Origin of the sequence: Pseudovibrio denitrificans JCM 12308 (assembly GCF_001310815.1) — a bacterium.
In the GTDB taxonomy this organism is placed as follows: Bacteria; Pseudomonadota; Alphaproteobacteria; order Rhizobiales; family Stappiaceae; genus Pseudovibrio; species Pseudovibrio denitrificans.
The window spans coordinates 1-56,583 of the sequence record NZ_BAZK01000027.1 but is presented as its reverse complement, the minus strand read 5'-3'; the positions used below and the strand labels follow the sequence as shown (position 1 = coordinate 56,583).

Sequence of the window (56,583 nt, the reverse complement as noted above, 5' to 3'; positions counted from 1 at the left end):
TTGCCGTTGCGCTGTATTACGAGCGTGATGGTGACCAGGCTCCGCGGGTCGTTGCAAAAGGGCAGGATATTATCGCCCTGAAAATCAAGGAGCTTGCCTATATTCATGATGTTCCGGTTGTTGAGGATCGACAATTGGCACGTTCACTGTATGCCGCCGTAGAGATAGATCAGAGTATTCCAGAAGAATATTATCGCGCGGTAGCAGAAATTATTTCATATGTTTATTTAAAGCGCTAAACACTTAGGTGAAGCGCATTTTCGCCTTGCGAGGGTAATTTTGTCGATTAAGACCACTTTGAAGAATGATGACTTGCCAGCAAAGTCTGAAGATGTCCTGCGGGAAGCCTTAATTGCAAACGCGATGAAGCCGATCGCCGCCGAGCTGCGACTTTGTGATTTGTCGTCACTTGCTCGTCATATCCTTTCCAATGAATCTGCAAATCTCACTGATTTGCTGGAGTCCTCAACTGAGCTTTATTTCAAGCCAGAAACATTGATGTATGCGGGGACCTCCTCGATTGATTTGAACTGGAACGGGGACGTGACGGTTTGTCTGCATATGAAGTTCACCAATGAGGGTGTGAGCGTTATGTTCCACCTGTTCTTGTTGGCATTAAATTCAGCTGTCGATGTGAAATTTATCGCCTTTGATCAGCCTTCCGATGATCCGCAGGAGAACACAAAACGGCTGGAAACTGCGCTTTCAAATGCGCGCTTAAACTCCTAAATATAATTTTTACATTTCATTAAGTTAAAATTTTAAGATAAAAAGATAATACTTGACTAACTAAGTATATCTTTTTCGCTTTTCTCGGAAATATTGATTCCACCAGCTACGGACAAGATTGCACTGCTATCCACTTTGAGTAGTTTTTGTAGTGGAGTGGAATTTTTGGAGCCCGTATATCTTTTTAGTTTGGTCTCGCGGCAAAATTCTTGGCTGTCAGTTCGTCAGTCAACAATTTCCGAAAATATCGCGAACGTTGATACTCCTGGTTTTGCGAGTAGGGATGTCGAGCCTTTTAAGGACGTCCTGGGCAAAACCAGTATGCAGATGGCTGCAACGCAAGCCGGTCATATTAGCGAAGATGGAACGAACTCTCGTCGTGTTCGCGTGAATGATGGTGAAGCGTGGCAGGTCACCGTTTCCGATAACTCCGTTTCCCTTGAGCAAGAGCTGATTAAGTCAGGTGAGGTCGCTAGGCAGCACTCGCTTAACACCCAATTGGTTGGGTCCTTCTACGGTTTGATGAAGTCCAGCTTAGGGAGATAAGTTTTATGATTGATCCACTTGTAGCGTCTCTGAAAATTTCCTCCTCGGGTTTGAGGGTTCAGTCGCAACGTATGCGCATTGTTTCTGAGAACTTGGCGAACGTTCAGTCGACTGGCGATACGCCTGGTGCAAACCCATACCAGCGCAAGACCATCACTTTTAAAAGTGAAGTAGATCGTGCGCTTGGAGCTAATCTTGTTGCTGTAAAAAATATCGGCTCAGACAAAGGTGATTACCGTGTTGAGTTTGATCCGTCGCATCCAGCTGCTGATGAAAACGGCAACGTAAAATATCCAAACGTTAATACTCTGATTGAGCTTGCAGACATGCGTGAAGCCTCCCGTTCTTATGAGGCCGGTCTGCAGATGATGGTGAAATCCAGAGAAATGATTACTCGTACAATTGATTTGCTGAGGAGTAGGTAATGGCGGATCTTTCGGCGTTGAGCACAGTATCTCGCGTATCGACGTTTACCAGTGGTGTAAATGACGTTTCTTCTACTGCTCGCACCCGTCAATACCTGGTTGGTGGTCCTCAGGACACTCAGGCGACACAAGGCGTTCAGGGTAGTTTTGCCGATACAATGGCGGAAGTGGTTCGTGAAACCGCAGGCGACCTGAAAACCGCTGAAGCAACTTCTGTTGCGGCAGTGCGGGGCGAAGTTTCCGCTCAAAAAGTGGTTGAGGCCGTAATGAAGGCAGAGCTTTCCTTGAAGAGTGCAGTTGCTGTGCGTGACAAGGTTGTTGAGGCCTATCAAGAATTCTCTCGTATGAGCATCTGATTGTTTGAGAAAAGGTTTTACTCATGAAAGCTCTTGCTATTGCTGCGACGGGTATGTCTGCTCAGCAGAAAAACCTCGAAGTTATTTCCAATAACATCGCAAACATGAACACGACTGCATTTAAAGCATCCCGTGCAGAATTTTCTGATCTTCTTTATCAAATGGATCGTGCAGCTGGTGTTTCTAATCGCGGCGGCGCAGCTCCAGTTCCAGAAGGCATTCAGCAGGGCTTGGGTGTGAAGACTGCAGCTGTCCGTAAGTTGCATGCACAAGGTGCTCTACAGCAAACCAATAACGCTTTCGATCTTGCGATTGACGGTCAGGGTTGGTTTGAGATTACAGGTCCTGATGGAGAGGCGCTTTTCACTCGTGCAGGTGCTTTTAACGTGAATGGTGAGGGTGCTCTTGTCACGCTCGATGGTTACGAAGTCCAGCCTGGTATTACGGTTCCGATTGAAGCTGTTAAGGTGACTGTCAATGAAAGTGGCGAAGTTTTCGCAACTTACGCTGATGGTAATCCAGCAACAAATATTGGTCAGCTGAGCCTGACAAGTTTTGTGAATGATGCTGGTTTGAAAGCAATCGGCGGCAATCTGTTCCGTGAAACTGAAGCCTCTGGTGCGCCAAATACCGGCATCGCAGGTGAGGGGCCTCTTGGCGTAATCCGTCAGGGTTACCTTGAAGGTGCAAACGTTGATCCGGTGAAGGAGATCACCAGCCTGATCAGCGCACAGCGCGGCTATGAGATGAACTCCAAAGTTATTCAGGCTGCCGATGATATGGCTGGAACCGTATCCAAGGGCATTCGCTAGGGCCTGAGCATGATTGCCTCAAAGCGCCTCCCTAAACTGGCATTGCTATTATGCTGCGTGCCGCTGCTAGTTACAGCGGCATCAGCAGCAAGTCGGCGCGAAGTTGTAAAGCTTCCAGTGCCGGCCATGATGATCTACCCGGGCGATAAGATCGAAGAAGGAATGCTTCGTGAGCACGGGTTCTTCAAAAAGTCTGTTGCGCAGCTTTCGATTGTCAATCGGATACAAGACGTAGTTGGTCTGGAGGCGCGACGTACTCTTTTCCCTGGAAAGCCTATCCCAAAAAACGCAGTTCAGGATCCGGTTGTTGTGAAACGCGGTTCTTCAGTTCTGCTTGTGTTTAAGGAAGAGGGGCTAGAGATTCGCGCCATTGTTGAGGCGCAGGAATCCGGGGCAATTGGTGCAAACATCAGGGCACGTAACCCTGATACTGGTTTAAGTGTTTTGGGCAAAGTGCAGGAAGACGGATCTTTGCTGGCTGAAGGAGAATAAAATCGTGCGTTCTGTGAGCCGTTCTCTGGGGGCAATGTACCTTGCTTTTCTTGCATTGTTTTTGTCATTTGATAGCGCATCTGCGCTCGTTCGTATCAAGGATATAGCTGACCTGCGCGGCATGCGTTCAAATCAGCTTGTTGGCTATGGTATTGTGATCGGCCTGAACGGCTCTGGCGATACCATGCGTAACTCTCCTTTCACTGAGCAATCCCTGCAATCCATGTTGGAGCGTATGGGCGTGAATGTTCGTGAGGCGAACTTGAGTTCTCGAAATGTAGCAGCAGTTGTCGTAACAGCCGAGCTGCCACCATTCATCGGCAATGGTGCGCGGATCGACGTTTCTGTTGGTTCCTTGGGAGATGCGAAGTCGCTTCAAGGCGGCACATTGCTCGTGACACCTTTGATGGGTGCTGATGGAAATGTGTATGCCGTAGCACAAGGCTCCGTGTCAGTTTCCGGTTTTTCTGCTGAAGGTGATGCAGGTAGTCTGACGCAGGGCGTGCCGACTGCTGGTAACGTACCTAACGGTGCTCTCATTGAGAAGACGCTGCCTGACTATTTCTCTTCTATGCCGCAGTTGGTTCTGGAGCTTAAAAATCCAGACTTCAAAACTGCTGTACGCGTGACTGATGCAATCAATGCGTTTTCTCTGAACCGCTATGGCCTGAAGCTCGCAAGTGAGCTTGATTACAGATCTGTCCAGGTGCAACGCCCGGCTGGCATTAGTTCAGTGCGATTTATTTCTCAGATCGAAGGCCTGATGGTTCAGCCTGATACGCCCGCTCGTGTTGTTGTCGATGAACGTACAGGTACCGTTGTTATTGGTCAGAACGTCCGGATTTCAACAGTTGCAGTTACGCATGGCAATCTGACTGTTCGTGTTTCTGAGCGTCCGGAAGTCTCTCAGCCTAATCCGTTTGCTCAGCAGGGTGAAACCACTGTTGTACCGCGCACGGACATCGATATTCAGCAGGAAGATGGTCAGTTGCAGCTGATTGGTGGTACCGACTTGCAGACTTTGGTGCGTGGTTTGAATCGTATCGGTCTGAAGCCAAGTGGCATCATCGCAATTCTTCAGGCGATCAAGCAGGCAGGAGCTCTGCAGGCAACTCTCGTGGTCAAGTAAGACCGCACGGCAATTGGATAAGCCACGGGCAAGCTTGTGGCTTCAATGTACCGCTAAACCTATTGGAACTGAGTTGTAATGCCTCTCTTAAAGCTCTCTAAGAAGACGTTCTTTCCCCTTAAGTGTGCAGCGGTGTCTCTTGGTTTGTGCATGTCACTTGCCTCTGCAAGCGCTCAAACAGCTGAAGCTGAAACAGAAGATCTGAGCGCAGCAATTGAGCAAGCGAAGAACTACTGTGAAGCAATCGCTGATCAGGCAAAGGATGCTCGGATTGCATGGCAGATGCGGGCGCTCTTTGATGTTGAACATCAGATGAAAGCCAAAATCACTGAGCTTGATGCAAAAATAGCCGAGCTCCGCAGTTGGGTGCAGCGCCGGGATGAAATCCTGCAGAGAGCTGAAGGGCATGTCGTTGATATTTACGCAAACATGCGTCCTGACGCAGCTGCGCTGCAGCTGACGTCTCTGGATGATGAGACTGCTGTTTCTATTCTTCTTCAGATGAAAGCACGTAAGGCTAGTTCAGTTCTCGCTGAACTATCTTCTGAGCGTGCAGCTTACCTGACTGACATGATGGCAGAACTTACAGCTCGTAAAGCCGGCAAACTGAATATGGGAGTTTCACAGTGAAGCGCACCTTGGTATGCATTCTCGCCGCAATTACGCTCACTGGCTGTAATGCCATGAAGAACGTCGGCAAGGAGCCGCATCTGACCCCGTTAGGGCAGGGGCTCCAGCCAAGTGTTGCAAGCCTTCCGGCAACTCCTGCAAAGAGCAGTGGACGTAGCAATCGAGCGTACCACGGCCTCTGGGCTGATGGAGAACAAGACTTCTTCCGTGATCCGCGTGCAAAGCAGGTCGGCGACGTACTTACTGTTGCAATCAAGATTAAAGATAAAGCGAAGCTTGATAACTCAAGCGAACGCAAACGCGATTCATCGCGCTCAACTGGCCTGAAGGGAGCATTCTCCTGGGCCGGCGTGGATTCTGGCGAAGCGGATGCAAGCATCTCTGGCACTGGCGCCACCGCGAGCAAAGGTGAAGGTGCGATTGATCGTAGTGAAGAGATTGATCTTTCTATCGCTGCTGTTGTGACCAAAGTGCTTCGAAATGGAAATCTAATCATCTCTGGCCAGCAGGAAGTGCGGGTGAACTATGAAGTTCGCGTTCTCTCTGTTGCGGGTATCGTTCGTCCTGAAGATATTACAGGTCGCAATACCATTCAGTATGACAAGATCGCTGAAGCGCGCGTTTCTTATGGTGGCCGAGGTCGCATGACAGAGGTGCAGCAGCCGAGCGTTGGTCAGCAAGTTATTGATATCATTAGCCCGTTCTAAGGGAGGCTCCGATGGCTATAAAAGCTCAATTGCCAAAGCCGCAGTTGCCAACCTCTGAGAACTCTTGGGTGAGTGTCGCGATAGCTGCAGCAGTTGTTACTGTCGTTGCAGGTGCTGGTGGTATGGGGATCGGTTCAACGCTGGTTGATCAGGTTCACAGCAAGTATCTGGAAGAGCAGAAAGCCAACAGTGGTGCGCTGATCAATCCGGAATACACTGAAAGCAGTCAGATCGTTTCCCTGAAGCCGATCGTGACCAATTTGCTCTCTTCTTCCAAAAACTGGATCCGCATCGAAGCATCTGTTGTTCTTATGCAGCGTGGCATCGAGGAACAGGACCATTCGCTTCTTGTGAAACAGGTAGAGCAAGATCTGCTTCTCTACGCGCGTACGTTAGGTCCACGCCAGCTGGAAGGTACGCGTGGATTGCTGCGTCTGAGAGACGATCTCAACGAACGCGCTAAAATGCGGGGCGGAAAATTCGTGAAGGAACTCGTACTTGAATCCGTGGTGATTCAGTGATGCGTTATCTTGCGTTTTTTACGGGATTTTTGAGTTTATTTGCGTTGTTTTGGGTGGCTCCGGCATCCGCGCAAGAAATCAACCTGAGTGACCTGCTCCCAGCCGGGCAGGCGTCTGCAAGCGGTCGCATTATCCAATACGTCATGATCCTGACGGTGCTGTCTTTGGCGCCAGGTATCCTGATCATGGTAACAAGCTTTACACGTTTCGTGGTGGCGCTGTCTTTCTTGCGCTCTGGTATCGGTCTTCAAACGACACCAGCAAACATCATCCTCATCTCGCTGGCCTTGTTCATGACTTTCTACGTCATGGCACCAACGTTCGATGCCGCCTGGAAGAACGGCCTCCAGCCGCTCATTAAGGAGGAGATCTCCGAGGAAGTTGCCTACGAGGAAATGACGAAGCCTTTCCGGCGTTTCATGTTGGATAACGTCCGCGAGAAAGATCTCGTTCTTTTTGATGATTTGGCTGTCAGCGCATTCAACTATGAAAAAGATGCGCCAGTAGAAGAGTTGGACCTCCGTGTCCTCATTCCAGCCTTCATGATCTCCGAACTCCGTCGCGGTTTCGAGATAGGCTTCCTAATAGCTTTGCCCTTTGTTGTCATCGATATGATCGTAGCAACAATAACCATGTCCATGGGCATGATGATGCTCCCACCGACGGTGATCTCGCTCCCCTTCAAGGTGCTGTTCTTTGTCCTGATCGACGGATGGTACTTGCTAACTGGCGGACTGATAAGGTCGTTTACATAGCGTTAAGCATAAAAAGCCCCGATGAGGGGCTTTTTTCTTGCTTATATAAAAGAGTCAGTTTCGCGTAAGTTAAGTGAGTCATCGTTGGCTTCTGTTACAGGCTTTGATAATTCAAAGTGCATGATGCAATTCTGTAACCCCGGCAATTTGATCCGGAATGTCCCAATTCTTCTATTAAGGGACAAATATTATGTCTTCTCTTTTGACTAACTCCTCCGCAATGGTCGCTCTTCAGACACTGAAGGGTATCAACGGCAGCATGGCGGAAACTCAGAACCGTATCTCCACCGGTATGCGTGTGAGCGATGCGTCTGACAACGCAGCTTACTGGTCTATCGCAACAACCATGAAATCAGACAACAAAGCCCTGAGTGCTGTTCAGGATGCTCTGGGTCTGGGTGCAGCGACTGTAGATGTTGCCTTCACTGCAATGGATAAAGCCGTTGAAGTTGTTGACGACATCAAGGCGAAGCTGACCACTGCAAAAGATGGTACTGTTGATAAAGACAAGGTTCAGGCTGACATCAAGCAGCTTCAGGAGCAGTTGCAGACCATCGCTTCTTCTGCAAACTTCTCTGGTGAAAACTGGCTGCAGCAGAACAAGTCCACTGACAACCTCAACAAAGAGATTGTTGGCTCCTTTACGCGTACTTCTGATGGCCAGGTAGAGATTCAGAACATTGATGTAGATACAAGTTCTATTGTTCTGGTTGATACCAATGCTGATGCGGCTGCGAACAGCGGTATCCTCTCTCAGCAGTTCGGCTTGATGGTGATAATGTTGATCTCGCCCACCTTGTGGCGGCTAACATTCAAGTTACGGGGTCTCTTGCCGGCGGTGATCTGGTAGTCAACTTCTTTGATGGACCAATCGCAACGGGCAATCAATACTCAGGGCTGGAAGCGGAAGCGCTTCAGGCGATGGTTGCAGATCACTACAAAGGTGACACTACTACTACAGTCGATGCTGCAGCGATTGAGGCGCTTTTTGCTGGTGATTTGAGTGCTGCTGCTACCGACCTTAGTGCAAAAGTAGATACGCTGGCTGAAAGCAATATTCTCACTTTTGATGTTGGCGGTCTGACCGACTCTATTGGTGATAAGGCTATTCTGAACTCAGTTTACGCATCTGTTGATGCTACACTTCAGACTATGACTGAAGCTGCAACCGATCTTGGCTCTGCTAAGGCACGTGTTGACATGCAGAAGCAGTTCGCAAGTGATCTGTCTGACGCGATTGACCGCGGTATTGGTCAGCTTGTTGATGCGGACATGAACGAAGAGTCTACTCGTCTGAAGGCGCTTCAGACTCAGCAGCAGCTCGGCATTCAGGCTCTGTCTATCGCAAACAACGCTTCTCAGAACATCCTCAGCTTGTTCCGTTAAGTCGGAAATCCCTGAGAACCCTGGAAGCTTTAAAGCCCCGGTTTGTCGCCGGGGCTTTTACTTTGTGAGTTTAATGACTTTTATGTCATATTTTACTTAAGTATTCAGCTTCGCGTAAGTTACGTGAGTCATCTTTGTTTCTGTTGCAGGCTTTGACCATTCAAAGTGCATGATGCAATTCTGCAACCCCGGCAATATGATCCGGAATGTCCCAATTCTTCTTTTTAAGGGACAAATATTATGTCTTCTCTTTTGACTAACTCCTCCGCAATGGTTGCTCTTCAGACACTGAAGGGTATCAACGGAAGCATGGCGGAAACGCAGAACCGTATCTCCACCGGTATGCGTGTGAGCGATGCGTCTGACAACGCAGCTTACTGGTCTATCGCAACAACCATGAAATCAGACAACAAAGCCCTGAGCGCTGTTCAGGATGCTCTGGGTCTGGGTGCTGCAACTGTTGACGTTGCCTTCACTGCAATGGATAAAGCCGTTGAAGTTGTTGACGACATCAAGGCGAAGCTGACCACTGCAAAAGATGGTACTGTTGATAAAGACAAGGTTCAGGCTGACATCAAACAGCTTCAGGAGCAGTTGCAGACCATCGCTTCTTCTGCAAACTTCTCTGGTGAAAACTGGCTGCAGCAGAACAAGTCCACTGACAACCTCAACAAAGAGATTGTTGGCTCCTTTACGCGTACTTCTGATGGCCAGGTCGAGATTCAGAACATTGATGTAGATACAAGTTCTATTGTTCTGGTTGATACCAACGCTGATGCCGCCGCTAACAGCGGTATCCTCTCTCAGCAGTTCGGTGATATTGATGGTAACAATGTTGATCCTGCGCACTTTGTAGCAGGTAACATCACTGTTACTGGTTCCACTGCAGGTGGTGATTTAGCTATCCAGTTTACAGATGGTACTACAGCTTATGAAGGTCTTGAGATTAATGAGATAGAAGCATTGGTCAAGGCTCATGCTGAATCTACAGGAACAGATCCTGCGGATGGAGCTGCAGTTGTGGCCTTGATTACGGGTACCGGTGCTCTGGCGGCAGATGCTGCTGCGATTGAGACCAAGTACACTGAGCTTGCAGAGGATAGCATCCTTACCTTTGATGTAGGTGGTTTGACAGACTCTGTTGCAGACAAGGCTATCCTCAACGCTATCTACGAGCGCGTTGATGCTACACTTCAGACTATGACTGAAGCTGCAACCGATCTTGGTTCTGCTAAGGCACGTGTTGACATGCAGAAGCAGTTTGCAAGTGATCTGTCTGACGCGATTGACCGTGGTATCGGTCAGCTTGTTGATGCAGACATGAACGAAGAGTCTACTCGTCTGAAAGCGCTTCAGACTCAGCAGCAGCTCGGTATTCAGGCTCTGTCCATCGCAAACAACGCTTCTCAGAACATCCTCAGCCTGTTCCGTTAAGTCGGAAAGCTCTGAGAACCTTAGAAGCTTTAAGGTCCCGGTTAGTCGCCGGGGCCTTTATTTTTATTTATGATAAAATTTTAGATAAAATTATAATAAGTCAGGTTAGCGCAAGTTCGACAAAATATACCAGTATTTGAGATAAGCTTTCTTAAGCTTTATCTCGTGTTGGGTAGATTTGTGTTAAGCGGTGCCGGATGTTGAGTAATCAGTTGAATATCCCCGGAGTAGGGGAGCGGGAAATCGAGCATCTGGATCTCTCTGAGCTTGCATCAGAAAAGAAGCTCGAAGGTTTGACATTTGCGCTTCGTGGCAATGAGCGTTTCTGGAGTTCTGTTGTTGCTCTTGCGCGCGATGTTCTCTTTGAACAAGAGGGGCAGCTGCGCCAGATTGATTGTGGAGCCAACACCATTGTTGCGATCAATGCAACCGCGGATCGTGTGAGTAAGCGTCTTAAGCAACAGAGTTGTGGTCTGTCGGTGAATGGCCTGCCGAGCATTCAGCGCATTTCGAATGCTGGTGTCTATCTCTAATCAACTTTGGTTTTTCAGCGAAAGCACCTTAGGTCGCTGAGAAACCGTGGATTTTCAATCAATGTAAATCCTGATCACGTTCGCGCAAGGTTGAAAAGCGAAGGTAGCGCCATTGATACACCTGCAGAGGTCGCAATGGCAGCTCGTGAAAACGCCGAAAAAATCTATAGTAATCTGGCAGAGTTAGGTGCAAAGCGCCTGATGGTGCTCGCATTTATTGGGTTATTTACGTTTGTTGCGATTGGCGCAGCAGCATATCTCTTGTCCCGTCCAGAGCAGGAAGTGCTCTACGCAAACCTTGAACGGGATGATGTTACTCAAATCGGTATGGCGCTTCAGGCCAGTGGTATCCCATTTGATGTAAGTGCGGATGGCTCAGCTATTTCTGTTGGTGTTGGCGCAACGGCCCGAGCTCGTATGTTGCTGGCAGAAAAAGGCCTGCCGCGCGGGTCCGGCGCAGGTTATGAGCTCTTTGATGAGATGGGCTCCCTGGGTCTGACATCTTTCATGCAGAGTGTAACTAAGATCCGCGCCCTTGAGGGTGAGGTGGCGCGTTCCGTTCAAAGTATGCAGGGCGTGAAAGCTGCGCGCGTGCATCTGGTGCTTCCTGAGAAGGCAACGTTCCGCCGTGAAAATCAGAAGCCAACGGCATCTGTCCTTATTCGTACCGAAGGTATTCAGACCAACTCCATCGCGCAGTCCATTCGCTATCTGGTTGCAGCAGCCGTTCCAGGTCTGACTGCAGAAGCTGTAACGGTTCTTGATACCGAAGGTCAGCTGCTTGCGGCAGGTGAAGATGCGCAGAGCGCGTCGACGGGCCGAAAGGCAATGTTGGAATCTGATCTGGCGTCGCGTAAGGAAAACGCGATCCGCCAGGCTTTGGCGCCTTACCTCGGTGTCAATAACTTCGAAGTCAGCGTCTCCGCGTCCGTGAATACAGACAATCAGCGTGTTTCTGAGACCTCTTACGATCCGGAAACCCGTGTTGAGCGGTCCTTCCGGGTTGTTCGTGAAAACGCAACCTCGCAAAATGCGAGCCTTGAAAATCCAACAACTGTTGAACAGAATTTGCCTGAAGAGGCTGTGTCTTCTCAGTCTGGTGAGCGCTCTTCTGAAGAGAATGAGCGCCGCGAAGAGTTGACCAATTATGAGATTTCTTCTCGTACCGTAGAAACCATCTTTGATGACTACCGCATCGAGCGCATGAGTATTGCGGTTCTTGTTAATCGTGATCGCCTTGTTGAAGAAATGTCTCGTCGTGTTGAAGGTCAGAAGGGTGATGCTGTTGTTGAAGGTGAAGCTGCTGACCTGACAGCTAAGGTTGAAGAGATCGAAGAAATCATCGCGACAGCAGCCGGTGTTGACACAGCGCGTGGCGATAAGGTCTCTGTTTCTGCCGTAAACTTTGTTCTTGCCGGTCAGCAGTTGGCGGCTATCCCAGAGCGCACCTGGCAGGATGTGCTGATGCGCAACATGGGCTCTGTCGTGAATGCCGGCGCCATCCTCATTGTAACGCTCATGATCATCTGGTTCGGCCTGCGTCCAGCTGTTGCTTTCCTTATTCCGAAAACAGAGGTCGTCGAAGAAGGGGTGCCGGTTGGCGCGAATTCCAACAGTGCTGCAGTGCGTGATGGTGAGATCGAAGGCGAAGATGGTCAGCTGCCAGACTACTCAAATGGAGAGGGTCTGGGTGGTGAAAGTGTAGACGCTACTGTCGTGAACCGCGATAATCTCCGCAAGCTGGAACGCGCTGTTGAAATGGATGACATGCAGGCAGCAATCATTCTGAAGCAGTGGATGTATGATCAGGAGCGTGCCGTATGACGCGCGGCATCAATGATTTCCTAGCTGATTTTACCACGGATACGGGCGTTACCACTAAAGACCTGCAGGATATGCAGGAAGTGATTTCCATGTTGCCCAAGGGTTACGGAGAAGGCGGTGACTGGGTCAATCGCGTATTTGAAGCCTACGAAAACGGCTTTTCAGAAGGCGAAGAGGCTGCAAAATCTGGTGCCGAAGAGCGCATCAAGAAAATGAAAGAAGATCTGGAAGTCGAGCTTGCTGCACGCGAAACGGCTTTTAAGGAGGGGGAAGGTGAGAAGCTTAAGCTGGCTTTTCAGGAATCCCTCGTAGAAATTGAAGATCGTCTTTCAAAAACGGTCTCTGAAATTCTTGTGCCTTTTATCGAAGAGAGTGCGCGCAATCGTGCGGTAGCGTCACTCGTGCAAGTGCTGCGTCGTCAGCTTTCCGAGACCCCGGAGATTCTGATCAATGTGTCAGGGCCGGAACACCTTTTTGATTTGTTCAATAAGAAGACTGGTGAACTTTCAAACACCATTAAATTTTCTGAAAACTCCAGCACTGATCTTGAGGTGAAGGTGTCAGATATGACTCTTTCAACCGGTTTGACGGAATGGTGCGAGGAGCTTCGTAATACGCTGGGAGAGTAGTAGCCATGGCGTTGGAACCACAAGAACTGATTATCGTTCGCAGGCGTAACAGCGACATGATCACCACACCTAAATCAGGTGTTTGGAAGATTGCATACGCTGACTTTGCAACAGCAATGATGGCCTTCTTTCTTCTCATGTGGTTGGTCAATGCATCCGACGAGGCCTCTCAGCGCGGTATTGCAAGCTACTTCAATCCGATCAAACTGGTAGATTCAACAGCGAGCCCCAAAGGCATTCGTGATCCGGAGGAAACACCTTCACCCAATGACAGCGATGAAGGTGTCGATAATGGAAAGCCAATCGGTGCTGGTGGTACTGAGAAAAAAGGTCCGACCTCCGGTGGTGGCTATGACAAGCCCGAGCCAATCTCAGATCGAGACACAGGCGAGAATTCAACATTTGCCGGTGCCAATGCTGACGACGGTGGCGTAAAAGCAACCAGCGTGTCCAATCGGGATTATGAGCGTGAAGCACGCTACACTGAAGCACAGCTCTTCGATAATCCATATGCCATTCTTGCAGCGCTTGCTGCTGAAGCGGAAGCAACTGTCGAGACTGATGGGTCCCCAGGCACTGGCGGCATCGGTGCGTTGAAGATGGCGAAGACGCCAGTCCTCTTTGCTCTTCCTAATCGCGACCCTGATGGTCAGGGCCTTGCAGATGGTACAAGTTTCCGGGATCCGTTTGACCCGTCCGGCTGGCAGGAAGATGAGCTGCCAGGTAACGCTCCGCTGCTTGCGCAAATTCCTATTCTTCATGAGAAGGAAGAGGGTATTGCTTCGAATGAGCTGACAGCTGAGCAGATTAAAGTTCTTGAAGAAGCTTCTGAGCTGGCTCGTGGTGGTAAGGTCCTGCCGGCAGTCGCAGGTGAAGCGTCTGCTGAGAACTCTGTTATCGTAATCGGTGATGCTCCTGACGGCGAAGGTGAAAAGTTGGCAGAAGGAGAAATTCTGAAGCAACTGGCTCAAACCCAGGCTGATGAAGCGGGTGAAGATGCCGTGATGACACGCCTTGTTTTCGCTGAGGTGAAAAAAGGTGAAGCTGCGGAGAAGGTTGATGAAAAAGACGTTCCAGAGCTGGTTGAAGAAACCGAAGAAACGCTGAAGATTGAGATTGTCGAGGCAGAACCAACTCCGGCAGAGCCTGTATCCGAACCAATAGAAGTTGCTCAGACAGGTCCTGAAACTCTCCCAATGGTCCCTGCAGCCAAACCAACTGAAGCAGCTCAGGGAGCGGAGTCTGGTGATGATGAAGACGATGAAGGTGATAAACAGCTCGTCTCTATCGCAAACTCCGTCGGGGCTGCACTGGATGGCCTTAAAACTGGCGCAAGCATTGAGTTCACGCATTCCCGTGATGGCGTACTGATCCGTATTATGGACAATGACGACTTCGGAATGTTCGCAGTTGGATCTTCAGAGCCGCATCCGGATGTTGTGAAAGCAATGGAGAAGATCGCCAAGGTTCTGGAAGAAGAGAACGGTGAGATCGTCATTCGCGGACACACGGATGCACGTCCATTTAAGTCCAAACGCAATGACAACTGGCGTTTGTCGACTGCTCGTGCACACATGGCTTACTTCATGCTTGTCCGGGGCGGGCTGGATGAAAATCGTATCGTTGGCATTGAAGGATACGCTGATCGCCGTTTGAAGGATGTTGAAGAGCCATACGCACCACAAAACCGTCGCATTGAAATCATGCTGATGAAAGGGCAGGCCTGATGTCAGTGAGAACTGCAAGATGTACTGGTACTTCTCTCCTGAAATCAGCTTTGCTCTCTGCTGGCCTGCTTGTGGCTGCTGCCCCTCTCGCAATGGCACCGCAGCCTGCATCGGCTCAGATGATTTCAACGGCTGACCCGGATCTGATGGTTCTGGAACTGCAGATCCTCCAGGATGAGATCATCAAGGGTAACCTTGAAGCGTACAACCTCCTGCAGCCATCACTTATCGTCATCGGTCGTCGTTTCCTTCGGCTGGATCGTGAGTTGTGGAAACAGGAGAAAAACTCCCGCGCTGCAATCTCATTCATGCTCAGTGGTGGTTCTGGATCTGTCTTTCAGGAGCTTGCAGTTCAGGGCGTTGTGTTCAATGCGGATCCAAATCTGTTTGCAGGCGCGATGGCCTACTCACAGGGCAACCGCCAGATGGCGCTGAACCTGCTGCTGAAGGTCGACCCGCTCACGCTTCCGGTCGCTGTTGCAGGACAGGTGGCGCTGGCGCAAGCAATTCTGATCTCTAACAACGATCCAGCTGGAGCGCAGCGCTATTTTGATCTCGCGCGCCTCATGATGCCAGGAACACTGGTTGAGGAGAGTGCGCTTCGTAGGCAAGCGCCAATGGTCGCTGAGCTAGGAGATACTCAAAAGTTCGAGCGCTTGTCTCGCCGTTATCTCTTTCAGTACAGCACCTCCGTATTCGCATCTGAGTTTCGCGACACTGTCGCCGATGTCATCAGCGGATCAGAGTACTTGAAAAAAGAAGACGAATGGGATCGCGTTTTCCAGTTGGTCTCCGAATTCGATGCAGAGTCTCAGAACATTCTCCTGCTTCGTTTGGCAAAAGCGGCCTTGATCAGCGGCAACACTGCGTTTGCGGTCAAAGGCAGCGAAGCCTTTCTGGAACATGGCTCAGATAACGCTGAACAGATTAGTGAAGCTAGGCTCTATCTGTCTGCAGCAAAAGCTTCTGGCGAAGATTGGGAAGAGGCGATCACAGGTCTGGTTGATGTGAAATCGACAGATCTAAGCCCCGAAAATCAACTGCTTCAGATCAGCGCTATTGCAATGGCAAACACCATTCGGGAGTGGCCACAGCCGGAAACGCCGGATGCTTCCGAATATGTTCCTTATGTCCCCAAAGTTGCTGAAGAGCAAGCTTCACAATGTAGATGTTCTGAATCCTTTCGAAGATGCACTGAATGATGCCGATGAGGCACTGAAAGAGGCCGAGTTTTGATGAATACCACTCTTCCAAACATTGATCGTAGTGCACCCGTGAAAGACGCAGCAGATGCGCGTAAAGAAGCAGCCCGCAACGATAATGATAACGGCAAGGATCGTTTTGATAAGGTCATCGATAAGGTTCGTGATGACCGGAAAGTTCCTGAGCGCAGTAATCCTGCTGATGAACGGAAAGCAAGCGCGGCTGACGAGAAAAACGCATCAACTGGATCTGAAGAGACCGAAGCCTCAGATGCGCTGAAGGAACTGATCAAGAAAGCGAGTTCAGGCATTTCTGATCAGAGCACATCAGAAGTGCCGAAGGCCACGAAAGAATTGAATGTAGTTGGCAAAGTAGCTGCTGAGAATGAAGCTGGAGAAAATCTGCCGGATCCAACTAAGGAGTTGCAGCTAAGCAGCTTGTGGCAAATGCAATCATGACTGCTGAGCAAAAAGCCGGCCTGCAGATGAGTGCGGTCACAGGTCTTGTGAATGCTACGGATTCGACCTCTGCAGATAAAACAAGCGCGATGGCACAGGTGTTGAACGCACTGGGGACACGCGATCAAAAAGCTTTAAATGGCGATGTTCAAACCGCAACGTCTAAGTCAGACGCTGAGACTGTTAAGCAGGGTGCAGCGGCCAATAGCGATATCAAGTCAGGCATACCCTCTGCAAAGTTGGAGAGCAGTGGTGCGATCAACTTGCCAAAGAATGATGGCCTCACAGTCGGTAACAAGCAAACACCTGCTGATTTTCTTTTGAAGCAGGGAACGGCTCAGCCTGAGGCCTCTGCGAACCAGAACGCTGGTAAGACTGCTGGTGGTGAAGTTAAGGTTGTGAGTGTTGAGACGCATCTGCCACCAGCTGATATGGGGCGTCCCGCACATCAGGTCGCAAGTGTACTGACAAAGCAGCTGCCAGCTGCCGCATCAGCGGCCAAAGCGGCTCAGGAAGTCCTGGCACAAACCACTGAGGCACAGGCTGCAAAGCCAATGAAGGCGCTCGAAATTCAACTGCGCCCGGATAATCTTGGTGTCGTCCGCGCGAACATTCAGATGCGCGGTGGCGAGCTGGAAATTTCCCTTATCACCAGCACTCAGGAAGCTGCTGATATGTTGAAAGGGGATCGTCAGGCTTTGGCACGTGTGCTTCAGGATGCCGGATATCGCACTGAAACACAGAACATCACCGTCAATTTCAAAGACGAGATGTCTGACCAGATGCGTCAGCCAGGTCAAAACCAGGAGCGTTTTGGCCGAGGCAACAACAGTGACAATGAAGCAGGCGAGGGCGGTTCTCAGCAAAACTGGGATGAGCAACCTCAGGCAGAGTTTGCCGGAACAGGGCAGAATGAAGCGAACACTCAAGATCTTCGCAGCGGCATCTATCTGTAGTCTCCTGGCAGTCTCTGCTCATGCAAGCGGCAAGAAGACTGCCATTCGGCTCTGTGAACGTCAGATGCAACAGGCGGCTCAAAAATATGATGTGCCGCTTGGTATCCTGTACGCGGTTGGTCTGACTGAGACTGGCCGCAAAAATTCCCTGCATCCTTATGCCCTTAACATCGCGGGGAAAGCCTATTTTGCTGATAGTGCAACTGAAGCGCTTGCAGCAATCAAGAGATCCCGCAATCGTGGCGTAAAGCTGATTGATGTTGGCTGCATGCAGATCAACATTTATTATCACCTCGATAAGTTTCAGGATCTCAAGGCAATGCTGGATCCCAGCCAGAATGTGGGGTACGCGGCAAGGTTTCTTTCTGAGCTGAAACAGCGTGAAAAAAGCTGGACAATGGCGGTCGCCAGATACCATGCAGGGCCCAACAACAATCCCGCACAAAAACGCTATGTCTGCCGTGTTATCAAGAACATCGTCGCTTCAGGCTATGGCCGCTGGACGCCGAACTCATTAAAATTTTGTAAATAATTCAACGGGTTTCGGGTCAGGCTCAGACAAGATTAACAAGCTTTACTGCGATGAGTTAATTTTGCAATTGATGTAGCCAGGAGCAGACCATGGGCCTCTACGGAATTATGAATACTAGCGTGTCAGGTATGAACGCGCAGTCGAACAAACTCTCAACTGTCGCGGACAATATCTCCAACGCCAATACCGTAGGCTACAAACGCTACAAAACAGCATTCTCTTCCCTCGTCGGCTCTGGCGGTAGCTCAGGGCACGAGTCTGGCATCGTGAACACAACCGTTGTTCAGACCGTCCGCCAACAAGGTGCCTTCAACTTCACCTCCCGCGGTACAGACCTTGCTATCAACGGTAAGGGCTTCTTTCAGGTTCAGGATTCTCAGGGTAGCACATACTACACTCGAGCTGGTGATTTCGTTCTTGATAAGAATGGCCAGATGGTGAACTCTGGTGGGTATAAGCTACTATCTGCTGGTGGTGCTCCGGTTACAGTAGATCTTAATACCCCTGTCTGGCAGGCGAGCTCTGAGGGAGAGCTGGGTGTTAACTTGGCATCCAGTACGCCGGTAAGAGCCGGTACTGTCGGTCTGCCGTCAAATTTTGATTACAAGACTTCTGTAAGTGCATACGATCAGAATGGCAACGTAGTTAAAATTGATCTAGTTTACTCTAAGACTGGCCAGAATATGACTGGCACAACAGTTGATGACTCAACGTGGAAAGTTCAAGCATATAGTACAGCTACGCCGCCTGTAGAATTGGCGGATGTTGATTTGGTCTTTGATGGTTCAGGTAATCTAATGGGAGGGGCGACGCCGTCACCAACAGAGCTTGCATTTACTGTACCTAATGGTGAAACCCTGACTTTGGACTTGAGTAAAACCGTAACCGCTGGAGATAAGTTCAGCGTCAATAAGGTTGATATTGATGGTTACGGACCGTCTACTATTAAAAATATTCGTATTGAGTCCGACGGTCGTGTCTTCGGGGTGTATGAAGGTAGCGCGGAAAAGCTACTTGACCAAATTCAGATCGTGAATTTCTCCAATCCTGATGGTTTGCAAGCAAAAAGCGGCAACGTGTATGCCGCAACAGATGCCTCAGGTGATCCAGCAGTTGGCTTTCCGGGAGATAACGGTTTTGGAACGCTTTATTCTGGTGCGGTAGAGGGCTCAAACGTAGACCTTGCTGCTGAGTTGACCGAAATGGTTCAGGCGCAACGTACCTACAGCGCGAACACCAAAGTGTTTAACGCGAGTTCTGAGCTGCTCCAAGAGCTGAATAACCTTCGCTAGGGGCGCTTTAGTATGTCACTTACTTCCGCAATGCTTACGGCGCAGTCTTCCATCGCGGCACGCTCTGCTGAGATGGCGATTGCGTCGCGCAATGTCGCTAATGTCAATAATCCGAACTACACGCGCCAAGAGGCTGTTGTTCAAAATATTGTCAGTGACACTGGTTCTGTTGTCTATGTTTCTCACGCGTCGCGGATGGTCAATCAGGCAGCGTTTACTGCAACTTTGAAGAGTGGTAGCGCTGCGATTGCTTCTGGTTCCTATGCTAATATGTTGGACCAGTTGAATCCATCCGGGCAGGTTCCTTTTGGTACCAGTACAGCTTCTGCTATTGGTTCCCTGAGTGAAGCTCTTGTTGCATTCGGAAACGATCCATCAAATGAAGTGCTTGGCCAGTCAGTTGTAAATTCTGCTGAGGGCTTAGTCGATAGCCTTAAACAGTCCGCTGAAAATTTGGAGCGCACTCGTCTTGAAGCTGATGCTGCGATGGGAAGAGCTGTCGATAACATTAATAAGATTCTATCGGATCTTGAAAATGTGAATGGCAAAATTGTTACGGGCTCAAATGCCGGCGATGATGTAAACAGCCTTTTGGATCAGCGTGATGAGATGTTGAAAGTCCTCTCCGAAGAGATTGGGATTGAGGTGCTTTATCAGGCAGACAATGGTGTAGCTATCTACACTGATAGTGGCGTAACGCTTTTTGAGAAAACCGCGCGGGAAGTGTCATTTGATACTACGTTGTCGTTAGATTTTGAAGAAGTAGGCCAGAACATCCTTGTTGATGGTATCGCTGTTGCTGGTCCTGGAGCAACTCTACCTGTTTCAGGAGGTGCTATTGCTGGTTACTCTAAGATACGAGATGAAACCCTCGTGACGATGCAGAAGCAGCAGCAGGAAATTGGCAAGGCGCTTGTAAAAGCGTTTGAAGAGAGACGGCCAGACGGTACGGATCCTCGAGATGGGTTGTTTACTTTTAATGGTGGCGCGGAAACGATAAGTAATCTGAGCGTGCATGACAATGTGAAGGTTGCTGGTGGTTCACGTCTTATAAGAGACGGTGGAATTTCGACTGCAGCTCACAAGCATAACACTGACGACCATGCTGGTTTCTCAACACTCATTAAAAAGTATGAAGAGGCGCTAAAGGAGGAACGCACCTTTGCTGTTGAGGCAGGTGTAAACCCTAACTCCACTCTTCAGGATTTTGCTTCCAACACAGTAAGTTGGTTCAGTGCTGAGCGAAAGATGGCAACGGAAAGTTCAACGCTGGATGCTTCAGCATTTAAGTCTAATGCTCAGATGCTCTCCGATAAAACCGGCGTCAATATCGATACTGAGATGCAGCGCTTATTGACGATCGAGACAGCCTACTCAGCTTCTGCACGGTTGATGTCGACGGTTGATAACATGTTTAAGGAACTACTCGGAGCTGTAAGATAGTCATGGTTTATTCTGTTTCAACACTTTCAAGTTCGCTTCGTCTCACTGATTATCTTATTGATCATCGTGCTCGTTTAGATAAAGCAGTTATCGAGAATGCTTCTGAGAAGCACGCTGATATTGGCTTGGCTCTTGGCTCGCAGACCGGGTTAACTACGTCGTTCCGAACTGAGCACTCTCAACTTGTGAGCCAACTTGATACGAACCGTCAGTTAGTTACGCGCTTAGATGTAATGGAAACGGCCTTAGATAATGTCCATACAAATGGATCAGAATTCCGGTCCAATCTGATCGCTCTTAAGCAGAACTCTGAGTCTCTCAAAACAGCTTCGGGTCTTGCTCGAACAGAACTTGGGAAACTGACTAACGCGCTGAATTCCAACGTTGGCGGTGTTTATGTGTTCGGTGGAGTTAATACCGGAACATCACCTGTCCGGGATTTTGAGTATGAATCAGATCCGTTAGACCCAACAGATCCACTTGGGCCTGAAGAGGCGATCAAAGATGCATTTAACACGCACTTTAGCTTGACGATTGGTTTGGATACCGATGAAGCAGCTATTAAGGCTTTGTCCGCTGCAGATTGGGAAGGCTTCTTAGATAGTAGTGCTTTCAATAATGTTTTTGATGCTAACTGGACGCCAACGTGGTCCTCTGCGACTGATCCTGATAAGAAAATGACCGCCACGATTGGAAATGGCGTCACGACAGTTGGCTCAGGTTCTGCGAATGAAGAAGCTTTCAAGAGTATGGCAAAAGGCTATTCTATGATTGCTGTGTTCGGCGGTTTGGATATTCAGAAAGATGCTGAAGCTTTGATTGCTGACCGCGCGATTGATAACCTCAATCAGGCAACTGGTAAAGTTATCGATTTGGAAGCGAACACTGGCGCGATCAAGGCTAATGTTGAGCGAACCAACACAGATATCGAGGCCAAGAAAGATGTGCTTAATTTACGCATCAACGATCTGGAAAACGTTGATCCCAATCGTGCTGCGGTTGAGTTGAGCATGGCGCAGACGCAGCTTGAAACAACGTATGCGATCACAGCGAAAATCCAAAATCTCAATATTATGAAGTATTTGTAAGATCATAGGCTGACAAAATACTTTTGGGAGTACTGAATGTATCAGATGTCATATGCGGAAACGCTTGAGGATTCTGCTGAAGACAGAAGAGGTCAGGAGCGCGAGTTGTTTGCGCTCGTGATCGCGCAGCTGCATGCTGGAAAAGAACATGGCAGTCGATCAAATGAAGCGGCGCAAGCTTTAACTTCAGTCCATAGGTTATGGAGCATTTTGATCGATGATCTAGGACACCCGGAAAATGGTTTGCCAGCTGAACTTCGTGCCGATTTGATCTCCATTGGAATTTGGTGTGTGAAGCAAGCCGACTTGATCCGTACAGGTAGCTCTGACGATTTCCAAGGGCTTATTGAGATCAATGAACTTGTCCGTGATGGCCTGAGCTAATCAAGGAGATTTTTTATGCGTTTGCACCTTAAAGCAGGTGAGAAGGTTTTCATAAATGGGGCGGTTCTGTCGTTCGAACAGAAAACCTCGGTGAAGCTTTTAAATGACGCCAGTTTTCTTCTTGAGGCTTATGTTATGCAGCTTGAAGAGACTACGACACCTCTTCGACAGTTGTATTTCTTTATTCAGAGTGCGTTGATTGATCCAAAAACTGAGCTGGACAGTCTTCAGCGCGCTTTACTGTTACTGTCATCTATACGTAAAGCGGTAGAGAATGAAGAGATTTTGGCGGGTCTCGAAGTTGTTGAAACCAAAGTCAACAAACGCCGCTATTTTGACGCTCTTCGCACTTTGAAGAAGCTCTTCGCTGTTGAGATGGCTATTTGGTCTGATGAGCAGTCGAAAGATGAAAGCGAACAGTCTGAAAGCGTTGTTATGCCATTTGCTCGCGCAGTGGGCGAGAACTAAAGGAAATTGAGATGAGTGTTGACCCGGTAGGATCCGCTAATGGAGCTTCATCCAACGAGCCTGTTTTCAAGCCACAGGGCAGCGAACAGGCGTACTTGGACTATAATGCGTTTCTGATGCTCTTCATGGAATCTCTGAAGAGCCAGGACCCGACAGATCCGCTTGATACAGCTGAGTATATGGGCCAGCTGGCGCAGTTCTCTGCAGTGGAGCAGTCCACCAAGACCAATACCCACCTGACAGCGATGCTGCAACAGCATTCTATCAATCAGGCAAACAATCTGATTGGTGCAACTGTTGAAGTACCAAATGCAGACGGTACTGAGACCACAACCGGTGTGATCAAATCCGTTCAGATCTTGACAGATGGCTCAATTGCAACGCTGGAAGACGGTACTAAAGTCGCTCTCGTACCTGGTATCAATATTTCGCGTCCTGACGGTGTCCCTGCGACTGAAACAGAGACTGATACTGATACCGAGACAGATGCTTAAGGTGGAAGTGAGACCATCCGGCGATGAATGAGGCAGATGCACTCGATATTGTGCGAACAGCAATTTGGACTGTTATTACAGCGACAGGCCCCGCAGTTGCGGGCGCCATGTTCGTTGGTTTGATTATCGCCTTGTTTCAAGCTCTCACGCAAATTCAGGAAATGACACTCACGTTCATTCCGAAGATTGTCGTGATCTTTATTTTGATTGCTATGACCGGACCATTTATCGGTTCGCAGATCTTCTCTCTCACTGAGATGGTCTATGGTCGCATTGAGCACGGGTTCTGATCCCGGCTGTTTCAGCTTTTATTCTTCAAGCGAGGAGGGGATAGGTCAATCACGATCCCCTCCAGACCACCCTCACACAAGCTTCCTTCTTCAATGTTTCGGCCTAAGTAGCCGCAGTATGCTTATGCCGAATTGAAGGGTGCGAATGTCTCAGACCGTGACGGGGATTGCTGCTCCAAACAGCAAACGTGATATTGGATTTGCAGTCGGAATTATCTTCATTCTGTCTGTACTGTTTCTCCCCATGCCGACGTTCATGATCGACTTCGGCCTTGCAATTTCAGTCGCATTTTCTGTTCTCATTCTGATGGTGTCGTTGTGGATTCAGCGCCCGCTTGAGTTCTCCTCTTTCCCAACCATCCTTCTGATCGCAACCATGCTCCGGTTGGCGCTGAACATTGCGACAACCCGTGTCATTCTGGCGAATGGGCATGAAGGTCCACTGGCGGCTGGTTATGTGATTAACGGCTTCTCGCAGTTCGTCATGAGCGGCGATTTTGTGATTGGTCTGATTGTCTTTGCAATTCTCGTCACAGTGAACTTCCTCGTGATCACCAAAGGTGCGAGCCGTATCGCTGAGGTTGGTGCGCGCTTTACCCTGGATGGTATCCCGGGCAAGCAGATGGCGATTGATGCTGACCTCTCAGCAGGGATGATCGACGATAAGGAAGCGCAGCGCCGCCGTGCGGAACTGGAGGAGGAAAGCTCTTTCTTCGGTGCTATGGATGGTGCGTCCAAGTTCGTGCGCGGTGATGCGGTCGCTGGTCTCATCATCACCGTCGTGAACGTTCTGGGTGGTATCATCATTGGTGTGACCCGTTACGGTATGGATCTGGGGGAAGCTGCTGACGTCTTCACCAAGCTCTCCGTTGGTGATGGTCTTGTCTCGCAGATCCCGGCTCTGATCGTTTCACTTGCAGCAGGTCTGCTCGTTTCCAAAGGTGGGACCAGAGGCTCTGCAGAGCAGGCTGTTCTTGGTCAGCTCGCGGGTTATCCGCGGGCGCTTGCGGTTGCTGCTTTATTGCTCATGCTGCTGTCATTGCTGCCAGGCCTTCCATTCCTGCCGTTTGTTCTGCTCGGCGGCGCACTCGGCTTTGCGGCTTATATCATTCCGTTACGGGTGGAAGAGGCGAAAGCCGAGCAGGCGAAAGCTGAGCTGCAGAAAGTTGAGATGGAAAAGGAAGTTAAGAAGGAGTCCGTCAAGGACAGCCTTGAACTTGCTGAAATTGAAATGCGCCTTGGCAAACAGCTCACTGCCCGCCTTCTTGCAGCAAAGCCTGAGATCGGCAACCGCATCAACAAGATGCGTAAGAAGTTCGCTGAGCAATACGGCTTCGTAGTTCCGGAGATCAAGGTTACAGACAACCTCAATCTCGAGCCCAAAAGTTACGAATTTCGCATCCACGGCACCATTGTCGCCTCTGAGAACATCAAGGTTGGCGAGCTGATGGTCATCGGTGGCAATCGTGAACTACCAGCGCTTCCGGGCACAGAAACACGTGAACCAGCATTCGGTATGCAGGCCATGTGGATCCCGACTGCGTTTGAACATGAAGTAAAGCGTCAGGGCTACACCACAGTCGATAACCTTTCCGTAGTGCTGACACACCTATCTGAGGTGATCAGAAACAACCTGTCTCAGCTGCTTTCCTATCGGGATATGCGTAAACTGCTGGATCGCCTCGATCCTGCGTATAACCGTCTGATTGATGATATTTGTCCGCAGCACATCTCCTACTCCGGCCTGCAGGCGGTGTTGAAACTGCTTTTGGCGGAACGTATCTCCATCCGAAATCTGGCGCTGATCATGGAAGCGATCGCTGAGATTGCACCTCATGCCCGCCGTCCGGAACAGATCGCAGATCACGTGCGTATCCGCATGGCAACGCAGATCTGTGGTGATATCGCAGGCGATGGCAGCCTGAAAGTTCTGCGCCTTGGCAACCGCTGGGATCTAGCATTCCATCAGGCACTGCGCCGCGATACCAATGGTGAAGTGATCGAGTTTGATATGGAGCCACAGCAGGTCGAGGAGTTCGCTCGCGACAGTGCTGAGGTTATCCGCGAGCACATTTCCTCGGGCCAGCGCTTTGCTGTGGTGGTTGCACCTGAAGCACGCCAGTACGTGCGCATGATCACTGAACGTATGTTCCCGGCTCTGCCAATTCTTTCTCATCTGGAAGTGGCGCGCGGCGTAGATATCGAGGCATTAGGATCAATTTCGTGACCCTAGAAAATGCTCCAGAGGCGATCCTGAGCGTCTTCGTGGTGTTCTGCCGCGTTGGAGCATGCCTCATGGCTATGCCGGGATTCTCGTCACCTCGAGTCATGGTGCAGGTGCGTCTGTTCATCGCCATCTCGGCAACTCTGGCAATCTCTCCACTCATTCTGGTGCTGGTGGAGCCAATCATTTCTGCAGCATCTCTGGATGAGCTGTTACGCATCATCTTTGTTGAACTGTTGATCGGCTTTCTGATCGCTGCATTTGGGCGCGCTTTCTTTGGTATGCTGCAAATGATGGCCGGGGCAGCCGCCAACGCGTCAAGCTTCAACCAACCAGCGCCGATCGTCGAAGAATTCCAGCAACTGCCTCCTATGGCGGGTCTGATCACTCTTACAGCCACGGCCATGCTGTTTATCACCGGTGCTCATGCCGATGTCTTCATCGGATTGGCGGAGAGCTACCAAGCCATCCCGGTGGGCGGAGACTTTGTTCCTTCCGCCGCAGTTGATCAGTTTTCAACCAAGCTCATGCAGGGATTACTGCTGGCGTTGCGCATCACCAGCCCGTTCCTGATCTATGGCATTGTCGTGAACTTGACCCTCGGTCTCACCAACAGGCTCATGCCGCAGATGCCTGTTTATTTTGTTGCGCTGCCTGTTGTTGTAATGGGTGGTCTCTTCGTTCTCTGGCAGATCATCACAGAACTACTACGCCTGTTCTATGCTGGTCTCGGAGACTGGTTGATTTTGCAGTAGCCCCATGGATAAAGCACGCGTCACACGCCTTCGTCGCATCATGAAGGTTCAGGAACAGAAAGAGCAAATGATCAAGTACGACATTGCTGTTCTGGATAATGAAATTCAGCGCTGCGATGAAGAAGAGGGTAAGTTGGTTAGTCACTGGGGGCAGCACGAAGGGGAACTTCGTGAGGTGATGAACCGCGCAATCTCGCGGCGGTTAGATGCAAACAACCGTAGCAAGTCACTCAAGCAAAAGCAAAAAAATGAGTTGCTCGAAAAGCTGCTGGACCAGAAGCGTCAAACCAATATGACTGAAAAACATCACGACAAGGCTCTGGTCTCTTATCATCGGACTGAAGAAAAGAAGCTGCTTCAGGAGATTGCAGAGCTGCACGCAGATACCAGTAAGGTCAGGTCCAGATAAGTCTCAGAAACTAGGGTCTTTTCGACTATACATGCCCTTCTTGTGACTAATGGGAGTGCTTATGGCCATTCAGCCTGTCAGCGACCTTGTTCTGGACGTTATTAATCAAGCGGATCCTACAGAAGTGAGAGCTGCCACCCGTGCGCTCAAAGCTCCCGCCGTTGTTTCAAAAGATCTTCCGGTGTCTGAACCGTCCTGGGCGTCCAGTAGTTTCTCCAGATTTATGGCAGAAGCTGAAAGCGCAAAGGCGAAAGGCAGGAGGGTGTTGAGCAACTCAACTCGATGGCCAATCGCTACTCCAAGAAGCTGGACAATGCTGATCTTGGCGAAAAGCTTGAAAGCGCAATCCTCCAAACCTTCGTGAAGTCCATGCTGCCGAAGGAAATGGAAACTGTTTACGGCGGTGGAACGGCTGGAACCATGTGGAAGGGCCTGATGCTGAGCAACTCGCCAACCAACTGGCCAAATCCGGATCTATCGGTCTGGCTGAGATGCTTCTGCCGGATACCATTCGTCCAACTCTCCCTAAAGAAGAGGCATAAATGTCTGAAGTGATCGACAGCGAACGCAACGAGCTGGTTCTGCATGAAGAAAAGCCGGTGGTTCAGGATGCCGAGCAATCAGAGGACAAGGATGCCTATATCCTGCCTGAGGATTACATCGCCCTGTCCAAAAGCATCGACCGTGTAGACAATCTGCTGAACGCAGAAAATGAAGCGCTGGTCGGCAAAGGGGACATCGATCTGGAAGAGAGCGCATACCTGAAAGGGCGCGCCATGCTCGATCTGGATATGGCTGGCAAAGCCGTAGGCCCGGAGAATCTGCCAAGCGAGATCGTTGTCCGTCTGCAGGATCTTCAGGAAAAGCTGTCAGTCAACATGAAGCTGCTGTCTACCCAGCTGAATGCTGTGAAAGAGGTCTCAGGCCTGCTTTCTCAGGTCATGAAGGATCACGATTCCGATGGCACTTATGAATCAATGGTTGGAAGCTGGTAAGAGCGTATGTTGAAAGTTCTCGTAACCGGAGTTTGGATTTGTCTTGTAACGGTTGTTGCAGCGTATTTCACTGCACTCTACAAGACCGATTTTGATCCGATGCTGCAAAAGAATGCGCATCTGGAAGGCTTGGATTATCAAAGCACCCCAACAATCAACGTGCCGGTGCTCGAAGACGGTAAGATCCACGGTTACATCGTAGCTCAGTTTGTTTTCACCGTTGATAGTGAACTGCTTGCCAAGCTCGCCGTTCCACCACATGCATTTATTGTCGATGAAGCCTTCCGCCTGATTTACAGCAAGGCAGACAAGGAATTCGCTCAGCTGAAGAAGTCCGATCTGAAGCAGCTGACGGAAGAGGTTCGCGATCGCGTCAATGAGCGCTTCGCAACCGACATCGTGCAGGACGTCCTCATTCAGGACTTCACCTTCCACGTGCCTGCGAGTTTGAGGGACAACATCATGGAGAATGCTGCGCAGCAGGCAGCGGCTTCATGATGTATCGACGACGATTGATCAGATGAATTGCCAATATAAGATTTTGCACCGGGCCGTTGGCGCCGTTGATGCCCAGGATGAAGGGCGTGATATCAGAGCCAACGCTGTAGTGGTCATGCGCCCTGCAGCAGCGCCGCCCTCCTATGAGATCCTTTATGCCCCTGTCATGCTCTCTCAAGTGTCCACGGGCATGTTTGAGGGTAAGACACCACACGGTGAGATCCGTGTACGCCTTTCCGGGATCTATGGTGCAAAGCGACCGGTCATTCAAAGAGATCAACCGTACCTTCTCCTGTTAGGAGCCAGTGGGCGAAATGCCCGCATTGATGTGTTTACGCCCCCAAAGAGCGGGCAATAAAAAAGCGGAGCATGTGCTCCGCTTTTTGCTTTTCAGTCATCTGATCTGATTAAACGCTGTCACCAGCCTTTTCAGCCTGCTTCACTGCAAAGTTGGTCAGGTGATCCATCATCTCAACAGTGGCGGCCTCAGCTTCTCAGCATCGTTGTTTGCCAAGGCTTCAGCCAGCTTGTGGTGACGAATAGCAGAATCTTCGAGCTTCTCAGCACCGCGGAAGGCACTCCATGCCCGGCGGCTCATGGTCTGCAGAGGTGCCACAGCGCGTGCTGTAAACGGGTTACGGGACACAGCGCAGAGCACTTCATCAAACACCTTATCAGCGCGCAGGTAGCCCTTCACGTCGCCTGCACGTGCCTGTGCGAGGATTTCCTCAGCGCACTGGTGCAGAGCTTCACGCTCTTCCGGTGTCGCGCGTTTAACGGCAGAAGCCACCAGAAGCTGCTCCAGAGGCTTTCTGGTTTCCAGCACCAGTACATACTCGGAGGTTTCGATCTCTGAAACGAATAGCCCTTTACGAGGGCGAATGACGATCAGGCCCTCGGTTGAAAGGCGCTTGATAGCTTCGCGCACTGGGGTTCGGCCAATTCCGGTCCGTTCGCAAAGGTCGCCTTCAGTCAGGGCCATGCCCGGAGCAAGGTCAAGGTTGACGATCAACTCTTCAATCAGACGATAAGCTTTATCAGCAAGGCTCTCCTTTTTATGGGTCGCCAGAATCTGCTCAATAGCCATTGGGTTTCTTTCTCATCCAGGCTTTTTTGTTCCCAGGTGCTGCGCAAAAAGTACAGCAGTGGCAGCCCTTATAGGCGGCGGAACAGAAAATTGTATTCTTCACTCGCGTAACGTTGAGTGATCCACGAAAAAAGGGCCTGCGTTCAAGCAACAGCAGACCTGTCATCTCTTAATATCAGGTTTCCCCTTACCTGAGTATACCTATCTTTGCTGATGTTCAGCAGGAAAATAGTTTCCTCTTGGTTTAGGAAAGCCCTGTTTGCTCAGTAATGTGGAGGTTTCTGGTTGGCTGGTGCTTGTTCAACCAACTCCTGAATATCAAGCAGGTGGTCTTTCATCTGTCCCATTGCTGAAACGAGTCGGTCAATCACCTGTGCCTGATTGGAAACCACATCATTGAGCGTTTCGATCGTCTCGTTCTGATGTGCGATATGCACTTCCAGATCGTCGATCCGTTCCTCAAGACTCTTAGTCATAACTTATCCTAGAACGTGCCTTCGCCTGCAGTCTTCCGCGTTAAGACGGAAGCTACACATACATGTATATGTCACTGAAACAACCTAAGCCAAAGGCAAGTAGCTTCAGTAGGCGTCGTAGCGGCAGAGGTCTTCCAAATGACCCAAATTGTCAAGTGAAGCAATTGCGGCTGCGCAATTAAAATTCAAAAATGCGCAGCTTAATGAAGTTCTATGGCATCTCCTGTGGGTTTATCCCGTGCTTTTTTACAAAGCGGTTTCGATTTTTCGCAATATTACCTATCTGGCTAATTGCAATTTATGGTAATTTCTGATGGTTATCCTATAGGTAAAGATTAGGAAGATAACGAGAAGTGGTAAACCTGCTGACAGTTTAGTGATAGAGTGTAATCACACTGGTAAGGCTTTACGAGGACGTTAGGTAACGTCAATTGGACTTTCTCGATAAGGGGGATGCATGTCTGTCAAAAGAGAAGAAACGCGAAACCCTCTTGAGGAAGCGGAAAAAGCCAGCGGTCGCTCTGATCAGGAACTGTTCGGTATCGGTGATCTGGCTGAAGAATTCGAGATCTCAACCCGCTCCATTCGCTTTTATGAGAGCAAAGGGCTCATCTCTCCTCAGCGTGTGAATGGCGTACGTATCTATAATCGCAAGGACAGGGCGCGTCTGGCGCTAATCCTACGTGGTAAGGCAATCGGTTCCTCTCTCTCCGAGATCAAGCACTTCCTCGACCTCTATGGTCAACACGGGGAAGGGCACCGTCAGCAGCTTGAATACCTCGCTTCGCGAACAGGGGAAGTCCTCAAGGAGCTCAGTGCAAGAAAAGATGCATTGGAAGTGACTATTTCTGAGATCCAATCCATACATGACGAGTGTATGGCCAAGCTTACTGAAGAATAAACTCAGCCCAAAACTGTTGGAATTACAGGCTTGTGTGACACGCTTTACGTGTGTCTGCAGGCCCGTATTCGTATAAGCTCCTGATAGTATTGTGTAAAAACTGTATAAATATTCGTCTCCGATTCTAAAGTATAATTACCTCCTCGCGAATATGTGGTAAGAATACCTATGTAATTTCAGGTAAGTAAGAAGGAATAAAACAACCTGAAGATGCAGTTCTAGGTAGTCGTACCGATTAGACAGTGCTTCTGAAATTTTTAATTATTTCCGAAGTCAGAAACGAAACTTAATGCTCTAAAATCATCCGTCGAAGAATTAATTGCACATACTTGTGCGGTGTCGGTGATTTGGTTTGAGCTATGAGTGAGTAATCTCGTCGCGGAATTACGTGCAAGCCGAAATCGAAAAGCCCGAAGGATGCTCGTCCTCGCAGTCATGCGTGTGCACCTTTGCGTTGAGAAAACGGTCTTCCATCCTTCCGCTGCCTGAATAGTCCCTCACGGCAAAGATGCCTGAAGAAACTGCAGCAATAAGCAGTAGTGAAGAACAACTGGAACAAGCAAAAATAACGGAATGAGAACACTGATGTCCTTGAAGAAAAGCCTCTTGCTTGGTGGTAGCCTGTTCGCAGCAGCAGTTGTGGCTGGTCCTGTAATGGCAAAAACTCTTGTGTACTGCTCTGAAGGGTCTCCGGAAGGCTTTACACCGTCTCTCTACACCGCAGGGACCACATTTGATGCAAGCTCGCGTCAGATCTACAACAAGCTGGTAGAGTTCAAGCCTGGTACAACCGAAATTGTTCCGGCACTGGCAGAAAGCTGGGAAGTCTCCGACGATGGCAAGGAATACACCTTCCACCTTCGCAAAGGTGTCAAGTTCCACACCACAAAGTGGTTCACACCAACGCGCGACTTCAACGCTGATGATGTAATTTTTTCATTCGACCGTCAGGACAACAAAGACAATCCGTATCATAATGTGTCCGGTGGTACTTACGAGTACTTCAACGCGATGGACATGCCTGATCTGATCGACAGCATCGAAAAAGTTGACGACTACACCGTCAAGTTCAAGCTGACCCGTCCAGAAGCGCCAATGATCGCAAACCTGGCGATGGGCTTTGCGTCCATTCAGTCAGCTGAGTACGCAGACGCGATGCTGAACAGCAAGGAAACCTTCGATCAGAAGCCTGTTGGCACTGGTCCTTTCCAGCTGGTTGCTTATCAGAAAGATGCTTTGATCCGTTACAAAGCGAACCCGGATTATTGGAGAGGCAAAGCCCCTCTGGACAATCTGGTGTTTGCAATCACTCCGGACGCATCCGTGCGCTACCAGAAGCTTGCCGCTGGCGAATGTCATGTCATGGCTTATCCAAACCCGGCTGATCTGGAAGCAATGTCCAAAGATCCAAACATCACCCTCCTGCAGCAGGAAGGTTTGAATGTTGGTTATCTGGCCTACAACACCCAGCAGGCACCGTTTGATAATCCGAAAGTGCGTAAAGCGCTGAACATGGCGATCAACAAGCAGGCCATTTTGGATGCAGTATTCCAGGGCGTAGGGCAGGTTGCGAAGAACCCGATCCCACCGACCATGTGGTCCTACAACAATGAAGTTGTTGATGATCCATATGATCCGGAAGCTGCAAAAGCAGCGCTGGAAGCAGAAGGTGTTACAGATCTGAAAATGAAGATCTGGGCAATGCCTGTACAGCGTCCTTACAACCCGAACGCACGCCGCATGGCTGAGCTCCTTCAGGCTGACTTCGCAAAGGTCGGTGTTGATGTTGAGATCGTGACCTACGAATGGGGTGAGTATCTGAAGCGATCTGCTGACGAGAAACGCGATGGCGCAGTTCTGCTGGGCTGGACCGGTGACAACGGTGATCCGGACAACTTCCTCGCAGTACTTTTGTCCTGTGACGCTGTGGGTGGCTCAAATCGTGCACAGTGGTGTAACGATGAATTTAATGAACTCGTAGAAAAAGCGAAACAGGTATCTGACGTAGATGAACGCACGAGACTTTATGAAGAAGCTCAGGTAGTATTCAAGCGTGAAGCGCCTTGGGCAACTATTGCGCATTCTCTTGTCTCTGAGCCTATTAGTGTTCGTGTTGAAAACTACAAGATTGACCCCCTCGGCGGTCATTACTTCTATGGTGTAGATCTGAAGTAGAAATAATTTTCCGCTGGACAATTTGTATCCCGGCGATGTATTCGCCGGGATACTTTTTTGGAAAAGTCTTCCATACCGCAGGTGGTTTCCTGCGGATAAACAATCCTCTGATTGGTGTGACTGAAGTATGCTTCGTCTCATATTTAAAAAACTGGGTTTGCTCGTCCCGACTTTTATCGGGGTTACATTGACCTCGTTCTTCTTCATTCGCCTGCTTCCGGGCGATCCAATTTTGCTTTTGGCTGGCGAGCGCGGTGTCAGTCCTGAGCGTTACAACGAGCTGATGGTCCAGTTCGGTTATGATAAACCGGTCTGGGAACAGTATCTTTCTTATCTGGGCAATTTGTTCCAGGGCGACCTTGGCGTATCTATCGTCACAAAACAGCCGGTTCTTCAGGAGTTTATGACCCTGTTCCCGGCAACCGTAGAGCTCTCCATCTGTGCGATTATCTTCGCCGTGGTTGTTGGTCTTCCTGCAGGTATTATCGCGGCAGTTAAACGCGGTAAGACTCTGGACCACACCGTGATGACAACAGCTCTGGTTGGGTATTCCATGCCAATCTTCTGGTGGGGTCTGCTGCTGATCATCTTCTTCTCCGGCATTTTGGGATGGACGCCGGTATCAGGACGTATCTCGCTGCTCTACTGGATTGAACCGGTCACCGGCTTCATGCTGATCGATACGTTGCTGGCTGATGAGCCAGGTGCATTCGCATCCGCGGTGAGCCACCTGATTCTTCCAACAGTCGTTCTTGGCACAATTCCACTGGCTGTGATCGCTCGTCAGACACGATCTGCCATGCTGGAGGTTCTGGATGAAGATTATGTGCGTACCGCGCGTGCAAAAGGTCTGTCCAACTTCCGCGTGATTGGCATTCATGCACTGCGTAATGCATTGATCCCTGTCATCACCATCATCGGCCTTCAGATCGGCGTTCTGTTCGCCGGTGCGATCCTGACTGAGAGCATCTTCTCATGGCCAGGCATCGGCAAGTGGATGGTTGATAGTATTTTCCGCCGTGACTACCCGGTCGTTCAGGGCGGTCTCTTGATGATTGCTGCAATCGTCATGATCGTGAACCTGATTGTGGACCTGATGTATGGTCTGATTAATCCGAAAATTCGGCATACGGAGTAAATCATGGCTGACGTGACACAAAATTCCGCGCCGGATACCCGGTTTGAACTTATCGTCAACTTCTGGAGACATTTCCGCACCAACAAAGGGGCTGTTGCGGGTCTGATCTTCTTTGTAGCGCTTGTGATTATCGCACTTGGCGCTGTGGTCATCGCACCACACTCACCAATCGAGCAGTACCGCGATGCGCTGCTGCTGCCGCCTGCATGGCAGGAAGGTGGGGACTGGTCCTACATTCTCGGCACCGATGCTGTTGGACGTGACCTGCTGTCCCGTCTGATCTACGGCAGCCAGTTCTCACTGTTCATCGGTGTGGTGGTTGTTTCTGTAGCGCTCGTTGTTGGCGTCTGCCTCGGTCTGGTGGCTGGTACGTTTGGTGGTTGGATTGATACCATCATCATGCGCATCATGGACATCATCCTGGCGTTCCCATCCTTGCTGCTTGCTCTGGTGCTTGTTGCAATCCTCGGTCCATCGCTCATCAATGCGATGATCGCGATCGCGATTGTTCAGCAGCCATACTACGTGCGTCTGACCCGTGCATCTGTGATGTCCGAGATGAGCCGCGAGTATGTAATGGCCGCACGCGTGTCCGGTGTTGGCACTCTGCGTCTGATGTTTGTGACCGTGCTGCCAAACTGTATGGCACCGCTCATTGTTCAGGCCGCTCTGTCCTTCTCCACCGCGATCCTTGATGCTGCTGCTCTCGGCTTCCTCGGCATGGGTGCACAGGCTCCGGATCCGGAGTGGGGCACTATGCTTGCTGAATCCCGTGAGTTCATCCTGCGTGCGCCATGGGTCGTGACCTTCCCGGGTCTTGCGATCCTGTCCACCGTGCTGGCGATCAACCTGATCGGTGATGGTCTGCGTGACGCACTCGATCCTAAGCTGAAGAGGAGCTGATCATGGCCCTTCTTGAAATTGAAAACCTCACAGTTGAATTCGACACAGTCGATGGGCGTTTTCGTGCTCTGGATGGTGTGAGTTATTCCATTGAAGCAGGCGAAGTGCTTGCTGTTGTGGGCGAGAGTGGCTCCGGTAAATCCGTCGCCATGCTTGCTGTGATGGGACTTCTGGCAAACAACGGTCACCTGTGGGCCGATAAGCTGGAGTTTGAAGGCTACGACCTTCTGACCATGTCTGCAAAACAGCGCCGTGAGATCATTGGTAAAGACATCTCCATGATCTTCCAGGAGCCAATCGCCAGCCTCAACCCATGCTTCACCGTGGGCTCTCAGATCGATGAGACTCTGAAAGAGCACACCAGCATGAGCCGCGGCGAGCGTAAAGCACGTGCGATTGAACTTCTGGAATCTGTTGGGATGCCAGAGCCGGCAAAGGCTTTGAAAAAGTACCCGCACCAGATGTCCGGTGGTCAGTGTCAGCGCGTCATGATCGCCATGGCAATTGCCTGTAAGCCAAAACTGCTGATCGCGGATGAGCCAACCACTGCGCTTGACGTGACCATCCAGAAGCAGATCCTTGATCTTCTTCTGGACCTTCAGCACGAAAGTGGCATGGGTCTGATCATGATCACCCACGACATGGCTGTAGTGGCAGAAACTGCGGACCGCGTGATTGTGCAGTACAAGGGCAAGAAGATGGAAGAGGCTGATGTCTTGTCTCTCTTCGAAAGCCCGAAAAACGCATACACCAAAGCTCTGCTGTCAGCGCTTCCGGAAAATGCGACAGGAGATCGTCTGCCAACGGTGTCTGATTTCCACCTTGGTGATGGAGGTGCATCCTAATGGCTGGCGATATCATCCTCGAAGCACGCAATCTGGTGCGCGAGTACCGGACCAAAGAAGGCCTCTTCGGCAAAGAGCACGTCAACCGTGCGCTGAAGGGCATCAGCTTCTCTCTGGAACGCGGCAAGACCCTTGCTGTGGTTGGGGAATCTGGCTGTGGTAAATCCACACTCGCCCGTATCCTGACCCTGATCGATCCGGCAACCGAAGGTGAGCTGCTCATCGAAGGCAAGCCGATCGACATCTCCAAGGAAAAGCTGTCCAAGGATATGCGCTCCAAAGTGCAGATCGTGTTCCAGAACCCATACGGTTCTTTGAACCCGCGTCAGCGCATTGGGGACGTGCTCACTGAACCGCTCATGATCAACACCGACATGACACCAGCAGAGCGTCGCGATAAAGCGATGGAGATGCTGGTCAAGGTTGGCCTTGGTCCGGAGCACTACAGCCGCTACCCGCACATGTTCTCCGGTGGTCAGCGTCAGCGCGTCGCTATTGGACGTGCTCTGGTGCTTAATCCGTCACTGCTCATCCTCGATGAGCCAGTTTCAGCGTTGGATCTGTCCGTTCAGGCGCAAATCCTGAACTTGCTGGCGGATCTGCAGGACGAATTTAACCTCACTTACCTGTTCATTTCTCACGATCTGTCCGTGGTGCGCTACATCGCAGACAAGGTGATGGTGATGTACTTTGGTGAGGTGGTTGAGTACGGCACCCGCGACGAAGTGTTTGGAAATCCTCAGCATGAGTATACCCGTACACTCTTCAACGCGACGCCTCAGGCGGACATCGCGCACATCAAGGCGCGACTGGCTGCTTCTCAGTAAGCTAAATTAGCAATTTAATATACAAAGCGGCGGTTCCCAAGAGGGAGCCGCCGCTTTGTCATTTCATTAACGATTTTCCCCATTCAGTGCAATGTTGAAACAAATTCTTTGAAAAATACGCAATTAAGAGGAGATTTTACCGACAATTACGTATAAGGTACTCCCGTTTGCAGCTGTTGCGTATGGGGTGTGCTGGGGAGGACACAACGCAGCGGAGGGGAGGCTCAATGTTGTGCTCTATCCGCGCTATTTCTTCCCGATAACACTCTGAACTCGGCTTTCTCCTGGTGGGGAAGTTCGCAGGCTTGAGGTGAGCCTGCGGCATGGCACTGCAAAATCCTATGAGAAGAACTGCATCAAGCAGCTTCGACAAAATGATCAAAGGCCTAAGCTTTTGCATTCACTTTAGGTGATTGGGGACACGAGAAATGAAAAAATCAATTCTTATGGGCAGTGTGTTTGCTGCGACATTGGCGTTTGCTGCACCAAGCATGGCAAAGACGCTTGTATACTGCTCAGAAGGTTCTCCTGAGGGCTTCACACCAGCTCTCTACACAGCTGGTACAACATTCGACGCGTCTTCCCGTCAGATGTTCAACCGTCTGATCGAATTCGAGCGTGGCGGCACCAACATCGTTCCAGCACTGGCCGAAAAATGGGAAGTTTCCGAAGACGGTAAGGAATACACCTTCTATCTTCGCAAGGGCGTAAAGTTCCACACCACAAAGAACTTCACTCCAACCCGCGACTTCAATGCAGACGATGTGATCTTCTCTTTCGAGCGTCAGGGTAAAAAAGATCATCCGTACCATCTGGTATCCGGCGGTACCTATGAGTACTTCGGTTACATGGATCTGGCGAACCTGATCGAAAAAATCGAACGTGTTGACGATTACACAGTTAAGTTCGTCCTGAAGCGTCCAGAAGCACCAATGCTTGCAAACCTGGCAATGGACTTTGCTTCCATCCACTCTGCTGAATATGCAGATAACATGATGGACAACAAGGATGCATTCGACCAGAACCCGGTCGGCACTGGCCCATTCCAGATGGTTGGTTACCAGAAAGATGCGATGATCCGCTATAAAGCTCACCCGGACTACTGGGCAGGCAAAGCGCCAATCGACAATCTGGTCTTCGCAATCACTCCAGATGCATCTGTTCGCTATCAGAAGCTGAAAGCAGGCGAATGTCATGTCATGCCATTCCCGAACCCTGCTGATATTGAAGCAATGAAGGAAGATCCTGCGATCAACCTGATGCAGCAGGAAGGCCTGAACGTTGGTTACCTGGCTTACAACACCAAAGTTGCGCCATTTGATAATCCAAAAGTTCGCCGTGCTCTGAACGCAGCAATGAACAAGGATGCGATCATCGACGCAGTCTTCCAGAGCGCTGGTAAGGTTGCTAAGAACCCACTTCCACCAACAATCTGGTCATACAACGATTCTATCGAAGATGATGTGTATGACGTGGAAGCTGCAAAAGCTGCTCTGGCAGCAGAAGGCGTTAAAGATCTCAAGATGAAGATCTGGGCAATGCCAGTTCAGCGTCCTTACAACCCGAACGCACGTCGTATGGCTGAAGTTATTCAGTCTGACTTTGCTGAGGTTGGTGTAGAAGTTGAGATCGTTTCCTACGAGTGGGGTGAGTACCTGAAGCGCTCTAAGGAAGAAGATCGTGACGGTGCTGTTCTTCTCGGCTGGACCGGTGACAATGGTGACCCAGACAACTTCCTTGCTGCTCTTTTGAGCTGTGAAGGCGTTGGTGGTTCCAACCGTGCTCAGTGGTGTAATGCTGAGTTCCAGGACCTGATTTCTAAAGCGAAGCTGACTTCAGATATCGCTGAGCGTACCAAGCTCTATGAGCAGGCACAGGTGGTCTTCAAGCGTGAAGCTCCATGGGCAACCATCGCTCACTCAGTTGTATCTGAGCCAGTCTCCGTAAAGGTAGACAACTACAAGATTGACCCGTTCGGTGGTCACATCTTCTACGGTGTAGGCCTGAAGTAATTCAGAGCTCTCTGATCTACGGAAAGCCCCGGCCTTGTGCCGGGGCTTTTTTTGTTTGGGCATGTGGGAGCGAAAAACTTATCCCCCTCGCTTGAAACCATGCCCATACTAATCGCATGCCTACGTAACGGGCTGCTGGCGGAGCGACCGTCAGTGTGTCGTAGGCTGGGCGGGGCTATCGGAAGAGATAACGCAGCTTTCGGTGGTCCGGTGAACCGAACTTCAAACGTGGCCGCATGGTTTGAGGGGAAGGACCCAGGAATATAGGGTATCACGCGGTGACAGGCGTTGATGCACCGGCAGGGATAATCTGCTTTTGCTGTTGTGTCTGTCAAAGACGGAGGAACTGTTTGGGCAGGGAAACCTGACTGGATAAGCCACTGTCTTTCCGGGAAACCGGCTATCGTGCCTTATAGGCAAAAGAGGCGACGTTGTTCATCAAAAGAAAGCCCGGGCAAGGCGTGTAGCCAATGCCGAAGACTCATTACTAATAAACAGCGCAGGTATTGCCTGCCGCCTTGCTCACCCCGATTAACTCGGGACCTCCAGCTTCACCACTGCATGGAATGCCATGCGGTGCTTTAAGTGCTTGTTTATTTGTCAAGAAATCAGTGACTAGTTCCAATTGCCAGATGGATCGGTCCACGCAGCTTAAAGTAGCATCATCTACACATATAATCAATGGGCTGGGAGAGCGTGAGCAGATGGACAATTACTTAAAAGAATTTCCAAACAAAGAAGGCTATTTCGGAGAATACGGCGGGGCATTTCTACCGCCGGAGCTGGTACCTCAGTTCGAAGAGATTGCCAAAGCCTATGACAAGATTTCAGGCGATGCTTCCTACATCAATGAGCTGCGTTACATCCGCAAACACTTTCAGGGCCGCCCAACACCTGTTTCTCACGCCCGCAACCTGTCCAATCGCATTGGATCCGGCGCAAACATCTATCTGAAGCGCGAAGACCTCAACCACTCCGGCGCTCACAAACTCAACCACTGTATGGCTGAAGCCCTGTTGGCCAAGCACATGGGCAAAAAGAAGCTCATTGCGGAGACAGGGGCAGGGCAGCACGGCGTGGCACTGGCAACCGCAGCGGCCTACTTCGAGCTGGAATGTGAAATTCACATGGGCGAAGTGGATATCGAAAAAGAACACCCGAATGTGGTCCGCATGCAGCTGCTCGGTGCTAAGCTCGTTCCGGTTGGCTTTGGCGGTCGTACGCTGAAAGAGGCCGTGGACTCAGCCTTTACCTCCTATCTGGAGCAGGCTGATGAGGCTCTGTTCGCAATCGGCTCTGTGGTTGGCCCGCATCCATTCCCACGTATGGTGCGCGACTTCCAGCAGATCGTAGGGATTGAAGCGCGCGAGCAGTTCACGGAAATGACCGGTAACTTGCCAGACCACGCCGTGGCCTGTGTCGGCGGTGGTTCAAACGCAATGGGCCTGTTCTCCGGCTTCATCCAGGACAAGTCTGTCAAACTCCACGGCGTTGAGCCAATGGGTAAGGGCCCTGAACTTGGTCAGCACGCGGCAACCATGACATTCGGTAAGCCAGGCATGCTGCATGGCTTCAAGTGCCGCGTTCTGGAAGATGCAGAAGGCAATCCGGCACCAGTTCACTCAATAGCATCTGGTCTGGATTATCCGGGCGTTGGTCCTGAGCACTCCTATCTGCACGACATCGGCAAGGTGCACTACGGATCTGCAACGGACGACGAAACTCTGCAGGCCTTCTGGGCGCTATCCCGCTATGAGGGCATCATTCCAGCTCTGGAAAGCTCCCATGCTGTCGCCTATGCCATCAAGCTGGCCAAGGAATGTCCGGGTGAAACGATCCTCGTGAACCTGTCGGGTCGCGGCGATAAGGATCTGGATTATGTGGCTGATAACTTCGGCACAGGCGAAGACCTGAAGATGTAAGGCACGCCATTACCCTGTTGGATGGGGGAATGAAGTGTAGGAACAAGATGCATAAAGGGAGCTCAGGCTCCCTTTTTCAAAGGGAAGGTGTGCCCGTCACACATTCCTGTTTCGGATCGCCATATAAGATGTGTAGGAAACGCCACCCGCGCCCGAGATAAACGCTGCCACATCCCGTGCCGGACCGCCATACATGATAGTCTGGAAAACAACCACGAAAAAGAACAGCATCACAGAGGCTGCAAAGGTTTTGCCGATAAACAAGAAAATTCGGTTCATATGCGTGATCCCGACTGAATAACTGCCCAAAGGAGTGAAGCTCATTTTAGAAAGATGACTTGCTTCAAAACAAGGCGTTACAACGCTTTGCAATCAATGAAGTGTTTGCAAAATGCTTTAACTCCCATTGAGCCAATATGGGGTAGGGGATTAATCCTACAAGGTAAAAGCTGTGAGAAAATAAAAAAGCCTCCGCGAATATTCGGGAGACTTGAAGTCCTCTAGAAGAGGAATGGTGGGCGATGAGAGACTCGAACTCCCGACATCTTCGGTGTAAACGAAGCGCTCTACCAACTGAGCTAATCGCCCCCTTAGGGTGGTACGCCGTGTGGCGTGAGGAGGTGTTTAGGCCCTTTGCCGGGTTCCCGCAAGCCCCCTTAGAAACTTTTCCCAAAAGAATTCAAAATATCTCAGATATATCGTCGTGATGAGGCTTGAAGTTTCATGATGCCTCTTATTGCTTATATTTATCAGAGGGTTGAGCTTGGTGGTAGTTCGCATAAGGCATGTTGCTCACAATCAGCAAAGGCTTACGGGATGGCCGACGGAACATGAACAGCTTCGCCACATAAAGACGGTAGGCTGTAAACAGCGCCAGAGAGCCACTCAGGCTGATCAGGATGAAGTCAGGCGTCTTGGAGCCAAGGATCGGCGCAAGGATACTGATGAGCGTAGGACCAGCCACACTGCCTGCTGCCCAGATAAAGAGCAGGTAAGTCGACAGCGCAACACTGCTCTCCGGTTTCCGTTCAAATGCGTGCGCCACACAGATTGACTGCAACGGAAAGGCAAGGCCACCAAGAACAGCCAGCACCAGACCCAGCATGGTCAGCAGGTGATAATTGCGCAGGAAACCAGAGTTCCAGCCAGTAAACGGATCAGCAAGCAGGAAGGTCACCATGATCGCAGTGATCAACGTGGAGGAGCCAAGGATCAGCCATCTGCGATCCATACGGTCAGCAAGGGAGCCAAACGGCCACTGGAACATCAGACGCCCAATGTAAAGCATGGCAATCATGAGAGCCGTCGTGCTGCCACCAACGCCAGCTTTGGAAAGGGAGAACGGCACAATGGTCAAAAGGCTTGTCACAATCGCACCGGAAGCAAACGCACCCAGCACCGCAACAGGAGACTGCGCCCAGATCTCACGAAACTTCACACGCTTGGACTTATAGGTCCGCGGAGGAACGGAACGCGTCATGCAAAGCAGAACCACAGCCGCCAGCAAAATGGCACTCAACAGCTCCAGCATCTGCAAAGGAACCTCAGTGTAATGGGCAACGAAAATCTGTGAGAGAATAGCCATTGCACCAATCACAATGGAATTCACGGAAAGAACACGGCCACGGACTTCATCTTTCACGGTCTCGTTCAACCAGGCATCCGCCGTTGCAAACAACATGGCAAAGGCAGCACCCATAAAGAAGCGCAGAACAGTCCAGAAAATGATGCTCTCAGAGTTTTTGAAAAGGAGAACCAAAAGGGCTGTCAAACCAGCTGCACCAGCAAAGGCCCGGATATGACCAATCCGGTTGATCATCCGCACACCGCGCATGCACCCGGCCATAAAGCCAAGCGAATAGGCACCCGCCACAAGACCTGCCTGTGAGGCAGAGCCTCCGATACTGGCGATCTGAAGCGGCAGGCTCGTCAACAAAGCAGAGCTCGCCAACTGTGCAAGAGCACTGGCAAGTATGATCGCAAACAACGAAACAAGTGAAGCTTTTACCATGCAGCAATAGACCAGCGCCTGTCCTGACGCGGTGTTCCTGTGTTGATTTCATTTAGTGGAAAACAGAGCTTTCCGATGCTGGATGTTTCGCAGGGGAATGTGACTGCATTGAGCGAAAATTCGCACCAAGCGGTGATTTTATGATGGGATTTACGTGGGGGAAATACGACGGATTTGCGGCTGCAAACAAAACTGCCGCCCAATGCAGAAGCACGGGCGGCAGATTAATCTTTATTTGTATCAAAGAGTTAGGAAGGAGCGTTCTCTTCACTCAGCTCTTTAACAGCTGCTTCCAGCTGATTGTAATGCGAAATCACCACATCCGGGCCAAGTTCGCGAACCGGAATGTCGGTGTAACCGAAATCAACTGCAATCACTGGCAGGCCAGCGTTGCGCGCAGCAGAAATGTCAGCTTTGGAGTCACCTACGAAAATGGAACCGGCACGGGAACCGCCCGCAATGTCGATCGCGCCAAACACAGGCATCGCATCCGGCTTGTTCTTGGAGAAGGTGTCACCACCCACAACCGAGTCAAACAGATGTTCCATCTCCATGGCCCGAACCAGAGGCTTGGCCAGTTTTTCCAGCTTGTTTGTGCAGATAGCGGTTTTCCAGCCTGCTTCTCTCAAACGCGCAATTGTTTCCAGCGCCTGAGGAAAAGCGTGAGTGTGATCGGCAATGTGGGTTTCGTAGTAACGAATAAACTTGGCAAGCAGCGGTTCCAGAACTTCGTCTGTCACTTCAATCTTGTTCGCCTCAAGCCCACGGGTCATCAGCACTTTCACGCCAGCACCCACCATTTTTCTGACCCGTTCAGGTTCAATGGCTTCAAATCCGGCTTCTACCAAAACATGATTCATCGACGCTGTTAGGTCTCCCATGGTCTCCAGGAGAGTACCGTCTAGGTCGAAAACCAGAACTGGTGTTGTCATACTTAAGCTCGTTTCTGTTGAGAAAATCCGCGCCACCCTAACGAAATTCGCCGTGAAGTCAATTTGCGAGGAAAACCTATAGTGTGTTGGGTGGATTGCTGCTTGGCGGGGCTGGCACCTCATGGTAATCAGCAGGAGTTATGTCAGAGTAGACCCAAGCGGTATAACTAGGCAAAATTGTTCTGAATTGTGAATGTTTCCTAAGAAGCTTAGGGTCCGGGGAAGAGAAAATAGTCAGATGGCAATGAGTTTGAAGGCGCAGGCCGCAGCTGCAGCACTCAAGGAAGTTAAGCGGCATGAAGCTGGGGATAGGTTCTGGATCAACAGTCAACGAAATGATCCGCCTTCTGGCAGATATGGTCAAGGATGGTTTCGAGATCATCGGTGTTCCAGCCTCCTCTTACTCTCAGGCGCTTTGCGATGAACTGGGAGTTCCGCTGACCACGCTGGATGAAACGCCGGTGCTGGACCTTGTAATTGATGGTGCGGACGAGATCGATCCGCAGCTGAACCTCATCAAAGGTGGCGGTGCGGCACTGCTTCGCGAAAAAATCATCGCGGCAGCATCTGGCCGTATGCTTGTCATCGCAGATGAGAGCAAAATTGTTGATACCCTCGGAAAGTTCCCGCTTCCCGTGGAGGTTATCCCATTCGGGCTTGAGGCTACCCGGCAGATGATGCAAAACAGCTTGGACGCTGAGGGGCTGCAAGGCGAGATGATCCTGCGTATGGCAGGTGATAAGCCACTTGTAACCGATAACGGCAACTACATTCTTGATTGCCACCTGAAGGCAATCAGCGATCCGAAGTCACTGGCAAAACGCCTGGAAGTTATTCCAGGTGTCGTTGAACACGGGTTGTTTATTGATATGGCGGTACGGGCTTATGTCGCCGGTACTGATGAAATTCGTGTCTTGGAACCTTAAGCTATCCTGACAGTCATTTAAGGACAGCTGATTAAAATATAGGGGAGCCATTTTATGCTCGCTAAGTTCAAGTCTGCAGCAATTGCAGGTGTCGCATCACTGGTTGTTGCTGGTGTGCTGATTTCCAGCCCGGTTATGGCTCAGGACAATTCCATTTCTGAAAGCCACATCGAAGCTGCAAAAGCAGCCGTTCGTGCAACAAAATCCATCGAGAACTTTGACAACATCCTTCCAGATGTTGCTGAGCGCACGCGCACCCTGTTCATCCGCTCCAATCCGGCAATGAGCGCTGAGATCGACATTGCCGTCAACGAAGCTGCTGTTGAGCTTATCCCACGCCGTCAGGAACTGGACCGCGTGATCTACGAAGTGTGGGCACGCCGCTTCACCGAAGAGCAGCTCAACGAAATCGCAACTTTCTACAACTCTGACACTGGCAAGCGTCTTGCTGACCTGTCCGGCACACTGTCCGCGCTGACCATCGGTGCAGCAAAGCAGTGGGGCGACGCAATCAGCACCGACATGGTTGCTATTGCACGTCAGAAACTGGCTGCGATGGCTGCTCAATAAGCGATCACGAAATCGCCATCCAAAATGAACAGTTAGATCAGATACGCCCCTTGAAATTTGGGCGTATCTGGCCCAAGTCTGAGCCTACGTTTTTATAAGACAAGACCTTAGAGCGAAACGAAACGTCGTTGCATAAGGTTCTATTGCTAACGAAAGTGGGCTGTAATGACTAATTTCGACTACGATCTCTTTGTTATTGGGGCTGGTTCCGGCGGTGTGCGCGCAGCACGTATCGCAGCAACCCATGGCGCCCGTGTTGGTATTGCTGAAGAATTTCGCTACGGCGGTACCTGCGTAATCCGTGGCTGCGTTCCAAAAAAACTCTTTGTATATGCCTCCAAATTCACGGAAGAATTCGCCAATGCGGACGGGTATGGCTGGAGCCTGAACGGCACGCCGACCTTCGATTTTGATAAACTGGTTGAAAACAAAGACAAGGAAATCACCCGCCTCGAAGGCATCTACCGCCGCAACCTGGACAAGTCCGGTGTTGAACTACACGACAGCCGTGCTGTGATCGAAGGCCCGAACACCGTTCGCTTGCTCTCCACTGATCAGGTCATCACAGCTGAACGCATTCTCGTTGCTGTTGGTGCAACGCCAAACGTGGATGCTGGCCTTGTTGGCTGTGAGCACACAATCACATCCAACGAAGCATTCCATCTCTCCGAGTTCCCGAAACGCACCATTGTTGTCGGTGGCGGCTACATCGCGGTTGAGTTTGCTGGCATCTTCAACGGAATGGGCTCTGAAACCACGCTGGTTTACCGTGGCGAAGAGATCCTGCGCGGCTTTGATATGGACCTGCGCACCGGTCTGCATGAGCAGATGGAAGAAAAAGGCATCACTGTCAAAACCAAGTCCACAATCGCTTCTATCGAGAAGCATGAAGGCGGCCTGACCGTGACCACCCATGCTGGTGAAGTGATCGAGGCAGATCAGGTGCTTTACGCAATTGGTCGTCGTCCAAACACAGCAGGCTTGGGTCTCGAAGAAGCTGGGGTTGAGCTCGACAAGGCAGGGGCGATCGTCGTAACCCCGCAGAGCCAGAGCTCCGTACCAAGCATCTTTGCTGTCGGTGACGTAACCAACCGCGCCAACCTGACCCCTGTTGCGATCCGCGAAGGCCATGCGTTCGCTGACAGCACTTATGGTGGCAAGGAATGGCATGTGGATCACTCCATGATCCCAACCGCTGTCTTCTCCCAGCCAGAAATTGGCACCGCTGGTCTGACGCAGGAAGAAGCGGAAGCCCGCTTCGACAACATTGATATCTACACCTCTTCCTTCCGCCCAATGAAGAACACGCTTTCTGGCAAACCGGGCAAGATGTTCCTCAAGATGCTGGTAGATGCAGACACCGATAAGATCCTTGGCATTCACATCATGGGCCCGGATTCTGGTGAGCTGATCCAGATCATCGGCGTTACGCTGACCATGGGTGCTACCAAGGCAGATTATGATCGCACCATTGCGGTTCACCCAACTGCCGCAGAAGAGTTGGTGACAATGCGCGAACCAACTGAGCGTATCCGCAAGAATTAAACTTTAGTCGACTTTCAAAGAACCGCTAGTCCTTGCTAGCGGTTCTTTTTTGCCTTGCAACAGGAGCAGGGCATCTCTCAAGTTTTGATAGGAATACCCGTGACTGACCTCACACAGGACCAGATTTGCTATTTTGGTTATGGCTCACTTGTAAACGAAGAAACCCTGCCAACCGGCACAACCGTGATTGCCGGACAGCTGAGTGGATGGAAACGGGAATGGCGTGGCTGCTCAAAGGGCAAAGAAGGCAATGGCCGCATGTCCGGTGTCGGCGTCTGTGCACTTGGCGTTCGCCGTGAAGAAGGTTCCGTCATCCGCGGAGCAATGGTTCTCGATACCAAAGCCAACCTGCCAGCGCTGGACAAACGCGAATGGCACTATTCCCGCAAGTCTCTTGCTGATGGCAGCTTTGTGCCAGACTGTGGCAGACAAATGCCAGCGGACACGTTCCTCTATCAGGTTCAGGACCAGTACGCCCACTGGGGCAATGATGAGCACCCAATTCTACAGAGCTATGCAGACTGCGTCATGGCTGGTTTCTACCGCTTGTGGGGGCAGGAGGGCCTGGAGCACTTCGTGGAAACCACCGATGGTTGGGACCGCGTGCCGATCCTGAAGGACCGCGAGGATCCGTACTATCCACGGGCAATCGTGCTCTCTAAAGAGCTGGCCGCGACTATTGACGATCTACTCAAATCTGTGAATGCTCAATATTTAAATCGCTGAAATATGCCTTGAGGATCAGCAGTGTGAACGCTTCATGTATCTTTACACAAGTGTTCATCTGCGATCCAAAAGGATGCTTTGAAATAATTATCTAACAAATTTCGATTCTTTGGAACATAATAACTCTAAAAAAGATTGGTTTGATGGATTCTCGTGAGAGCTGAATTTTTTGAGGTATCCTCAACCTACAGCGATAAAACAACGTATACGTACCCCTAGTCAGACAAACGGGTGGCGTGTATAAGCCTTTCTGGGCTTTTGTCAGAAAATGAGAACTGCTCGAAAGAATTATAGCTGCCAAAGACAAGTGCATTGGGCGCGCTGGCAGCATTCCGTATTGATGGAGTTTTAAAATGGCGGAGAAATGGACACCGGATTCCTGGCGATCAAAACCGATCGTGCAGGTGCCGGACTATCCAGATAAGGAAGCATTGGCAGACGTTGAAAGTCGCCTCGCATCTTATCCGCCGCTCGTGTTTGCAGGTGAGGCGCGCAAGTTGAAAGCGCAGCTCGCTGATGTTGCCGAGGGGCGTGGATTCCTCTTGCAAGGTGGTGATTGTGCGGAGAGCTTTGCGGAGCACCATGCTGATCACATCCGCGACTTTTTTAGAGCATTCCTGCAGATGGCTGTGGCCCTTACCTATGGTGCACAGCAGCCGGTTGTGAAAGTTGGCCGTATTGCAGGTCAGTTCGCAAAGCCACGTTCTTCTAACATTGAGAAGAAAGATGGCATCGAGCTGCCAAGCTACCGTGGTGACATCATCAACGGTATCGAGTTCAACGAAGAGTCTCGTATCCCGGATCCTGAGCGTCAGGTAAAGGCATACCGTCAGTCTGCTGCGACCCTAAACTTGCTGCGTGCATTCGCGCAGGGTGGTTTTGCAAACCTTGACCATGTGCACCAGTGGATGCTCGGCTTCGTAAAAGACAGCCCGCAGGCACACCGCTATCAGGAAATGGCGGACCGTATCTCTGATGCGCTGTCCTTCATGCGCGCTTGCGGTATTGACCCAGACAACACACCTCAGCTGCGTTCCACTGAGTTCTTCACCAGCCACGAAGCACTGCTTCTGGGCTACGAAGAAGCTCTGACCCGTATCGATTCCACTACTGGCGAATGCTACGCCACCTCCGGCCATATGCTTTGGATCGGTGACCGTACCCGTCAGCTGGATCATGCACACGTTGAGTTCTTCCGTGGCATCAAGAACCCGATTGGCCTGAAATGTGGTCCATCCCTTGATCCTGAAGATCTGATCAAACTGATCGATGTTCTGAACCCTGAAAACGAAGCTGGTCGTCTGACACTGATCACCCGCTTCGGTCATGACAAGGTCTTCGAACATCTGCCAGCAATGGTTCGTGCTGTTGAGCGTGAAGGTAAGAAAGTCGTCTGGTCATGTGACCCGATGCACGGCAACACCATCACCGCAAACGGCTACAAGACCCGTCCATTCGAGCGTATCCTGCGTGAAGTGGAAGCATTCTTCGCGGTTCATCGCGCTGAAGGCACCCACGCTGGTGGTGTTCATGTTGAAATGACTGGTCGTAACGTGACTGAATGTACCGGTGGTGCACGTGCACTGTCTGCGGAACAGCTCGGTGATCGTTACCACACACATTGTGACCCGCGCCTCAATGCGGATCAGGCTCTGGAACTGGCGTTTACAATCGCTGAGAACCTCAGAAAAGAATCTGAATCTCGCGTTGCAGTGAACACTTAACTCTATCTAGAGTATTCAATTGATGATCAGGGGTTGCACATTGTGCAGCCCCTCTTTTTTTGATAAATACTCATATGCGATGCACATAGAAAATTGGAATTATGTGCTTCCTGCCTTTAACAGCTCGGTTTATTTCTAGGTTTTTTCGCCCTCAGGGAGAGTTTGTTGCTTCAGAGCGATTCTTTGTTGTCTGGCTATTCAATCCTCATTGTAGATGACAACAACTACATGCGTTCCATCTTGCGCACCATGGTCTCCGGTTTTGGTGTCCGCTCGATCTATGAAGCAGGTGATGGAGCAGACGCGATTGCAATTCTGCTTGATCGCCGGCCAGACATCGTTTTGTGCGACTGGATCATGCATCCCATCGATGGCAATGACTTCCTCCGTATCCTGCGGCAGGATCAGGATTCTGAAATTGCTAAAACACCGGTGATCGTCATCACCGCAGATTCCCGACGCTCCGTGGTCGTTGCCGCGCGCAATGCGGGCGTAAATTACTTTCTTGCCAAACCAATCGCACCAGCCATTCTGTATGACCGCCTGAAGGCGATTGTTATGCAGGGGGATGAGTGTGTTCAGGCCAGAGATATGGCGCAACTGCCCATGGGCACACGCCTGCAGCAGCATCTGGATGTGATGGCAAAAGCAAAAGACTCCGGCACCTTAAAGAAGAAATCCTCTGACTAATCAGAGACTGTGAATCCTTTCCTCCAACCATCAACTATGTGATGGATCGACTTTTCTAAGCTATAAAAACGCTGTACATGAGATGCAAAGCTACGAAAGCTCGAAGCAATCAGGGCAATCCCGTTAACCCATTATAGCCTTTGAAGTTCATATGATGATTAAAGACCAGTTCCGTCTGGCCGTCGTGCAGGCCAATCCGTGTGTAGGTGATATTTCCGGTAATGCTGAAAAAGTTCGGCATCACAGAAAGCTGGCTGCCGAGCAGGGCGCTGATCTGGTCTTGTATTCCGAACTCTTTATTGCCGGATATCCGCTGGAAGATCTGGTGCTTAAGCCTTCCTTCGTCGCAGCTTGTAAGCGCGAGCTGGAGACTTTGGCTAAAGAGACCGCAGATGGTGGTCCGGGCCTTCTCGTAGGTCTGCCATGGGCAGAAGGAGAGAAGCTCTATAACGCTGTGGCCTTGTTGGATAACGGCAAGATTGAAGGCCTGCGCTACAAGGTCGATTTGCCAAACTATGGCGTGTTCGATGAAAAGCGCGTCTTCGATGCTGGACCAAACCCGGGCCCAATCAGCTTCCGCGGTGTTCGTCTGGGCGTTCCGATCTGTGAAGACACATGGACCGATGAGGTCTGTGAATGTCTGGAAGAAACCGGCGCTGAAATCCTCCTTGTTCCAAATGCCTCGCCTTACAACCGGGAAAAGACCGAAGAGCGCATGCAGCTCATGATCTCCCGTGTGGTTGAGACAGGTCTGCCATTTGTTTACTGCAACCAGGTAGGTGGGCAAGACGAGCTTGTTTTTGATGGTGCCTCCTTTGCACTTAATCATGATCGATCGCTGGCCATGCAGCTGGGCCAGTTCACCGAAGAAACTGGCTACCTCAACTTCAAAAAAGACGCTGACGAGAACTGGCTGATTGAGCCTGCGCGCGTCGTTCCGATGCCAGATACTCAGGAAGCTGACTGGCTTGCCTGCGTGCTGGGCCTCAAAGACTATGTCAACAAGAACGGCTTCCCGGGTGTTGTGCTTGGTCTTTCCGGTGGTATTGACAGTGCCATCTGTGCAGCCATGGCGGTGGATGCGCTGGGTGCTGATCGTGTTCACTGTATAATGCTTCCATACCGCTACACCTCCGAGGAAAGCATCAAGGACGCCAAGGCGTGTGCTGATGCGCTCGGCGTAAAGTACGACACCATTCCAATCGCAGAGCCTGTAGAAGGCTTCCAGAAGACGCTGTCCGGCGTTTTTGCAGGCACTGAGAGTGGCATCACAGAGGAAAACCTCCAGTCCCGTTCTCGCGGTGTCATCCTCATGGCGGTCTCCAACAAGTTTGGCGCTATGGTTGTGACCACGGGCAACAAGTCGGAAATGTCCGTTGGCTATGCGACCCTTTACGGCGACATGAACGGCGGCTTCAACCCGATCAAGGATCTGTACAAGACCGAGGTCTACCGCTTGTCTGACTGGCGTAACAAACACCACCCAGTAGGTGTTATGGGCCCGGCAGGTGAGGTGATCCCGAACAACATCATCGTCAAAGCACCGACGGCTGAACTGCGTGAAAACCAGACGGATCAGGACAGCCTGCCAGAGTATGATGTTCTGGACGACATCCTGCACTGTCTCGTGGAACAAGAGTTGAGCCTTGACGAGATCGAAAAGCGCGGTCACTCTGTTGAGACCATCCATCGAGTCGAACACCTTCTTTACATCGCTGAGTACAAGCGTCGTCAGGCAGCTCCGGGCGTCAAAATCACACTAAAGAACTTCGGACGCGATCGCCGCTACCCAATCACCAACCGTTTCCGGGATCGAAACTAGAAGCAAACGCGACTTCAGATCTTAGTTTAAGATCTGGCGCACTAGGCTTGATCTCCCGTGTTCAGGCAGGCATCCGGCTTTGCCTGAATCACTTTCTACACTTCTTAGGTTAAGTCTATGACTTTGTTTGAATTTCTCCAGCGCAACCTGCGCTGGGTTGCGGGCGGATTTCTGCTCGGCTTTGGCTCCAGCTTCGGCCAGACGTTCTTTATTGCCCAATTTTCCTCCCAGATCCGCGAGACCTACAGCCTGTCTCACGGTGATTTCGGCTCAATCTACATGTTCGCCACGCTGGCAAGTGCGGCAACCCTTATCTATCTCGGCAAAATTGTCGACTATTATCGCCCGGTGGTCGTGGGCTGTGCGGCAATTGTGATCCTTGCCGGATTCAGTTTCTTAATGAGCTGGCATAACTCCATAATATTACTGGGCATTTGTCTCTATGGCTTGCGTTTGTTCGGGCAGGGCATGCTGCCCCATACCTCACAGACCGCAATGTCGCGCTGGTTCCATGGTTCCCGCGGTAAAGCGTTGAGCCTTGCCTCCTTTGGCAACATGGCTGGTGAGGCTCTGCTGCCATTGGCTGCTGTAACCCTCATGGTCTCCATGTCATGGCGCGATCTCTGGTCTGCTGCCGGTGTTACTCTGCTCCTCGTGTTCCTCCCTCTGGCATACCTGACACTCAAGAAAGACCGCACACCGGAAAACCCGCTTGAGTCATCCCGATCAAATGGCCCGGCTGTCAGCTGGACCAGAAAACAGGTGATGGCGGACTGGCGCTTCTGGGTTGTTATGACCGCCGTGCTTGCTGTGCCATTCCTCGTCACCGGCCTCATGTTCCATCAGGTGCACTTCATGGAAGCCAAGGGATGGGAGCGTACTGTGATGCCATCTTACCTGCCGCTCTATGCTGCTGCTGGGGCTTTGTTCTCCATGCTGGCCGGCATGCTGATTGACCGGTTCTCCGCTGTCTCTCTGCTTCCTCTCTCCGTAGTGCCACTCGGTGTCAGTGTCCTCGTGTTTGCTTTTGCGGGCGAAGAGTACTTCGTCCCTGTGGCGTTTATCATTCTGGCCATGACCGTCGGATCATGGGGGGCTGTTGCCTCCGCTGTTTTGGCTGAGCTGTATGGTACAGCCCACCTCGGATCCATCCGCGCCATCTACTCCGCCATGATGGTCTTTGCCTCTGCACTGGCTCCGGGGCTCATGGGTGTCTTGCTGGACTACGGTGTTGAGCTCGATACGCAGTTTGCATTCTCCAGCCTCTACTGCTTCGGTCTGGGCCTGGTTCTGTTTGCTGTAAAGCCGCAGCTGATGCTGGTGCGCTCTCCAGCCTGAAAACAGGAAAAACCGAGATATTCCGTAGGTATTCAAGATTGGCTGGTTGACCCATACCGGCCAACGCGATACCCGAGTGTCAAACTTGTTTATTGATGAGAAGGCTCAGCCATGAGTGTTACGGTTCGCTTCGCGCCATCTCCGACTGGTCACATCCATATCGGTAATGTACGCCCGGCGCTTTTCAACTATCTCTTTGCCAAAAAGCAGGGCGGTAATTTCGTTCTGCGTTACGACGACACCGACGTACAGCGCTCTAAGGAAGAGTATGCTGTCGGCATCGCCGAAGACCTGAAATGGCTGGGTATCAACCTGATCGCGTCGAAAAACAGTCCGAGCGCTTTGCATTGTATGATGCAGCTGCTGCCAAGCTGAAAGACGCCGGTCTGCTCTACGCCTGTTACGAGACACCGGAAGAGCTGGAACGTCGCCGCAACCGTGCCCGCGCTCTGGGCCGTCCTCCTGTCTACGACCGTGCTGGCCTGAAGCTCACCGACGAGCAGATTGCTGAGTATGAGGCTGAAGGCCGTAAACCGCACTGGCGCTTCAAACTGCCAAACCACGTAGAAGGTGATCCATTCTCCTTCAACAGAACAGAAGTTCACTGGGATGATGTAATCCGCGGTCGCCAGACTGTTGATCTTGCCTCCCTGTCTGATCCTGTCCTGGTGCGTGCGGACGGCACATACCTTTATACCCTGCCATCCATCGTGGATGACGCGGATATGGGCATCACCCATGTCATCCGTGGGGAAGATCACATTGCGAACACCGGTGTCCAGATTGCCATATTCCAGGCACTGGGGGCACAAGTTCCTGAGTTCGGTCACCACAACTTGCTGACCACCGCTTCAGGTGAGGGCCTTTCCAAACGCTCTGGCGCTTTGTCCATCCGCTCCCTGCGTGAGGAAGGCTACGAGCCAATGGCAGTCTGCTCTCTTGCAGTTCTGACTGGCACCAGCCACGCAGTGGAACCGGCAAAGTCCATGGAAGCTCTGGCAGAGATGCTCGACTTCTCCGGCATCTCCAAGTCCGCTGCAAAGTTTGACCCGGAAGACGTTGGCCACCTGACCGCAAAGCTGGTGCACGACATGAGCTTTGCTGATGTTGCAGATCGTCTGAAGGCAGAGGGCGTTGAAGGCGATGAAGCGTTCTGGTCTGCTGTGAAGGAAAACTGCTCCACCGTCAGCGATGCGAAACAGTGGTGGGAGCTTGTCGTCGGCTCAGTCACCCCGGAGATCGCCGAGGAAGACAAAGAGTTCATCACTCAGGCCAAAGATCTGCTGCCGCAGGAGCCGTGGAGCGAAGAGACCTGGGGTGAGTGGACCAAGGCTGTGAAAGGCGAAACAGGCCGCAAAGGCAAGGGTCTGTTCATGCCGCTGCGCAAGGCGATCACAGGCCTGGCCCACGGACCAGACCTGAAGAACATGCTACCGCTTATCGGTCGGGAAAAAACTTTGGACCGACTTTCCTGATAGGCCCTTCGCGAGGCTCAACCTCGCGAGGCACAAATTTCTTCTGAACAAGCGGAGGCTCGGAGATATCACTCTGGGCCTCTGTTGCATCTACGGTCTGACGCAGCTCGCTCTGGTTCGGAATTGCCGGATAAGTCGCAGTTGCACCCGGTGTCAGATCATCCAGCTCGGTGCCCGGAATCGCTTGCTCCAAAGATGGAATCGCAGGCGTTGGCTCAATGTTGTTCGGCTGACCAGCCGCTGCATCACAGGAGCACGCCGGATTGTTCTGCTGTCGGAACAGATAGGCATTGGCAAGCGAGGTATAAGGCGCACCGGAAAGGGAGCGCATCTGCGCTGGTGTTTCCTGCGGAACCTGGAAAACGTAAAGCTCCGTATCCTGACTTGGGCACAGCGCCTGACAGATCTCTTCATCTTCCGCCAGATCGCCCGCACTGGAGTTCGGGTTGATCGGGAAGTAGTAGCCATCACACTTGCGCACGCACATGGTGGCATACTGCTGACCGCCGGAAGAGAAACCTGCCGTAGAGCGTGGCTCCAGCTGCAAAGGCTGGTTGGCCTGCACTGGCGGTGTGAGTGGCTGGATCTGCTGATCAGAGCGATCAGAACAGTTCAGATCAACCAGCGCCTGCTTCACTTCATTCAGACGGTCCTGCATCGCGCTGGAATAGAGTTCCTGCTGTCTCTGACTATCTAGATAGGTCAGGTTCTCATTCATCTGCTGCAGGGAAGAACTGAGCTGCTGACATTGTGGTGGGCCAAAAGACCCGTCACAGCCAAAGCTGGACATCTGACTTTGAACATTGCGGATATGTACCTGTTGCTCTTCATAGGCCGTCTGCCAGCTGTTGGAGCTGCCGTTGGCCTCGACCTGTTCTGAGAGCTCAATAAACTCCGTCTCCAATCGGTCACAGACCTGTGGGCGCGCGCTCGCACTCTGGGTCCAGATAAAGGAGGCACCAAGGGCGAGGGCCGCAACTGCGCATGAGTGAGCGAAGGGGAGTCTGGAAATAGTCATAGCCCGCAATTTTACGTTTAGTCAGAGAGGTTTCTACAGATAAGCTATTCTATGGCCTTATTGGGGCAAAACCAACGGATTCCGGATGGTTTTGCAAAAATCTCTTCTTCTCTTGCTGGTAGTTGCCGAAAAACATCTTATATCGAGAGTGATTTGATTTGATCTTTTGTGATGGAGGGGAGCTTTGCAGATGTCTGCGCTTGGCAAGTCAGTCCTGAAAATGGTGAGCACCGTAACTGTGGCACTTGGTGTAACCCTGAGCATGCTCGGCACAGCTGCGCAGGCACAGGACCCGGACCTGATCTTCAAAAAATCCACGGTCTGGAAGTTTCTGAGCCCGGACCACAAACTGGCCACCTACGCGCTGGATGACCCGGAAGTGGAGGGTGTGGCCTGTCACTTCACCGTGCCGGAAAAGGGTGGCTTCTCAGGCTGGCTCGGACTGGAAGAGGAAACCTCTGATGTCTCTCTGGCCTGCCGTCAGGTCGGCCCAATCAAGTTCAAAAGCAAGTTTGAGCAGGGCGATGAAGTCTATCGTCAAAGCCGCTCGCTGTTCTTCAAGAAAATGCGTATCGTTCGTGGCTGTGACACCAAGCGCAACGTGCTGGTCTATCTGGTGTACTCCGACAAGCTTGTCGAAGGCAGCCCGAAGAACTCTACCTCAACCGTGCCAATCATGCCGTGGGGCGATCAGGTGCCAGAAAAATGCGCTGACTATCTGGACGACTAAATCGCGCTCCAGAAGAGCGCCACCGTTCTTCCTATTAAAACCCGCTGCACAAGCAGTTTTAGCACCGCTGGGCTATCCCGGCGGTGTTTGCGTTTGAGGCTCCCGTTTAGACGGGTGGAGCAAGGCGAACAGGCTCTGCCTGCGCTACTTGTTAGAAATGTTTCTTCGGCATTGGCTGTTCGCCTCGCCCGGGCCTTTTATCATGAACACGCGGGCTCCCTCTCGAACAGACGCGACAGGCATGTTTGCACATCACAGATGCGCTTCCATGCCTTTGACAGTTTCCTGTCACCACCGGACGCCCTCCGGAACGACCCCAAGCTCCCTACTACCACTGTGGTCTCAATAGGGTATGGCGCTTCACCGGACCTCCCGACACGATACGTTACCTCATGCCGGCAGCCCAACCCCGCCCACGCCACGGAGCGGACGGTCCACTCCTGCCCGAATGCGTGGGCACAAACTGAGAGTAAAACAGGTGCTGGGTGAGGGGGATAAGTTTCTTGGCACTGCACCACACCACCTCACGCCGTCATCCCGCACAAGCGCAGCGCGATGCGGGACCCAGTGCCACACACTAGAACCTCTCTACTGGATACCGAATCTCCGCTTTGCTCCGCCCGGCATGACGGCAAAGAAGCACCACCCCACACCGTCATCCCGCAC

At 51.1% G+C, this 56,583-nt stretch carries 57 protein-coding genes, 1 tRNA gene and 4 pseudogenes (1 of these 62 only partly in view); 55 read left to right on the top strand and 7 right to left on the bottom strand.

Annotated features, from left to right (window positions below):
• From flhB to JCM12308_RS24035, 37 genes and pseudogenes are all read left to right on the top strand, one after another.
• Positions 1-239, top strand: partial view of a flagellar biosynthesis protein FlhB gene (flhB, locus tag JCM12308_RS24210; RefSeq protein WP_014285230.1) — the final stretch only. 823 nt of this gene lie to the left of the window's left edge; the window shows 239 of its 1,062 coding nt (coding positions 824-1,062); its start codon lies off the left edge, out of view; the stop codon is at positions 237-239.
• A 40-nt stretch (positions 240-279) separates the two neighbouring features.
• Positions 280-729 (top strand): BspJ family T4SS effector nucleomodulin, encoded by a 450-nt coding sequence (locus tag JCM12308_RS24205; RefSeq protein ID WP_208608704.1) that lies wholly within the window; start codon positions 280-282, stop codon positions 727-729.
• 156 nt (positions 730-885) lie between these two features.
• Positions 886-999 (top strand): annotated as a pseudogene (locus tag JCM12308_RS31915) (flagellar basal body protein); the annotation flags it as partial.
• A gap of 57 nt (positions 1,000-1,056) precedes the next feature.
• Entirely contained in the window at positions 1,057-1,275 is a 219-nt protein-coding gene (locus tag JCM12308_RS31910) for a flagellar basal body rod protein (protein ID WP_244272016.1), read from the top strand.
• An 8-nt stretch (positions 1,276-1,283) separates the two neighbouring features.
• A complete protein-coding gene (gene flgC, locus JCM12308_RS24195; RefSeq protein WP_054785332.1) occupies positions 1,284-1,700 on the top strand; it encodes a flagellar basal body rod protein FlgC in 417 nt (138 codons plus the stop codon).
• A complete protein-coding gene (gene fliE, locus JCM12308_RS24190) occupies positions 1,700-2,056 on the top strand; it encodes a flagellar hook-basal body complex protein FliE (protein ID WP_054785326.1) in 357 nt (118 codons plus the stop codon). The genes flgC and fliE overlap by 1 nt, the downstream gene beginning before the upstream one ends.
• Before the next feature lie 23 nt (positions 2,057-2,079).
• On the top strand, positions 2,080-2,868 hold the full coding sequence (flgG, locus tag JCM12308_RS24185) for a flagellar basal-body rod protein FlgG (RefSeq protein ID WP_014285234.1): 789 nt from the start codon (positions 2,080-2,082) through the stop codon (positions 2,866-2,868).
• Between the two features lie 57 nt (positions 2,869-2,925).
• A complete protein-coding gene (flgA, locus tag JCM12308_RS24180; RefSeq protein ID WP_208978921.1) occupies positions 2,926-3,360 on the top strand; it encodes a flagellar basal body P-ring formation chaperone FlgA in 435 nt (144 codons plus the stop codon).
• A gap of 4 nt (positions 3,361-3,364) precedes the next feature.
• Positions 3,365-4,489 carry a flagellar basal body P-ring protein FlgI gene (gene flgI, locus JCM12308_RS24175; protein WP_008552046.1) on the top strand — a complete coding sequence of 375 codons (1,125 nt, stop codon included), beginning with the start codon at positions 3,365-3,367 and terminating at the stop codon, positions 4,487-4,489.
• Positions 4,490-4,639: 150 nt separating this feature from the next.
• Positions 4,640-5,119, top strand: coding sequence for a MotE family protein (locus tag JCM12308_RS24170; RefSeq protein ID WP_208608703.1), 480 nt, complete (start codon positions 4,640-4,642; stop codon positions 5,117-5,119).
• Positions 5,116-5,826: a flagellar basal body L-ring protein FlgH gene (flgH, locus tag JCM12308_RS24165; RefSeq protein ID WP_008551888.1), complete on the top strand. Its 711-nt coding sequence runs from the start codon at positions 5,116-5,118 to the stop codon at positions 5,824-5,826. The genes JCM12308_RS24170 and flgH overlap by 4 nt, the downstream gene beginning before the upstream one ends.
• 11 nt (positions 5,827-5,837) lie before the next feature.
• Entirely contained in the window at positions 5,838-6,347 is a 510-nt protein-coding gene (locus JCM12308_RS24160) for a flagellar basal body-associated FliL family protein (RefSeq protein ID WP_054785324.1), read from the top strand.
• Positions 6,347-7,102 (top strand): flagellar type III secretion system pore protein FliP, encoded by a 756-nt coding sequence (gene fliP / locus JCM12308_RS24155; RefSeq protein ID WP_008551779.1) that lies wholly within the window; start codon positions 6,347-6,349, stop codon positions 7,100-7,102. Before JCM12308_RS24160 ends, fliP begins: the two co-directional genes overlap by 1 nt.
• Before the next feature lie 190 nt (positions 7,103-7,292).
• A pseudogene (locus JCM12308_RS31905) lies at positions 7,293-8,488 on the top strand (flagellin N-terminal helical domain-containing protein).
• 240 nt (positions 8,489-8,728) lie between these two features.
• Positions 8,729-9,922 carry a flagellin N-terminal helical domain-containing protein gene (locus tag JCM12308_RS32585; protein WP_054785323.1) on the top strand — a complete coding sequence of 398 codons (1,194 nt, stop codon included), beginning with the start codon at positions 8,729-8,731 and terminating at the stop codon, positions 9,920-9,922.
• A 197-nt stretch (positions 9,923-10,119) separates the two neighbouring features.
• The gene (locus tag JCM12308_RS24140) at positions 10,120-10,455 is read left to right on the top strand and encodes a hypothetical protein (protein ID WP_054785322.1); all 336 of its coding nucleotides are present in this window, start codon (positions 10,120-10,122) and stop codon (positions 10,453-10,455) included.
• A 135-nt stretch (positions 10,456-10,590) separates the two neighbouring features.
• On the top strand, positions 10,591-12,279 hold the full coding sequence (gene fliF, locus JCM12308_RS24135) for a flagellar basal-body MS-ring/collar protein FliF (protein ID WP_054785321.1): 1,689 nt from the start codon (positions 10,591-10,593) through the stop codon (positions 12,277-12,279).
• Complete coding sequence (locus JCM12308_RS24130; RefSeq protein WP_054785320.1) at positions 12,276-12,908, top strand: FliH/SctL family protein; 633 nt, start codon at positions 12,276-12,278, stop codon at positions 12,906-12,908. The genes fliF and JCM12308_RS24130 overlap by 4 nt, the downstream gene beginning before the upstream one ends.
• Positions 12,909-12,913: 5 nt before the next feature.
• Entirely contained in the window at positions 12,914-14,635 is a 1,722-nt protein-coding gene (locus JCM12308_RS24125) for a flagellar motor protein MotB (protein WP_054785319.1), read from the top strand.
• Positions 14,635-15,837 (top strand): MotC family chemotaxis protein, encoded by a 1,203-nt coding sequence (locus tag JCM12308_RS24120; protein ID WP_054785318.1) that lies wholly within the window; start codon positions 14,635-14,637, stop codon positions 15,835-15,837. Before JCM12308_RS24125 ends, JCM12308_RS24120 begins: the two co-directional genes overlap by 1 nt.
• 33 nt (positions 15,838-15,870) lie before the next feature.
• Positions 15,871-16,296, top strand: coding sequence for a hypothetical protein (locus JCM12308_RS30985; RefSeq protein ID WP_054785317.1), 426 nt, complete (start codon positions 15,871-15,873; stop codon positions 16,294-16,296).
• On the top strand, positions 16,293-17,252 hold the full coding sequence (locus JCM12308_RS24110) for a flagellar hook-length control protein FliK (protein WP_054785316.1): 960 nt from the start codon (positions 16,293-16,295) through the stop codon (positions 17,250-17,252). Before JCM12308_RS30985 ends, JCM12308_RS24110 begins: the two co-directional genes overlap by 4 nt.
• A complete protein-coding gene (locus JCM12308_RS24105) occupies positions 17,209-17,784 on the top strand; it encodes a transglycosylase SLT domain-containing protein (RefSeq protein ID WP_054785315.1) in 576 nt (191 codons plus the stop codon). Before JCM12308_RS24110 ends, JCM12308_RS24105 begins: the two co-directional genes overlap by 44 nt.
• Before the next feature lie 89 nt (positions 17,785-17,873).
• Positions 17,874-19,076, top strand: a complete 1,203-nt coding sequence (locus tag JCM12308_RS24100; protein ID WP_054785314.1) for a flagellar hook protein FlgE — start codon at positions 17,874-17,876, stop codon at positions 19,074-19,076.
• A gap of 12 nt (positions 19,077-19,088) precedes the next feature.
• On the top strand, positions 19,089-20,519 hold the full coding sequence (gene flgK / locus JCM12308_RS24095; RefSeq protein ID WP_054785313.1) for a flagellar hook-associated protein FlgK: 1,431 nt from the start codon (positions 19,089-19,091) through the stop codon (positions 20,517-20,519).
• A 2-nt stretch (positions 20,520-20,521) separates the two neighbouring features.
• A complete protein-coding gene (locus JCM12308_RS24090; protein WP_054785312.1) occupies positions 20,522-21,607 on the top strand; it encodes a flagellar hook-associated family protein in 1,086 nt (361 codons plus the stop codon).
• Positions 21,608-21,643: 36 nt separating this feature from the next.
• Positions 21,644-21,991 (top strand): flagellar biosynthesis regulator FlaF, encoded by a 348-nt coding sequence (flaF, locus tag JCM12308_RS24085; RefSeq protein ID WP_014285252.1) that lies wholly within the window; start codon positions 21,644-21,646, stop codon positions 21,989-21,991.
• Between the two features lie 15 nt (positions 21,992-22,006).
• Entirely contained in the window at positions 22,007-22,459 is a 453-nt protein-coding gene (locus JCM12308_RS24080; RefSeq protein ID WP_054785311.1) for a flagellar biosynthesis repressor FlbT, read from the top strand.
• A gap of 11 nt (positions 22,460-22,470) precedes the next feature.
• Positions 22,471-22,953 carry a flagellar hook assembly protein FlgD gene (flgD, locus tag JCM12308_RS24075; RefSeq protein ID WP_054785310.1) on the top strand — a complete coding sequence of 161 codons (483 nt, stop codon included), beginning with the start codon at positions 22,471-22,473 and terminating at the stop codon, positions 22,951-22,953.
• A 23-nt stretch (positions 22,954-22,976) separates the two neighbouring features.
• Positions 22,977-23,243: a flagellar biosynthesis protein FliQ gene (fliQ, locus tag JCM12308_RS24070; RefSeq protein WP_008552027.1), complete on the top strand. Its 267-nt coding sequence runs from the start codon at positions 22,977-22,979 to the stop codon at positions 23,241-23,243.
• A 145-nt stretch (positions 23,244-23,388) separates the two neighbouring features.
• Positions 23,389-25,470, top strand: a complete 2,082-nt coding sequence (flhA, locus tag JCM12308_RS24065; protein ID WP_014285255.1) for a flagellar biosynthesis protein FlhA — start codon at positions 23,389-23,391, stop codon at positions 25,468-25,470.
• On the top strand, positions 25,467-26,222 hold the full coding sequence (locus tag JCM12308_RS24060; protein ID WP_208608702.1) for a flagellar biosynthetic protein FliR: 756 nt from the start codon (positions 25,467-25,469) through the stop codon (positions 26,220-26,222). The genes flhA and JCM12308_RS24060 overlap by 4 nt, the downstream gene beginning before the upstream one ends.
• 4 nt (positions 26,223-26,226) lie before the next feature.
• A complete protein-coding gene (locus JCM12308_RS24055) occupies positions 26,227-26,631 on the top strand; it encodes a hypothetical protein (protein ID WP_054785309.1) in 405 nt (134 codons plus the stop codon).
• Positions 26,632-26,913: 282 nt separating this feature from the next.
• Positions 26,914-27,186: a hypothetical protein gene (locus JCM12308_RS30980; protein ID WP_208978919.1), complete on the top strand. Its 273-nt coding sequence runs from the start codon at positions 26,914-26,916 to the stop codon at positions 27,184-27,186.
• Positions 27,174-27,626, top strand: a complete 453-nt coding sequence (locus tag JCM12308_RS24045) for a hypothetical protein (protein ID WP_014285259.1) — start codon at positions 27,174-27,176, stop codon at positions 27,624-27,626. The genes JCM12308_RS30980 and JCM12308_RS24045 overlap by 13 nt, the downstream gene beginning before the upstream one ends.
• A 6-nt stretch (positions 27,627-27,632) precedes the next feature.
• Positions 27,633-28,124: a flagellar basal body-associated FliL family protein gene (locus tag JCM12308_RS24040; RefSeq protein ID WP_014285260.1), complete on the top strand. Its 492-nt coding sequence runs from the start codon at positions 27,633-27,635 to the stop codon at positions 28,122-28,124.
• Entirely contained in the window at positions 28,096-28,482 is a 387-nt protein-coding gene (locus JCM12308_RS24035) for a hypothetical protein (protein WP_208608701.1), read from the top strand. Before JCM12308_RS24040 ends, JCM12308_RS24035 begins: the two co-directional genes overlap by 29 nt.
• Positions 28,483-28,590: 108 nt before the next feature.
• On the opposite strand, the gene JCM12308_RS24030 is transcribed toward JCM12308_RS24035, so the two are convergent.
• Together JCM12308_RS24030 and JCM12308_RS24025 are read right to left on the bottom strand one after the other, a co-directional pair.
• Positions 28,591-29,211, bottom strand: coding sequence for a GntR family transcriptional regulator (locus tag JCM12308_RS24030; RefSeq protein WP_208978918.1), 621 nt, complete (start codon positions 29,209-29,211; stop codon positions 28,591-28,593).
• 263 nt (positions 29,212-29,474) lie between these two features.
• On the bottom strand, positions 29,475-29,687 hold the full coding sequence (locus tag JCM12308_RS24025; RefSeq protein WP_008551763.1) for a SlyX family protein: 213 nt from the start codon (positions 29,685-29,687) through the stop codon (positions 29,475-29,477).
• 457 nt (positions 29,688-30,144) lie between these two features.
• On the opposite strand from JCM12308_RS24025, the gene JCM12308_RS24020 reads away from it, so the two are divergent.
• The 8 genes from JCM12308_RS24020 to trpB all read left to right on the top strand — a co-directional run bounded on the left by JCM12308_RS24020 (position 30,145) and on the right by trpB (position 40,410).
• Entirely contained in the window at positions 30,145-30,588 is a 444-nt protein-coding gene (locus tag JCM12308_RS24020; protein WP_014285261.1) for a MerR family transcriptional regulator, read from the top strand.
• A 585-nt stretch (positions 30,589-31,173) separates the two neighbouring features.
• On the top strand, positions 31,174-32,763 hold the full coding sequence (locus JCM12308_RS24015; protein ID WP_280138420.1) for an ABC transporter substrate-binding protein: 1,590 nt from the start codon (positions 31,174-31,176) through the stop codon (positions 32,761-32,763).
• 127 nt (positions 32,764-32,890) lie between these two features.
• Positions 32,891-33,901 (top strand): ABC transporter permease subunit, encoded by a 1,011-nt coding sequence (locus tag JCM12308_RS24010; protein WP_037037896.1) that lies wholly within the window; start codon positions 32,891-32,893, stop codon positions 33,899-33,901.
• A 3-nt stretch (positions 33,902-33,904) separates the two neighbouring features.
• Positions 33,905-34,804, top strand: a complete 900-nt coding sequence (locus tag JCM12308_RS24005; RefSeq protein ID WP_014285264.1) for an ABC transporter permease subunit — start codon at positions 33,905-33,907, stop codon at positions 34,802-34,804.
• 2 nt (positions 34,805-34,806) lie between these two features.
• Positions 34,807-35,649 (top strand): ABC transporter ATP-binding protein, encoded by an 843-nt coding sequence (locus tag JCM12308_RS24000; RefSeq protein ID WP_008552065.1) that lies wholly within the window; start codon positions 34,807-34,809, stop codon positions 35,647-35,649.
• A complete protein-coding gene (locus JCM12308_RS23995) occupies positions 35,649-36,476 on the top strand; it encodes a dipeptide ABC transporter ATP-binding protein (protein WP_008551751.1) in 828 nt (275 codons plus the stop codon). Before JCM12308_RS24000 ends, JCM12308_RS23995 begins: the two co-directional genes overlap by 1 nt.
• A gap of 428 nt (positions 36,477-36,904) precedes the next feature.
• On the top strand, positions 36,905-38,488 hold the full coding sequence (locus JCM12308_RS23990) for an ABC transporter substrate-binding protein (RefSeq protein ID WP_008551774.1): 1,584 nt from the start codon (positions 36,905-36,907) through the stop codon (positions 38,486-38,488).
• Between the two features lie 704 nt (positions 38,489-39,192).
• Positions 39,193-40,410, top strand: coding sequence for a tryptophan synthase subunit beta (trpB, locus tag JCM12308_RS23985; RefSeq protein WP_008551796.1), 1,218 nt, complete (start codon positions 39,193-39,195; stop codon positions 40,408-40,410).
• Between the two features lie 96 nt (positions 40,411-40,506).
• Here trpB and JCM12308_RS23980 read toward each other — a convergent pair whose 3' ends face one another.
• From JCM12308_RS23980 to JCM12308_RS23965, 4 genes are all read right to left on the bottom strand, one after another.
• Positions 40,507-40,689, bottom strand: a complete 183-nt coding sequence (locus JCM12308_RS23980) for a hypothetical protein (RefSeq protein WP_054785308.1) — start codon at positions 40,687-40,689, stop codon at positions 40,507-40,509.
• A 233-nt stretch (positions 40,690-40,922) separates the two neighbouring features.
• Positions 40,923-40,998, bottom strand: a tRNA-Val gene (locus JCM12308_RS23975).
• A gap of 145 nt (positions 40,999-41,143) precedes the next feature.
• Positions 41,144-42,421, bottom strand: coding sequence for an MFS transporter (locus JCM12308_RS23970; RefSeq protein WP_054785307.1), 1,278 nt, complete (start codon positions 42,419-42,421; stop codon positions 41,144-41,146).
• 248 nt (positions 42,422-42,669) lie between these two features.
• A complete protein-coding gene (locus JCM12308_RS23965; protein ID WP_041768445.1) occupies positions 42,670-43,353 on the bottom strand; it encodes an HAD-IA family hydrolase in 684 nt (227 codons plus the stop codon).
• Positions 43,354-43,591: 238 nt separating this feature from the next.
• Between JCM12308_RS23965 and rpiA the strand changes: the two are divergent.
• The 9 genes and pseudogenes from rpiA to gltX all read left to right on the top strand — a co-directional run bounded on the left by rpiA (position 43,592) and on the right by gltX (position 54,169).
• Positions 43,592-44,279, top strand: a pseudogene (gene rpiA, locus JCM12308_RS23960) (ribose-5-phosphate isomerase RpiA).
• 54 nt (positions 44,280-44,333) lie between these two features.
• A complete protein-coding gene (locus JCM12308_RS23955) occupies positions 44,334-44,849 on the top strand; it encodes a DUF2059 domain-containing protein (RefSeq protein ID WP_008551909.1) in 516 nt (171 codons plus the stop codon).
• Positions 44,850-45,014: 165 nt separating this feature from the next.
• The gene (gor, locus tag JCM12308_RS23950) at positions 45,015-46,394 is read left to right on the top strand and encodes a glutathione-disulfide reductase (RefSeq protein WP_008551890.1); all 1,380 of its coding nucleotides are present in this window, start codon (positions 45,015-45,017) and stop codon (positions 46,392-46,394) included.
• 99 nt (positions 46,395-46,493) lie between these two features.
• Positions 46,494-47,120 carry a gamma-glutamylcyclotransferase family protein gene (locus JCM12308_RS23945; RefSeq protein WP_054785306.1) on the top strand — a complete coding sequence of 209 codons (627 nt, stop codon included), beginning with the start codon at positions 46,494-46,496 and terminating at the stop codon, positions 47,118-47,120.
• Between the two features lie 353 nt (positions 47,121-47,473).
• Positions 47,474-48,844 (top strand): class II 3-deoxy-7-phosphoheptulonate synthase, encoded by a 1,371-nt coding sequence (locus JCM12308_RS23940; RefSeq protein WP_008551873.1) that lies wholly within the window; start codon positions 47,474-47,476, stop codon positions 48,842-48,844.
• Positions 48,845-49,030: 186 nt separating this feature from the next.
• On the top strand, positions 49,031-49,534 hold the full coding sequence (locus JCM12308_RS23935; RefSeq protein ID WP_008551819.1) for a response regulator: 504 nt from the start codon (positions 49,031-49,033) through the stop codon (positions 49,532-49,534).
• 154 nt (positions 49,535-49,688) lie between these two features.
• Positions 49,689-51,356 (top strand): NAD+ synthase, encoded by a 1,668-nt coding sequence (locus tag JCM12308_RS23930; protein WP_128647470.1) that lies wholly within the window; start codon positions 49,689-49,691, stop codon positions 51,354-51,356.
• A gap of 117 nt (positions 51,357-51,473) precedes the next feature.
• Positions 51,474-52,694, top strand: coding sequence for an MFS transporter (locus JCM12308_RS23925; protein WP_014285272.1), 1,221 nt, complete (start codon positions 51,474-51,476; stop codon positions 52,692-52,694).
• 111 nt (positions 52,695-52,805) lie between these two features.
• A pseudogene (gltX, locus tag JCM12308_RS23920) lies at positions 52,806-54,169 on the top strand (glutamate--tRNA ligase).
• Here the strand turns inward: gltX and JCM12308_RS23915 are convergent.
• The gene (locus JCM12308_RS23915) at positions 54,132-55,187 is read right to left on the bottom strand and encodes a DUF2865 domain-containing protein (protein ID WP_083416502.1); all 1,056 of its coding nucleotides are present in this window, start codon (positions 55,185-55,187) and stop codon (positions 54,132-54,134) included. The pseudogene gltX and the gene JCM12308_RS23915 sit on opposite strands and share 38 nt — an antisense overlap.
• A gap of 262 nt (positions 55,188-55,449) precedes the next feature.
• Here JCM12308_RS23915 and JCM12308_RS23910 point away from each other — a divergent pair, with 262 nt between their 5' ends.
• Positions 55,450-55,917, top strand: coding sequence for a CreA family protein (locus JCM12308_RS23910; protein WP_371256389.1), 468 nt, complete (start codon positions 55,450-55,452; stop codon positions 55,915-55,917).
• The last annotated feature ends 666 nt before the right edge of the window (positions 55,918-56,583 follow it).

Excerpts from the sequence above, each read along its gene's own strand:
- JCM12308_RS31910 (WP_244272016.1), top strand. The coding sequence starts at position 1,057 with ATGGCTGCAACGCAAGCCGGTCATATTAGCGAAGATGGAACGAACTCT.
- fliE (WP_054785326.1), top strand. The coding sequence starts at position 1,700 with ATGGCGGATCTTTCGGCGTTGAGCACAGTATCTCGCGTATCGACGTTT.
- flgG (WP_014285234.1), top strand. The coding sequence starts at position 2,080 with ATGAAAGCTCTTGCTATTGCTGCGACGGGTATGTCTGCTCAGCAGAAA.
- JCM12308_RS24170 (WP_208608703.1), top strand. The coding sequence starts at position 4,640 with ATGTCACTTGCCTCTGCAAGCGCTCAAACAGCTGAAGCTGAAACAGAA.
- JCM12308_RS24160 (WP_054785324.1), top strand. The coding sequence starts at position 5,838 with ATGGCTATAAAAGCTCAATTGCCAAAGCCGCAGTTGCCAACCTCTGAG.
- fliP (WP_008551779.1), top strand. The coding sequence starts at position 6,347 with ATGCGTTATCTTGCGTTTTTTACGGGATTTTTGAGTTTATTTGCGTTG.
- JCM12308_RS32585 (WP_054785323.1), top strand. The coding sequence starts at position 8,729 with ATGTCTTCTCTTTTGACTAACTCCTCCGCAATGGTTGCTCTTCAGACA.
- JCM12308_RS24140 (WP_054785322.1), top strand. The coding sequence starts at position 10,120 with ATGTTGAGTAATCAGTTGAATATCCCCGGAGTAGGGGAGCGGGAAATC.
- fliF (WP_054785321.1), top strand. The coding sequence starts at position 10,591 with ATGGCAGCTCGTGAAAACGCCGAAAAAATCTATAGTAATCTGGCAGAG.
- JCM12308_RS24130 (WP_054785320.1), top strand. The coding sequence starts at position 12,276 with ATGACGCGCGGCATCAATGATTTCCTAGCTGATTTTACCACGGATACG.
- JCM12308_RS24125 (WP_054785319.1), top strand. The coding sequence starts at position 12,914 with ATGGCGTTGGAACCACAAGAACTGATTATCGTTCGCAGGCGTAACAGC.
- JCM12308_RS24120 (WP_054785318.1), top strand. The coding sequence starts at position 14,635 with ATGTCAGTGAGAACTGCAAGATGTACTGGTACTTCTCTCCTGAAATCA.
- JCM12308_RS30985 (WP_054785317.1), top strand. The coding sequence starts at position 15,871 with ATGAATACCACTCTTCCAAACATTGATCGTAGTGCACCCGTGAAAGAC.
- JCM12308_RS24110 (WP_054785316.1), top strand. The coding sequence starts at position 16,293 with ATGACTGCTGAGCAAAAAGCCGGCCTGCAGATGAGTGCGGTCACAGGT.
- JCM12308_RS24105 (WP_054785315.1), top strand. The coding sequence starts at position 17,209 with ATGAAGCGAACACTCAAGATCTTCGCAGCGGCATCTATCTGTAGTCTC.
- JCM12308_RS24100 (WP_054785314.1), top strand. The coding sequence starts at position 17,874 with ATGGGCCTCTACGGAATTATGAATACTAGCGTGTCAGGTATGAACGCG.
- flgK (WP_054785313.1), top strand. The coding sequence starts at position 19,089 with ATGTCACTTACTTCCGCAATGCTTACGGCGCAGTCTTCCATCGCGGCA.
- JCM12308_RS24090 (WP_054785312.1), top strand. The coding sequence starts at position 20,522 with ATGGTTTATTCTGTTTCAACACTTTCAAGTTCGCTTCGTCTCACTGAT.
- flaF (WP_014285252.1), top strand. The coding sequence starts at position 21,644 with ATGTATCAGATGTCATATGCGGAAACGCTTGAGGATTCTGCTGAAGAC.
- JCM12308_RS24080 (WP_054785311.1), top strand. The coding sequence starts at position 22,007 with ATGCGTTTGCACCTTAAAGCAGGTGAGAAGGTTTTCATAAATGGGGCG.
- flgD (WP_054785310.1), top strand. The coding sequence starts at position 22,471 with ATGAGTGTTGACCCGGTAGGATCCGCTAATGGAGCTTCATCCAACGAG.
- fliQ (WP_008552027.1), top strand. The coding sequence starts at position 22,977 with ATGAATGAGGCAGATGCACTCGATATTGTGCGAACAGCAATTTGGACT.
- flhA (WP_014285255.1), top strand. The coding sequence starts at position 23,389 with ATGTCTCAGACCGTGACGGGGATTGCTGCTCCAAACAGCAAACGTGAT.
- JCM12308_RS24055 (WP_054785309.1), top strand. The coding sequence starts at position 26,227 with ATGGATAAAGCACGCGTCACACGCCTTCGTCGCATCATGAAGGTTCAG.
- JCM12308_RS30980 (WP_208978919.1), top strand. The coding sequence starts at position 26,914 with ATGGCCAATCGCTACTCCAAGAAGCTGGACAATGCTGATCTTGGCGAA.
- JCM12308_RS24045 (WP_014285259.1), top strand. The coding sequence starts at position 27,174 with ATGTCTGAAGTGATCGACAGCGAACGCAACGAGCTGGTTCTGCATGAA.
- JCM12308_RS24040 (WP_014285260.1), top strand. The coding sequence starts at position 27,633 with ATGTTGAAAGTTCTCGTAACCGGAGTTTGGATTTGTCTTGTAACGGTT.
- JCM12308_RS24035 (WP_208608701.1), top strand. The coding sequence starts at position 28,096 with ATGCTGCGCAGCAGGCAGCGGCTTCATGATGTATCGACGACGATTGAT.
- JCM12308_RS24030 (WP_208978918.1), bottom strand. The coding sequence starts at position 29,211 with ATGGCTATTGAGCAGATTCTGGCGACCCATAAAAAGGAGAGCCTTGCT.
- JCM12308_RS24025 (WP_008551763.1), bottom strand. The coding sequence starts at position 29,687 with ATGACTAAGAGTCTTGAGGAACGGATCGACGATCTGGAAGTGCATATC.
- JCM12308_RS24020 (WP_014285261.1), top strand. The coding sequence starts at position 30,145 with ATGTCTGTCAAAAGAGAAGAAACGCGAAACCCTCTTGAGGAAGCGGAA.
- JCM12308_RS24015 (WP_280138420.1), top strand. The coding sequence starts at position 31,174 with ATGTCCTTGAAGAAAAGCCTCTTGCTTGGTGGTAGCCTGTTCGCAGCA.
- JCM12308_RS24010 (WP_037037896.1), top strand. The coding sequence starts at position 32,891 with ATGCTTCGTCTCATATTTAAAAAACTGGGTTTGCTCGTCCCGACTTTT.
- JCM12308_RS24005 (WP_014285264.1), top strand. The coding sequence starts at position 33,905 with ATGGCTGACGTGACACAAAATTCCGCGCCGGATACCCGGTTTGAACTT.
- JCM12308_RS24000 (WP_008552065.1), top strand. The coding sequence starts at position 34,807 with ATGGCCCTTCTTGAAATTGAAAACCTCACAGTTGAATTCGACACAGTC.
- JCM12308_RS23995 (WP_008551751.1), top strand. The coding sequence starts at position 35,649 with ATGGCTGGCGATATCATCCTCGAAGCACGCAATCTGGTGCGCGAGTAC.
- JCM12308_RS23990 (WP_008551774.1), top strand. The coding sequence starts at position 36,905 with ATGAAAAAATCAATTCTTATGGGCAGTGTGTTTGCTGCGACATTGGCG.
- trpB (WP_008551796.1), top strand. The coding sequence starts at position 39,193 with ATGGACAATTACTTAAAAGAATTTCCAAACAAAGAAGGCTATTTCGGA.
- JCM12308_RS23980 (WP_054785308.1), bottom strand. The coding sequence starts at position 40,689 with ATGAACCGAATTTTCTTGTTTATCGGCAAAACCTTTGCAGCCTCTGTG.
- JCM12308_RS23970 (WP_054785307.1), bottom strand. The coding sequence starts at position 42,421 with ATGGTAAAAGCTTCACTTGTTTCGTTGTTTGCGATCATACTTGCCAGT.
- JCM12308_RS23965 (WP_041768445.1), bottom strand. The coding sequence starts at position 43,353 with ATGACAACACCAGTTCTGGTTTTCGACCTAGACGGTACTCTCCTGGAG.
- JCM12308_RS23955 (WP_008551909.1), top strand. The coding sequence starts at position 44,334 with ATGCTCGCTAAGTTCAAGTCTGCAGCAATTGCAGGTGTCGCATCACTG.
- gor (WP_008551890.1), top strand. The coding sequence starts at position 45,015 with ATGACTAATTTCGACTACGATCTCTTTGTTATTGGGGCTGGTTCCGGC.
- JCM12308_RS23940 (WP_008551873.1), top strand. The coding sequence starts at position 47,474 with ATGGCGGAGAAATGGACACCGGATTCCTGGCGATCAAAACCGATCGTG.
- JCM12308_RS23930 (WP_128647470.1), top strand. The coding sequence starts at position 49,689 with ATGATTAAAGACCAGTTCCGTCTGGCCGTCGTGCAGGCCAATCCGTGT.
- JCM12308_RS23925 (WP_014285272.1), top strand. The coding sequence starts at position 51,474 with ATGACTTTGTTTGAATTTCTCCAGCGCAACCTGCGCTGGGTTGCGGGC.
- JCM12308_RS23915 (WP_083416502.1), bottom strand. The coding sequence starts at position 55,187 with ATGACTATTTCCAGACTCCCCTTCGCTCACTCATGCGCAGTTGCGGCC.
- JCM12308_RS23910 (WP_371256389.1), top strand. The coding sequence starts at position 55,450 with ATGCTCGGCACAGCTGCGCAGGCACAGGACCCGGACCTGATCTTCAAA.